This is a genomic window from Azospirillum endophyticum (assembly GCF_016595245.1).
In the GTDB taxonomy this organism is placed as follows: Bacteria; Pseudomonadota; Alphaproteobacteria; order Azospirillales; family Azospirillaceae; genus Azospirillum; species Azospirillum endophyticum.
In genome coordinates, this window is the sequence record NZ_JAENHM010000078.1 from 1 (window position 1) to 40653 (window position 40653).

At 63.9% G+C, this 40653-nt stretch carries 33 protein-coding genes and 5 pseudogenes; 13 read left to right on the plus strand and 25 right to left on the minus strand.

Translation table 11 applies throughout. The features are described from left to right. From JHL17_RS32225 to JHL17_RS32240, 5 genes and pseudogenes are all read left to right on the plus strand, one after another. A partial coding sequence (locus tag JHL17_RS32225; RefSeq protein WP_211113656.1) for a hypothetical protein occupies positions 1-397 on the plus strand: 397 nt, incomplete at its 5' end. After that, positions 369-707 carry a LysR substrate-binding domain-containing protein gene (locus tag JHL17_RS32230; RefSeq protein ID WP_247893973.1) on the plus strand — a complete coding sequence of 113 codons (339 nt, stop codon included), beginning with the start codon at positions 369-371 and terminating at the stop codon, positions 705-707. The genes JHL17_RS32225 and JHL17_RS32230, both read left to right, overlap by 29 nt. Before the next feature lie 129 nt (positions 708-836). Then, positions 837-974: pseudogene (locus tag JHL17_RS38060) on the plus strand (IS701 family transposase); the annotation flags it as partial. Between the two features lie 284 nt (positions 975-1258). Beyond that, positions 1259-2635 (plus strand): dihydroorotase, encoded by a 1377-nt coding sequence (locus JHL17_RS32235; RefSeq protein ID WP_200198753.1) that lies wholly within the window; start codon positions 1259-1261, stop codon positions 2633-2635. Positions 2636-2696: 61 nt separating this feature from the next. Then, positions 2697-3695 (plus strand): CobW family GTP-binding protein, encoded by a 999-nt coding sequence (locus tag JHL17_RS32240; RefSeq protein ID WP_200198754.1) that lies wholly within the window; start codon positions 2697-2699, stop codon positions 3693-3695. A gap of 127 nt (positions 3696-3822) precedes the next feature. On the opposite strand, the gene hemC is transcribed toward JHL17_RS32240, so the two are convergent. Genes hemC through JHL17_RS32270 form a run of 6 tightly spaced genes read right to left on the minus strand, consistent with a single transcriptional unit; the run spans position 3823 to position 9301 of the window. Further along, positions 3823-4737 carry a hydroxymethylbilane synthase gene (hemC, locus tag JHL17_RS32245; RefSeq protein ID WP_200198755.1) on the minus strand — a complete coding sequence of 305 codons (915 nt, stop codon included), beginning with the start codon at positions 4735-4737 and terminating at the stop codon, positions 3823-3825. Between the two features lie 11 nt (positions 4738-4748). Continuing rightward, complete coding sequence (locus JHL17_RS32250; RefSeq protein ID WP_200198756.1) at positions 4749-5534, minus strand: ABC transporter permease; 786 nt, start codon at positions 5532-5534, stop codon at positions 4749-4751. 4 nt (positions 5535-5538) lie between these two features. Beyond that, positions 5539-6429, minus strand: coding sequence for an ABC transporter permease (locus tag JHL17_RS32255; protein ID WP_200198757.1), 891 nt, complete (start codon positions 6427-6429; stop codon positions 5539-5541). Beyond that, on the minus strand, positions 6426-7523 hold the full coding sequence (locus tag JHL17_RS32260; RefSeq protein WP_200198758.1) for an ABC transporter ATP-binding protein: 1098 nt from the start codon (positions 7521-7523) through the stop codon (positions 6426-6428). The genes JHL17_RS32255 and JHL17_RS32260 overlap by 4 nt, the downstream gene beginning before the upstream one ends. Positions 7524-7533: 10 nt before the next feature. Next, complete coding sequence (locus tag JHL17_RS32265; RefSeq protein WP_200198759.1) at positions 7534-8322, minus strand: SDR family NAD(P)-dependent oxidoreductase; 789 nt, start codon at positions 8320-8322, stop codon at positions 7534-7536. A 37-nt stretch (positions 8323-8359) separates the two neighbouring features. Beyond that, entirely contained in the window at positions 8360-9301 is a 942-nt protein-coding gene (locus JHL17_RS32270; RefSeq protein ID WP_200198760.1) for an isocitrate lyase/phosphoenolpyruvate mutase family protein, read from the minus strand. Between the two features lie 207 nt (positions 9302-9508). Between JHL17_RS32270 and JHL17_RS32275 the strand changes: the two genes are divergently transcribed. Both JHL17_RS32275 and JHL17_RS32280 read left to right on the plus strand, forming a co-directional pair. Next, on the plus strand, positions 9509-10201 hold the full coding sequence (locus tag JHL17_RS32275; protein WP_200198761.1) for a GntR family transcriptional regulator: 693 nt from the start codon (positions 9509-9511) through the stop codon (positions 10199-10201). A 103-nt stretch (positions 10202-10304) separates the two neighbouring features. Next, on the plus strand, positions 10305-10883 hold the full coding sequence (locus JHL17_RS32280) for an NADPH-dependent FMN reductase (RefSeq protein WP_200198762.1): 579 nt from the start codon (positions 10305-10307) through the stop codon (positions 10881-10883). A gap of 93 nt (positions 10884-10976) precedes the next feature. Here the strand turns inward: JHL17_RS32280 and JHL17_RS32285 are convergent, their stop codons facing one another. The 4 genes from JHL17_RS32285 to JHL17_RS32300 form a co-directional block, all read right to left on the minus strand. After that, positions 10977-11372: a RidA family protein gene (locus JHL17_RS32285; RefSeq protein ID WP_200198763.1), complete on the minus strand. Its 396-nt coding sequence runs from the start codon at positions 11370-11372 to the stop codon at positions 10977-10979. A gap of 148 nt (positions 11373-11520) precedes the next feature. Continuing rightward, a complete protein-coding gene (locus tag JHL17_RS32290) occupies positions 11521-12252 on the minus strand; it encodes an isochorismatase family protein (protein ID WP_200198764.1) in 732 nt (243 codons plus the stop codon). A gap of 43 nt (positions 12253-12295) precedes the next feature. Next, on the minus strand, positions 12296-15010 hold the full coding sequence (gene acnA, locus JHL17_RS32295; protein ID WP_200198765.1) for an aconitate hydratase AcnA: 2715 nt from the start codon (positions 15008-15010) through the stop codon (positions 12296-12298). Beyond that, positions 15007-16437, minus strand: a complete 1431-nt coding sequence (locus tag JHL17_RS32300; RefSeq protein ID WP_200198766.1) for an amidase — start codon at positions 16435-16437, stop codon at positions 15007-15009. The genes acnA and JHL17_RS32300 overlap by 4 nt, the downstream gene beginning before the upstream one ends. 459 nt (positions 16438-16896) lie before the next feature. On the opposite strand from JHL17_RS32300, the gene JHL17_RS32305 reads away from it, so the two are divergent. From JHL17_RS32305 to JHL17_RS32325, 5 genes are all read left to right on the plus strand, one after another. Beyond that, a complete protein-coding gene (locus JHL17_RS32305; RefSeq protein ID WP_200198767.1) occupies positions 16897-17955 on the plus strand; it encodes an extracellular solute-binding protein in 1059 nt (352 codons plus the stop codon). Next, a complete protein-coding gene (locus JHL17_RS32310) occupies positions 17934-18989 on the plus strand; it encodes an LLM class flavin-dependent oxidoreductase (RefSeq protein WP_200198768.1) in 1056 nt (351 codons plus the stop codon). The genes JHL17_RS32305 and JHL17_RS32310 overlap by 22 nt, the downstream gene beginning before the upstream one ends. Before the next feature lie 122 nt (positions 18990-19111). Further along, positions 19112-20383 carry an LLM class flavin-dependent oxidoreductase gene (locus JHL17_RS32315; RefSeq protein WP_200198769.1) on the plus strand — a complete coding sequence of 424 codons (1272 nt, stop codon included), beginning with the start codon at positions 19112-19114 and terminating at the stop codon, positions 20381-20383. A 38-nt stretch (positions 20384-20421) separates the two neighbouring features. After that, positions 20422-21546, plus strand: coding sequence for a 3,4-dihydroxy-2-butanone-4-phosphate synthase (gene ribB / locus JHL17_RS32320; protein ID WP_345773924.1), 1125 nt, complete (start codon positions 20422-20424; stop codon positions 21544-21546). A 33-nt stretch (positions 21547-21579) separates the two neighbouring features. After that, complete coding sequence (locus tag JHL17_RS32325) at positions 21580-22599, plus strand: hypothetical protein (RefSeq protein ID WP_200198771.1); 1020 nt, start codon at positions 21580-21582, stop codon at positions 22597-22599. Between the two features lie 134 nt (positions 22600-22733). Here JHL17_RS32325 and JHL17_RS32330 read toward each other — a convergent pair whose 3' ends face one another. The 15 genes and pseudogenes from JHL17_RS32330 to JHL17_RS37435 form a co-directional block, all read right to left on the minus strand. Further along, positions 22734-25241 (minus strand): methyl-accepting chemotaxis protein, encoded by a 2508-nt coding sequence (locus JHL17_RS32330; RefSeq protein ID WP_247893974.1) that lies wholly within the window; start codon positions 25239-25241, stop codon positions 22734-22736. 156 nt (positions 25242-25397) lie between these two features. Then, positions 25398-26681 (minus strand): serine hydrolase domain-containing protein, encoded by a 1284-nt coding sequence (locus JHL17_RS32335; protein WP_200198773.1) that lies wholly within the window; start codon positions 26679-26681, stop codon positions 25398-25400. Between the two features lie 462 nt (positions 26682-27143). Next, positions 27144-27815: a PAS domain-containing protein gene (locus JHL17_RS32340; RefSeq protein WP_200198774.1), complete on the minus strand. Its 672-nt coding sequence runs from the start codon at positions 27813-27815 to the stop codon at positions 27144-27146. A gap of 170 nt (positions 27816-27985) precedes the next feature. Continuing rightward, positions 27986-29413, minus strand: a complete 1428-nt coding sequence (locus JHL17_RS32345; protein WP_200198775.1) for a gamma-aminobutyraldehyde dehydrogenase — start codon at positions 29411-29413, stop codon at positions 27986-27988. A 77-nt stretch (positions 29414-29490) separates the two neighbouring features. Then, on the minus strand, positions 29491-30582 hold the full coding sequence (locus JHL17_RS32350; RefSeq protein WP_200198776.1) for a threonine aldolase family protein: 1092 nt from the start codon (positions 30580-30582) through the stop codon (positions 29491-29493). A 223-nt stretch (positions 30583-30805) separates the two neighbouring features. Beyond that, positions 30806-31618, minus strand: coding sequence for an ABC transporter permease (locus tag JHL17_RS32355; RefSeq protein WP_200198777.1), 813 nt, complete (start codon positions 31616-31618; stop codon positions 30806-30808). Beyond that, on the minus strand, positions 31611-32324 hold the full coding sequence (locus tag JHL17_RS32360; protein ID WP_200198778.1) for an ABC transporter permease subunit: 714 nt from the start codon (positions 32322-32324) through the stop codon (positions 31611-31613). The genes JHL17_RS32355 and JHL17_RS32360 overlap by 8 nt, the downstream gene beginning before the upstream one ends. A 92-nt stretch (positions 32325-32416) precedes the next feature. Continuing rightward, a complete protein-coding gene (locus JHL17_RS32365) occupies positions 32417-33196 on the minus strand; it encodes a transporter substrate-binding domain-containing protein (protein WP_200198779.1) in 780 nt (259 codons plus the stop codon). A 23-nt stretch (positions 33197-33219) separates the two neighbouring features. Then, on the minus strand, positions 33220-33987 hold the full coding sequence (locus tag JHL17_RS32370; protein ID WP_200198780.1) for an ATP-binding cassette domain-containing protein: 768 nt from the start codon (positions 33985-33987) through the stop codon (positions 33220-33222). A 21-nt stretch (positions 33988-34008) separates the two neighbouring features. Further along, positions 34009-35187 (minus strand): M20 metallopeptidase family protein, encoded by a 1179-nt coding sequence (locus tag JHL17_RS32375; RefSeq protein WP_200198781.1) that lies wholly within the window; start codon positions 35185-35187, stop codon positions 34009-34011. After that, the gene (locus JHL17_RS32380) at positions 35187-36137 is read right to left on the minus strand and encodes a threonine/serine dehydratase (RefSeq protein ID WP_200198782.1); all 951 of its coding nucleotides are present in this window, start codon (positions 36135-36137) and stop codon (positions 35187-35189) included. Before JHL17_RS32380 ends, JHL17_RS32375 begins: the two co-directional genes overlap by 1 nt. 188 nt (positions 36138-36325) lie before the next feature. Next, positions 36326-36676 (minus strand): annotated as a pseudogene (locus JHL17_RS32385) (IS5/IS1182 family transposase); the annotation flags it as partial. Positions 36677-36708: 32 nt separating this feature from the next. After that, a pseudogene (locus tag JHL17_RS32390) lies at positions 36709-37164 on the minus strand (IS3 family transposase); the annotation flags it as partial. Positions 37165-37231: 67 nt separating this feature from the next. Continuing rightward, the gene (gene ltrA / locus JHL17_RS32395) at positions 37232-38746 is read right to left on the minus strand and encodes a group II intron reverse transcriptase/maturase (RefSeq protein ID WP_200198784.1); all 1515 of its coding nucleotides are present in this window, start codon (positions 38744-38746) and stop codon (positions 37232-37234) included. A 631-nt stretch (positions 38747-39377) separates the two neighbouring features. Beyond that, positions 39378-40122 (minus strand): annotated as a pseudogene (locus JHL17_RS37435) (IS3 family transposase); the annotation flags it as partial. Positions 40123-40358: 236 nt separating this feature from the next. On the opposite strand from JHL17_RS37435, the pseudogene JHL17_RS32410 reads away from it, so the two are divergent. Beyond that, positions 40359-40653, plus strand: a pseudogene (locus tag JHL17_RS32410) (recombinase family protein); the annotation flags it as partial.

Here is a 40653-nt window from a genome sequence, read left to right on the forward strand (position 1 = left end):
GAACAGCGCCGCAAAAGGCGCCATCCACCGTTCAAGACTGTCTGGAACGGGAGACATGACAAGGCTCCGCTGGTTGGAACCCTGGGGTCAACCCGACTGGAACCAGAGGATCACGATGACCGTGGACGCCATGCTGGAGCGTATCGAGAGCTTCAATCGTGCCCGAGGCGGCGGCGTGACGTTGCGCAAGGTCGCCCGTGGTTACACCCTCCTCAGCCAGCGCACCGGTGCCCCTGTCGCGAGGTTCAGGATCACAGGCGACGACGACAAGGTCCAGGTTCTCTGGTGGAACGGCGAACGATGGGGAGCATCAGGGCCATTCGGCATCGCAACAATGCCGCTCGACCGTGCTCTCCAACACGTCGCAAATGAGCCTCATTTCTGGATACACGCCTGACGCAAAAACGCAAATTGGCCAAAGTCGAGCTGAGGTCCGGGTGGAAAGCCCGATCACTGTCAACGACACCAATGTGATCATCGCTGCGGCGCTGCAAGGGCTCGGCTTTGCTTATATGCTGGAAGATGTCGTCGCCGATCATGTCGCAGCTGGCCGCTTGGTGCGCGTGTTGGAAGACTGGTGCCAACCCACTTCGGGCTTTCACCTTTATTATTCCGGACGTCGCCATATGTCCGCGCCGCTGCGGGCAATGATCGATTTTCTCCGACCGACGACCACGCTATTCGCTAATCCAGGCGCCACGGATTAAGTCCTGTTGATATTCATCAAGTTGCTAGCACTACTTGGGTGATGGCGTGAGGCGAGGGCTGTTGTGCACCTCAGGGGATGACCTGCACTGGAGGCGGTCATGCTGGAGGTCCGGACATGGGAAGCCTAGTTGGACAGTTGGCTGGAACCATTCTTGGATGCTCTGGGACACAAAGCCCGTCGGCGCCGGGCCATGGTGGATATCTGCGGTCGATGCGGCCGCACGGAACGCAAGAGCGTACAGCCGATCGCGGCGGAGTTGACGCCCAGTGTGAATGGCGCCCAATTGGGACCCCCTTAATTTCCATTATTAACAACGCCATTACGTGCCGATCACCTGCAGACCCCTGCGCCGATTTATAAGCAGGGCGGCGGCGGTACCGGACGGAAACCAGGCAACCGACAGCGTCCTTACGATTAGATAAGCTGAACCGAACTGTCGACAGTTTATAGTACAGACATGCTTGCCAAGGCTAAAAAGCCGGTGTAACTGTTGACATAACGGTGCTGTTTAGCCCACTTCAGGCAAGACCCGAGCGCAAGGAGCCCGGAATGATCCTCGATCTGCTACTCACGAATGCGCTTCTGGTCGAGCCCGGCGTTGGGGTGACCCCCGGCGCGCTCGGGGTGAAGGATGGCCGCATCGCCGCCCTGTTGGCCCCGGGGACAACACTACCGGCCACCGAGACCATCGATTGCCAGGGGCGCTGGGTTATTCCCGGCCTGATCGATCCTCACGTCCATTTCGGTTTCGGCTCTCCCGAAACCGATTTCCTGACCGAGTCCCGGTCGGCGGCTCTAGGCGGCGTCACGACCATCCTGTCGTTCCATCGCCAGAAGGATTTCCGAGAGGGATTCGGCGCCGTGATGGCGCGGGCGACCGAGCAGAGTTGCATCGATTTCGGCTTTCATTTCGGCCTTACCAGCCAGTTGCACGTCGATACCCTTGCCGATGTGTCGAGCCGCTTCGGCGTGGCATCCTACAAACTCTACCTGATGTACAAAGGCCAGGCGGGGCTCGCCCAGGGCTTCACCGAGATCGACGACGCCCTGATGTACGCGGCCTTGCGCGAAACCGCTGCGATTCCGGGTGGTGTGCTCGGCATTCACTGCGAGAACGTTGAGGTCATTCCGCTGCTGCGCGATCCGCTGCGCCGGGCCGGCCGCAATGACCTCGCCGCCTGGGATGAGCAAAGCCCTGATTTCCTGGAAGCGGAGAACGTCCATCGCGCCTGCTATTTCGCTGCGCGAACTGGTTGCCCGATCAACATCGTGCACCTGAGCAGCCGCGAAGCGTTGGACGAAGTCCGCCGACATCGCGCTAGCCGGTCGGCGGCACCGATTTATGTCGAGACTTGCCCACAGTATCTGTTCCTGACGCGCGAAAGCCCTGCCGGGACCTTTGCCAAGGTCAATCCACCGGTGCGTTCGCAATCCGACGTCGACGCCCTGTGGGAAGGCGTCCTGGACGGCACGGTAACCACGATCGGTTCCGATCATGTACCGCGGAAGCGCACCACGAAGATGAAGGATATCTGGGACGCCTCGAACGGCTTCCCCGGAACGGCCACCATCCTGCCGATCATGATCCATGAAGGCTATCACCGCCGCGGCGTGCCGATCGAACGGATCGCCCAAGTGACCAGCACCGCCAGCGCGCGGCTTTACAATCTTCCGACGAAAGGCCGCCTGTCGGTCGGCTGCGACGCCGATCTCGCGATCGTCGATCCGGACCTGGAGCGGACCGTCGATGCAGCCGATTTGGAATCCTTCGCCGACTATTCCCCCTATGAAGGCATGACCCTCAAGGGCTGGCCGGTGATGACTTTTTCGCGGGGGCGCAAGATCGTGATCGATGGGCAAATTACCGATGAGGCCCGCAACCAACCGGGCGGACGATATATCAGGCGCGACCATCAGGGAGCATGATGACGATGGTCGGACAGCCGCGCCAAGACATCCGACAGCACTCAAAGGCCAAGGTCTGACGATGATCCCACTCTTCCTGCTGACGGGTTTTCTTGGAAGCGGCAAGACGACCCTACTGTCCCGTCTGATCCGGTCGGACGGGTTCCGTGACACCGCGGTGATCATCAACGAGTTCGGCGCCGTCGGTCTGGACCACGTGCTCGTTGCGAAGGGCGAGGAGAGCCGGGCCCTGCTGCTTGACTCGGGCTGCCTGTGCTGTGCGATGGACGGGTCCCTCGCCACCACGCTGGAGCGGCTGTACTATGACCGCGAGCGTGGCGAGATCCCGCGGTTCGATCGCGTGGTGATCGAAACTTCGGGCCTTGCCGAGCCGGGGCTGATCGTCAACGCGCTCCACATCGATCGCTTCATGGCGCGTCGCTTTTCCCTTGCCGGCATCATCGTGACGGTCGACGCCGTCTTTGGGCCCCGGCAACTCCAGGAATTCGTGGAGGCGAGCGTCCAGCTCGCGATGGCCGACCGGGTCATTCTGACCAAGATCGATCTCGCCGACGCGGACCTGCGGGAACAGGCCAGATCGGCCATCCGCGCCCTCAATCCCCATGCGTCCCTGTTCGAGGCGGCGGGTGGCAACCTGGACGCCGCCCGGTTGCTCGATACGTCCGGGCTCCGCGGCGATGGCCTTGCGGATACCCCCCATGGCCACGAGGATGGACATGACCATCATCATGAGCATGACCACATCCACGCCCACGGCATCGCGGCCAGGGTTCTGCACTGTCCGCAGACCGTTTCGTGGACATCCTACGCGGACTGGGTGCGGTTCCTTCAGAGCGGCCTGGGGTCCCGCCTTCTCCGCCTTAAAGGGATTCTCAGGTTGGAAGACGGTCAGCCCCATGCCGTACACGGCGTCCAGCATTTGTTCAGTCCGCCCGAGACGCTGTCCGCTGCAACCCCGTCCGAGATCATCGGCAATGTCGTCCTGATTGCCAGGGATGTTGGCGACGACGAGATACAGGCCGCGGCACAGCTTATCGGCGCGGCCGTCATCCGAGCGTGAGGCGAGTGGCCGGCGGGCAGCATCCTGCCGCGACCGCTTCACCCCGGCGCCGGTTCGACGCCGGAGGACACGGTGGTTGCAAAAGACTGAAAACGGCCGAGCCGGTTGGGGTCGCTGAACAGAGGGGTCAGGCCGACAGCAGGGCGCGAGCGCCCTGGCCGAGCAGACTTTGCGCCAGACGTGCGCCGAGAAGCGATGCGTCCTCGACCGGCCCGTGAACGCTACCGCGAACGTCGGTCATCGCGGAACGGCTGCCGACGAACCCCTCCAGGCGCAGCTGACCATGCGAGATGACCGAACAGGCGCCGACCGCCGCCCCGCAGCCGGCCGCCAGACCCTGTAGGAAAGCGCGCTCGGCCAGGACGCGGCTGCGGCCCTCGGCATCGTCGAGGCAGGCGACGATATCCGCGACGGCGACGTCCCCTGCCCTCACCTCGATACCCAGCGCGCCTTGCCCGGCGGCCGGCATCATCACATCGGGAGCCAGCGGCATCACATGAGCAGGTTTCAGTCCTAGCCGCTCCAATCCGGCTTCGGCGAGCACGATCGCATCGAACGCGCCGTCCTCCAGCCGTGCGAGGCGCGTGTCGATGTTGCCGCGTAGCGGACGGAAGACGAAGTCGGACCGCTGCCGGGCGAGCTCGTAGGCCCGCCGCTCGCTCGTCGTTCCGACGACCGCGCCGGGCGGCAGGTCCGCAAGTCCGCTCACCGGCTTCCGGGTCAACAGCGCGTCCCGATCACTCGGGCGGGCCAGGTAAGCCACCAATTCGAAGCCGTCGGGGATGACGGTATGGAAGTCCTTGATGCAATGCACGGCGAGATCGGCCTCGCCGCGCGCCATCGCCTCCTCCAACTCCTTGATGAACAGCGCCTTTCCTTCGACTTCCCGGAGCGGTCGGTCGACGATCGCGTCTCCGCGCGTCCGGATCGGGTTGATCCTGACCTCCAACCCGGCATGCTTGGCGATCAGGGCGGCGCGCACGAATTCGGCCTGCCAGACGGCGAGACGGCTCGGCCGCGTCGCGATGGTGATGGTTTTCATGATGGGCGCCCTCAATTGACCCCGAACGCCCGTTCAACCCCGAGGAGCTTCTGCAGGAGCACGATCAGGCCGAATGCGAACAGGATGAGCAGAGTAGAGATGGAGGCGATCATCGGGTCGACCGCGAAGTCGATATACCGATAGATCCGAACCGGCAGAGGCATCAGGTCCACCCCCGAGAGGAACAGGGAGACGGTCGTCTGGTCGAACGAGGTGATGAAGACGAAGATCAGCGCCGCCATGATGGACGGCATGATCGCCGGAAGCGTCACCCGCAGGAGGGTCCGCAGCTGTCCGGCCCCGAGGCTGGTCGCGGCCTCCTCCAACGCCGGGTCGAGCCCGGTCAGGCCCGCTCCCACCGTGCGGATCACGTAGGGCACGGTGATCAGCACATGGGCGACGAGAAGACCGGCAAGCGACGAGTCGACATGCGCGAGGTGGTAGAACTGCAGCAGCGCCACGCCTGTGACGATGGTCGGCAACACCAACGGCGACATCAGAAAGCTCCGGAAGAGGCTCGACCCGATGAATCCGAACCGGTGCAGGCCGACGACGGCGGGAACGCCGAGCAGCATCGCGCCCAGACTGCAGAGGACCGCCAGCAGCACGCTGAACCCGAAGGATTCCATGAAATCATGCTGGTGGATGAGCATCGAATACCAATGCAGCGTAAACCCGACCGGCGGAAACGTGACATAGGGCGTCTCGGTGAAGGAGCCGCCCATGATCACGATCAGAGGCCCGATGATGAACAGCACGACCAGCCAGGCCGCGATATCGATGATCTTGTCCAGCATCGCGTCAACCCTCCCTGAACAGACGGCCGTGCAAGGACATGACGCCGATGTTGATCACCAGCAGGATCATCACGAGCGTGGCACCGACCGGCCAGTTCATCGCATAGGTGAATTTCTCGTAGATGACCGTACTCACGGTCGCGACCCGGCCGCCGCCCAGCAGGATCGGTGTGACGAAGGCGCTGATCGCCAAGCTGAACACAAGCAGCGAGCCGGCGGCGATGCCAGGAACCGACAAGGGCAGCACCACCTTCCAAAGAATCCGCGCCCGCGTCGCTCCCAGGCTCTCCGCCGCCTGGAGCAGCGCGGGATCGATCCGCTCCAGAATTCCGACGAGACTGATCACCATCAGCGGCAGGCTGATATGGACGAGCCCGATCAGCACCGATGCCAGGCTGCCGTTCATGCCGAGCGGCGCGGAGATCAGCCCGATGTCGAGCAGCCACGTGTTGACGATGCCCGTGTCGCCTAGCAGGACCAGCCAGGCGTAGGTCCGCACCACCAGATTGATGAGCAGCGGTGACAGCGTGATCGCGATCAGCACGCTTTTCATCGTGGGACGGGACCGGGCGATCTTCAGGGCGAGCGGATATCCCATCAGCACGCAGATCGCGGTGACGAGCACGCCGATCCACAGCGAACGCGCGATGAGGGCGACGTAATAGGGGTCGGTCATCACGGCGACGTAGTTGGCGATGGTGAAGTCGGGGATGTACAGTCGCGTCGAGCTGAACCGGTGGAAGCTCATCCTCAGCAGCACCGCATACGGTGCTACCAGGAAGATGAGGTAGAACAGGGCGACCGGCCCGAAATGCCACCAGAGAGGTGAAGGCCTGAAGCGCTGCGCCCTCACCGACGGCAGCGTAGACCGGAGCGTGCTTGTCTCGGGCATCATTCGACGGTCACCAGCCGGCAATGCGCCATGTCCGCGCTGGCATGGACCCGCATGCCCACCGGATAGGCGGCCCCTTCCTCGGGCGGGACATGTGCCACGATGGTCCCCAGCGGGCTGTCGATCTCCAGCGCCAGGGTTGCCCCGAGGAACCGGCGCGCCTTGACGGTCAGGCCGTCGTTCACCGCGGGACGCAATGCGACCTTGTCGAACGGAACCTGCACCGCCGCCTGGGGAGAGCCCTCCCCGCGGACATGGATCACCGATCCCGGCGCAAGTTCGAGCTGCAGCACGCCGCTTCTGAGCGGTTCCAACGGCCCGCGCAGCAGATTGCCGCCGCCGACGAAATCGCAGACCCATCCGGTCTTCGGCTCCTGAAACAGGCGCTCCGGCGTGTCGACCTGGACGATGCTTCCGTCCTTCATGACGACGATGCGATCGGCCATCGACATCGCCTCCTCCTGGTCGTGCGTGACGAAGACGGCGGTGATGCCGAGTTGTTTCTGCAGGCTCTTCAACTCGGTCTGCATCTGGACGCGCAACTGCTTGTCGAGCGCCCCGAGCGGTTCGTCCAACAGGAGGAGGTCCGGCTCGATGACGATGGCGCGGGCGAGGGCAACACGCTGCTGTTGGCCGCCGGACAATTGCTTGGGTCGCCGTTCAGCCATGGCGGAAAGCCCGACGAGCGCCAGGGCGCGCTGGGCGCGCTCCGTCGCCTCGCCGCGCGGAAGCTTGCGGCATTCGAGACCGAAGCGCACGTTCTCCAGCGCGGTCATGTGCGGAAAGAGCGCGTAGGATTGGAACACGATGCCGATGTTGCGCTCGCGGGCCGGCAGGCCGGCGACGTTGCGGCCGTTCAGCACGACGGTCCCGTGGGCGGGATGCACGAAACCGGCGATGGTCCGCAGCAGTGAGGTCTTGCCGCAACCGGACGGACCGAGCAGAGCCACGAATTCACCGCGTTCGACGGCGAGGTCGATACCCTTCAGAGCATGGAACTCGCCATATCGCACGTGAAGGTCCGACGTGCTGAGGGCGGCACCGGGACGCGCGCGCGCCGGGACGCCATCGGGAGAATGGGCGGGTGAGGTTGCCATGTTGGTCACTCTAGGCCATGTAGGAGCCGCCATTGACATGCAGCAGCTCTCCCGTGATGAATGATGACCTGTCGGAGCAGAGGAAGACAACGGCGTCACTGACCTCCCGCGCTTCGCCCATGCGCCGCAGGGGGATGGTGCCGGCGATCTCGGCCAGCCTCTCCTCGGAATGTCCTCCCCGCGGCTGGGCCGTGTCGACCAGGCCGGGGGCCACCGCATTGACGCGGATGCCGTAAGGGGCCAGTTCAAGCGCCATCGTCCGCGTCAAACCGACGAGACCGGCTTTGGTCGCACTGTAATGGGCGCCGCGCGGCGACCCGCGCAACGCCTGCGAGGTGATGTTGACGATGGCGCCGCCGCCGCAGTCGATCATGACCCGCGCCGCAGCCTGGGCACAGAAGGCGGCCCCCTTCAGATTGACCGCGAAGACCTTGTCCCACTCGCCCTCCGTGATTTCCAGGAAGGGCGAGCGGGGGAAAATTCCGGCATTGTTGACCAGCACGTCGAGCCGGCCGAACCGGTTGCGCACCTCCTGGACCATCGGCGCCGCCTGGGCGACGTCGCTGACGTCGCCACGCACCAGCAGGGCCTGCCGCCCGTGCTGACGCACCGTCTCGGCCGTGGCCTCGGCCTCCGCCTCGTCGTCCAGCCAGTTCACCGCGACGTCGGCACCTGCCGCCGCCAGGGCTGCCGCGCACATGCGCCCGATCCCCTGCTGAGCGCCCGTCACCAGCGCGACCCGACCGTCGAGCGCCCCGTCCCAGCCCGGTGCGGCGCCGCTGCGCGATGAAACCACCATTGCTGCCTCCTGACCCGTCGCGCCGTTAGCCGGGCGACTATTGACCGTATTTGCTGGATAGAGTCTCGACCGACAGAAGGCGCCGCTCCAGCTCCTGGAGTTCGGGGAAGCCCATCAGCGCCCAGATCTCCTCGATGCCGACGAGCAGGTCGGGCCGGTCGACCGGCTCGCCGGTCTCGATGACGCCGCGCATGGCGGCCAGCGCATTCTTCATGCCATGGATCGCCGCTGCCGGAAGCATGCGTGGCAAGCTGACCCGCCGCACGCCGAGCGCCTTGAGCCGCGACAGCGGGATCAGCGGTGTTGTCGGCCGCGAGCGGATGCCGAAGCCCATGTTGACTGAGACCGGCACCGGACCCGCTGCCTCGACGATACGGGCGACCTCCTCCTCGGACCGGATGGCGTCGGGAAAGATCATGTCGGCGCCCGCCCGGACATAGGCGCGCACGCGATCGAGCGTGCTCTCCAGCCCTTCGATAGCGAGACCGTCGGTGCGGGCGACAATGGCGAACTCGTCGTTGCGGCGCGCCAGGCAGGCCGCCTCGATCTTCTTCACCATCTCATGCAGTGGGACGACCACCTTGCCCGGCATGTGGCCGCAGCGCTTCGGGCTTAGCTGGTCCTCGATGTTCACCGCCGCGACGCCGGCCGCCTCGAACTCGCGTACGGTGTGGAACACGTTGACGGGGTTGCCATAGCCGTCGTCCGCATCGGCGGTCAGCGGGATCTGGATGCTCCTGGCGATGTTGCGGCAATGGGCGAGGTTCTCGGCCAAGCCCATGATGCCGACATCTTCGATCCCGAGAACGGCATTGGCGATGGCAGCCCCGCTGGTGGCGGCGGTGCGGAATCCGGCCGCCTCGACGAGGCGCGCACTATATCCGTCGTAAACGCCCGGCGACACGATCAGGTCTCCCGAGCGAAGCAGGTCTCGGAACGCCCGCGGTGCGGGCGTCGCGGTTTTTTGGTCGAGGATCACGATCTCATCTCGCAGAAGCTGGCCGGCGGATCGCCTGGCCGTGAGGTCTGAGGGAAGCTTAGTCGGACCCGATCCGTACTGTCAACACTTATGGGGCGACCTTTGCAGCCGCCCCCTCCAGGTAGTGGTGGATTTGCATCCGATGCGGTAAAAGAGTGTCAAGCGGCAAGCCCGCAGGCAGTGAAACAAGCGGAAGGGTGGATGACAATGAGCGTGGCAGCGGAGCGCGATGCTCAACCCCTCGGCGAAAAGCTCTTTCAGCAGATTGTCGACATTATCAATTCGGGCGAAATCGCCCCTGGTTCCGAACTGAACGAGGCCGCGCTGGCACAGCGCTTCGGCGTCAGTCGTGGCCCGGTCCGCGAAGCTGTCCGGCGCCTTCAGGGTATCGGGCTGATCTCCCGCGAACCCTACATGCGCGCGCGGGTGATATCGCTGGAGACCCGCGAGGTCATCGAACTTTTCCAGATGCGCGAAGCATTGGAGGGAATGGCCTGCCGTCTAGCGGCAGAGAACATGAGTTCCGAAGAGGCCGCGCGCCTTCTGGCCGACCTGGAATCCGATCGCAATTCATGGACGACCGGTCAGCCAAGCCGGGCATTTGACTTCCACAGCCGGATCGTCGAGGCCTGCGGTAACCGGCGCATCATCGAATCCCTGAACGGCGACCTTCACCAGCTCTTCCGGCTCTACCGACGCAAGTCCGGCATGGACAGAGCGAGAAAGATCGCAGCCTACCAGGAGCACTGGCAGATCCTGAGAGCAATTATCAATCGGGATCCCGAACTGGCCGAGTCCATGATGCGCTCTCACATCGCACGGGCCTCCGCCAATCTGGCGCGGACCGACGACGCCGGGGTGCCGCAGATCAACTGGTCGGGAACGCCCGGCCAGGGCTGACTCGGAAGGCCGCTCTTGAACTGTTGACACTTTGCATGCTAATCATGCCACTCCAAACCGGGCACCGTACCCGTGGTGCGTCCGTCACAGAGGGAAGATCAGCATGTCGGAACTTTTCATCGTTGGGCTGGGTGGTACGATCCGGCAGGGCTCCTCGTCCGAGAGCGCGGTCCGCGCCACACTGGAAGAAGCCGCGAAGCTCGGAGCCCGGGTGCGGATGTTCGCCGGCCCGGATCTGGAAATGCCGATGTACGCCCCCGACTCTCCCGAGCGCAACGAGCGGTCGCAGACCCTTGTCGAAGCCCTGCGCGCCTGCGACGGGGTTATCATCGGCTCGCCGGGCTATCACGGCGGCATGTCGGGCCTGATCAAGAACGCGCTCGACTACACGGAAGACATGCGTGCCGACGGCCGTGTCTATCTGGAGGAACGCAGCGTCGGCTGCATCGTCACCGCCGCCGGCTGGCAGGCGGTGGGAACGACGCTGACATCCATGCGCTCGGTCGTCCATGCCCTGCGCGGCTGGCCGACCCCGTTGGGTGTCGGCATCAACACGATCGCCGTCAAGGCTTTCAATTCCGAAGGACGCTGCATCGACCCCGCGGTCGCGGGCCAACTCCGCACCCTCGCCCAACAGGTCATCGCCTTCGCACGGGCCGCCAAGCTCGTAGCGGCCGCCTGATCCTGGGTGCGGTCGATGGACTTCATCGACCGCACCCTCAACGGGGCTGGAGGTTGGAGGTTTGTGCGGCTCCGACCTCGTCGCTGCGGCAGTCTACGCCCGGGCCACCGCGACGCATTTGATTTCCACCAACAGCCCCGGATGGGCAAGTTCGGACACGCCGATGGCGGTCCAAGCGTAGGTGCCGCGCGGGAAGACTCTGTTCTTAACCTCCCGGAAGACCGGCATGTGGAGCGCGAGCCCCACATGGTAGGTGGTCATGTCGACCACGTCGTCGAAGGTGCAGCCCGCAGCCTCCAGGACGACGCGGAGATTCTCCCAGGCGGCTGCGAATTGCTCGGCCGGATCCGGAATGACCTCGAGCTCCCGGGTGCGGCCGACCTGACCGACCACGTAGACGGTGCGCCCGACCTTCACGGCCGGCGCGTAGCCGGCCCGCTCGACGATGCCCCGCATGGATTCGGGGACGATAATTTCACGGTCGCTCATGCTTGCTCCTAGGCAACTTTCTCCAGATCGGGCTACAGGCCCGGCCTGGAGAAACCTGCGGACACTATGGTTTTGCAGGTTTTCCGAGCCCGCCCATGTGTGGGCGGAGTTCGGAAAACCTGCTTAGGCGTTGCGGTGCGCCGGCGTTTCACGACGCGGCCGGCGTCGGAAGGTCGGTGCGGACGGGAAGACCGGCCAGATAGGCTTCAACCTCGGAGCGCGGAATGACATCCGCGTATTTGCAGTTGAGGTCGAACAGGTTGATCGCGTGGCTGGCCTGGAAACGGTCGAAGGCGGTCTCCTCCGGAATGACGACCTTGAAATTGAAGGAATAGGCGTCGACTGCCGTCGCCCGCAGGCACCCGGACGTGGTGCAACCGGTCAGGATCAAGGTGTCGATATCGAAGAAGTTGAGGTGGCTCATGAAGATCGTCCCGAAGAAGCAGGACGGCTTGCGCTTTCCGATGCGGATGTCCTGCTCACGCGGGGCGAGCGGCTCGACGGTCTGCGTCGCATGGGTTCCCTCCAGCACGGTACGCTCGCTGCCCCGGTGGTTCTTGCCCACCTGCACGCCGCTGTCGATCAGGTCCGGACGGCGCGCACTCTCCGTGTAGAACACCGGGATGTTCTTTTCCCGGGCCAGGTGGAGGAGCGGTACGATATGTTCGACCGCGGCCCAGGCCTCTGCGCCGCAATGGGTGCGGTATTGCTTGAGCCCTTCCAGAATGTCCTCGGGCTTGTCGCCGCAGAAATTATATTGCACGTCGATGATGAAGAGCGCCGGACGGGTGCCGAAGCCGCCGCGCTTCCCATAGCCGGCCTGTGCATAGACCTGGTTGTCGCGTTCGGTCAGAAAGTCGTCCCAGATACGCTTGCTCACGTCGTTGCTCCTTGAGAATGGCAGGTTTGCCCGAAATCGAAATTCACTGATGGCCCGGATTCGGCTGCCCGGCGTCCTGGCCGAGGCAGCTTGCCAACATCGCGGCGAAGATCCCGCCCTGGCGCAGGCAGTCGCGCTCGGTCCCGGTGGTCATCGCCGCGGTTGCTTGGAAGATTGTGGTCCCGCGGCGATGGCGGGCGGTGATGGTGGCCGGTGCGGTTCCCTCGATCGCCTGCGCCAGCCCGTCGAGGTCGAACGTCTCGGTCCCGTCGAGGCCGAGTTGGAGCCAGCCTTCGCCCGGCTGGAACTGCAGAGGAAGGACGCCCATGCCGATGAGGTTCGCACGATGGATCCGTTCGAAATTCTCGGCCAGGACCACGCGCACACCGAGAAGGGCAGAGCCCTTCGCCGCCCAGTCACGGCTCGATCCCATGCCGTAATCCCGGCCACCGAGGATCATAAGAGGAATGCCGTCGGCCCGATAGGATGCGGCGGCTTCGTGGACCGGCACGATCTCGCCGTCCGGCAACAGCCGCGTCCAGCCGCCTTCCCGTTCCGGCACCAGCAGGTTCTTGATGCGCAGGTTCGCGAAGGTGCCGCGCGCCATGACCTCGTGATTGCAGCGGCGCCCCACATAGGTGTTGAAGTCGGCCGGCGCGATGCCGAGCTGGGAAAGGTAGCGCCCGGCGGCACCATCGGGAGGAATCTCCCCGCTCGGCGAGATATGATCGGTCGTGAGTGAATCGACATAGGCGCCGAGCACCCGGACGCCATGCAGTCGGTTCGGAAAGCCGGTCCGCGACCGCTCCCGGGCGAGTTGGAGGAAGGGGGGCTCCAGCAGATAGGTCGAAGCCGGATCCCAAGGGAAACAGGCTCCCTCCGGCGTCTCGAGCGCATCCCACAACCGGACGCGCTCCGGTGTGCCATAGACGTCTGCAAAGAGGGACGGATCGTTCGCAACGCCGAGCAGCGCGGCGACCTCGGCATCGGACGGCCAGAGGTCGCGCAGGAAGACCGGCCGGCCATCCCTGCGCCGTCCGATCGGCGCGCTGTCGAGATCCACGTCGATGCGCCCGGCAAGCGCATACGCCACCACCAGCGGTGGCGAGGCGATATAGTTCGCCCTGACATGCCGATGAATCCGGCCCTCGAAGTTGCGGTTGCCCGACAGCACGGCCGCCAGGACGACGCCGGCCCGGTCGGCCAATTCGGCCAGCGTGGCGGCGATCGGCCCCGATTTCCCGCCGCAGGTCGTGCAGCCGTAGCCGACGACACCGAAGCCGAGCTGTTCGAGCGGACCGAGAAGCCCAAGCGTCTCCAGATATCGGGTGACGACGCGGGAACCGGGAGCAAGCGAGGTCTTGACCCAGGACGGCACCGAAAGCCCGGCCGCGACGGCGTTCCGCGCCAACAGTCCGGCCGCGATCATCACCGCCGGGTTCGAGGTGTTGGTGCAGGCGGTGATCGCCGCGATCGCCAGGGTCCCATGATGGATCTCGACCACCGCATCCCCAAGAGGAATGGCGGCACGGACCGTCGGATCGACGCCGAAGCCCCGCTCCCCCGGCGGCCGGTCGAGCCTTGCCCTGAAATCCTGGGCGACGTCCCGGAGATCCAGCCGGTCCTGAGGCCGGCGGGGGCCGGCGACGCTGCGCGTCACCATGGTGAGATCGATCGCGATCATGCGGCCGAAGACCGGTTCCGGAGCATCGGCATCGCGGAAAAGATCGTTCGCCACGGCGTAGGCCCGGACGAACTCCGCGTGGCTGCGCGAGCGCGTCGTCGCCAGATAGTCGATCGTCGCGGCATCGATCGGGAAGAAGCCGGCCGTGGCACCGTATTCAGGCACCATGTTGGCCAGCGTCGCCCGTGCCGGTACCGGCAGAGCGGTGACAGCGGGACCGCTGAATTCGATGATCGTGCCCACCACCCCTTCCTGCCGCAGGCGCTGGGTGACGTGGAGCACCAGATCGGTCGTCGTCGCGCCGGCGGGCAAGCTCCCCTCCAGCCGGACGCCGACGAACTCCGGTATCGGAAAATCATAGAGCCCGCCGAGCATCGCGGCCTCGGCCTCGATGCCGCCGACCCCCCAGCCCAGAACCCCGATCGCGTTGATCATCGGCGTATGGGAATCGCCGCCCAGCACGAAATCCGGAAAGGCGAAGCCGTCCGGCCCATCGTCGCGCGTCACCACGCTGGCGATATGTTCCAGATTGACCTGATGGATGATGCCGGTTCCCGGCGGAAAGATCCGCACGTTGCCGAAGGCCGATTGAGCCCATTTCAGAAACCGGTACCGCTCCCCGTTGCGTGTGAACTCACGCTTCATGTTGACACGCATCGCATCGGGGCGCGCCGAGACGTCCACCTGCAGCGAATGGTCGACGATGACATCGACCTGCGTCAGCGGTTCGACGGTCGCCGGGTCGAGCCCGGCCCGTGCAACCGCATCCCGCAATGCCGCGAGGTCGAGAAGGACCGGCAGGCCGCTGGAATCGGGCAGGATCACGCGCTTGACCTGCAGCGCGGCATTCTCGCCCTGGTGCTCTTCCCACCAAACAGCCCTTGCGACCTCCGCAGGGCCAATACCGGACCGTCCCACCCTTGCACCGCGGGCCAGGTTCTCAACCAGAACGCGGCAGGCGTAGGGAAGGGTCGAGATGTCCCGCCCGGCGGCCGAGCAGGCGGCGGCGATCGACTCGATCCGGACCACCGATCCGTCGGCAAGCCGCAGTTTGGCGCCAGCCGCCGCAGTCATGATTGCACCCCCGCCGCAGCGGGGAGCGTAGGCAGACGCCAGCCGGTCAGCGCCTCGACCGTCGCCCCCGCCCGCAGAACGGTCGCCTCCTCGAAATAGCGTCCGACGAACTGAACCGAAAGGGGCAGGCCCGAAGCGCCCAGGCCGACCGGGACACTCAGTGCCGGATGGCCGCTCAGGCTGAACGGATAGGCCTGGATGACCGACGGGGCACTGAACGGATCCGGCATCGCATCGAGCCGCGGTGCCGCGGCGAGGTTGCAGACGGTCAGCAGCAGGTCGAACCGGGTCAGCGCCCCGTCGACCGCGGCGGCCAGTTCGCGCCGCAGCCGTTGGGCCTGGATGTAGTCGGCGGCGGTAATGGTCGCACCGAGCGTGATGCGCTGCATGGCGAGCGCGCTGTAATCCTGGGGGCGGGATTTCAGGTCCTGTTCATGCACGGCATAGGCCTCGGCCGTGAGGAGGACCCGGCCGCAGGTGCTGAACAGCGGGTAGTCGGGCAACGTGACGTCCTCCACGGTGGCGCGGGCCTCCCGCATCATCGCCTCGACCCGTCCGATCGCGGCGATGACCTCCTGTGTGACGCCTTGGGCGGTCGCGAAGAATGCCCGCGGCACGCCGATGCGCAGTCCTGCAACGCCGTCGCGCAGCGACCGGCGAAAGTCCGGCACCGGGACGTCCGCACTCGACGGATCGAGCGGGTCATGACCCGCCAGAGCCTGCAGCACGATCGCCGCATCCTCGACCGAGGCGGCCAGCGCGCCGCAATGATCCATTGAATAGGCCAAGGGAAACGCGCCGCGCCGGCTGACCCGGCCGAATGTCGGCTTCAGGCCGGCAAGGCCGCACAGGGCGGCCGGGCCGCGGATCGACCCTCCCGTATCGGTGCCCAGCGCGAAGCGGACCATCCCGGCGGCCACGGCCACCGCGGAGCCTGACGACGATCCCCCGGTCATGTGCGCCGCGTTCCAAGGGTTCAGCGGGGCCGGAAATGGCAGATCCTCGGTCGGCCCGCCGAAGGCGAATTCGTCGGTGGCCAGCTTGCCCAGCAGGATCGCACCGGCCAGCCCGAGCCGCTCCACGACGGCCGAGTCCGCTTCGGCGCGATGGTCCAGCCGAAGCCTGCTGTGGCAGGTGGTGGGCAGCCCCGCCACATCGTAAACATCCTTCACCGCGTAGGGGATGCCATGAAGAGGCCCGCGGTCCCGACCGGCTTCCAACTCGGCATCGGCTTGCCGGGCGGCGCGCAGCGCGGCATCACCAGACAGATGGATGAACGCATGCAGGGATCCGTCGATGTGCTCGATGCGCTCCAGCGCCGCCTGCGTCAGCGCGACGGCCGTGACCTCCCCGGTACGAAGGCGACGCCCGGCCTCGGCGATGTCCAAGGCATGGAGGCCGGGTACCGGCACGCCGGCCTCGCTCATGGCTCACCCCGACGTCGCACCCGATAGACCGCAGCGGGTTCGGCAGCGGCGTCCCTCGGTTGGCGCAAGAGCGCCATGCGCCGCTTCAGATCCTCATAGCCGGCGACCAGCGCCGGCCGTCGATCGGGGGGAACCGTGATGCCGGCGCGGGCCATGGCGTGGTCGAACTCGGCGCCAGCCCCGTCTTGGTCAAAGGCCGGCGAAGACCAATCTGACATCAATCACCTCAAGGGAAGAACTAGGCATAGTGTTTACAGTTTGGCCGCAGGCACCCTCGACCCTTGCCGATATCCTGCGCTTCCACGCTGCAAACGTCAAGCATGAGGGAGGTGAGCGGCGGAATAGTGTTGACACATTGGCGAGGCTTGCGCATGGTGATCCTCGCCTCCCCTGGCAGGATCCGGCAGTCGGCCGTATCCACCGGCAGGATGGAAGTGCGATCGAACATGGAGGATCAGCGTGAGCTCGTTGCCCAGGGGTGAAGTGTTGGCCTCGACGACACGACGTAACGTTCTGGTCGGCGCCGCATCGGCCGCCGCTTACGCTGTCCTGGGCAAGCCCGCCCTCGCCCAGGAGCGCCCGACTGTCACCGTCACCACCTACGGCGGCATCTTCGAGAAGACGATCCGCGAGCGCGTGATCCCTGACTTCGAGGCCAAGCACCCGTTCAAGGTCAACCTCGTCGTTAGCGACGACGGCGACGTCCTGGCCAAGCTCGTGGTCGCCCGCGGCCGGCCCCCCTTCGATGCCGTCATGATCGACCACGAGACGGCGATCATGATGAACGAGGCGGACCTGCTGGCCCCCGACCAGTCGGCCAAGCTTCCGCGTGTCGCGGAAGCCTACAAGAGCATGGTGCCACCGGCCTGCGCCGTCTACGGCATGACGATCTACAAGTTCGATCTCGTCTACCGGACGACCGCCTTCCAGACTCCGCCGACGTCCTGGAACGATCTCTGGCGACCGAACCTCACGATCGGGGTGCCCTATGTCGGCCAGCCCTATGGCATGACCTTCCTTTACCTCGCGGCCTTGTTGAACGGCGGCAGCGCGTCCAATCTGGATCCGGGCTTCGCGGCGATCAAGCGGCTGTCCCGATTCAAGATCTACAGCAATGTCGGCCAGGGCCTCACCCTCTTCCAGCAGGGTGAGATCGACGCCGCGTTCTACTATGCCCATCGCGGCCAGCAGATGATCGCGATGGGCCTGCCGGTCGCCCGCGCACAGCCGCGGGAAGGCGTCTATGCTCAACGCACCGGCGTCCAGATCGCCAAGGGCGCCCGCAACATGGCCGGCGCCCTTGCCTGGGTCGATTTCTGCCTGTCGCCAAGCGTGCAGGGGCCTCTGGCCGAGCAGTTCTACAGCCCGGCCAACAAGACGGTGCCGATCCCGGCCGACAAGGCGCAGTATTTCGTCACGGGCGACGAGGCCGTGGCCCAGCTCATCGATCCGCCCTGGACGGAGCTTCTCCCCCAACGCGATGCCCTGATCGAACAGTGGCGCAAGGAGATCGGCTGATCATGCAACTCGGATTTTGGACGCCGCTACCGCACATCGTTCAGGCTGAACCGGCGATCGAAAAAGCCGTGAGCGATGCGGCACGCTCCGGCATCGTGCAGCCAGACCGTTTTCTGGAATTCGCCATCGAGGCCGTCACGCGCGCCGAACGCTGCGGCTTCGAGGTGACGCTCGTCGCGGAGCGCTGGCTTGGACCGGATCACGCCTCCTGGATCCTAGCGACCGCGCTCGCGTGCGCAACCAGGACGATGGAGATCATGGTGGCGGTGCATCCCGGCATCATCACTCCCCAGGTCGTCGCCAAGATGGGCGCCACGCTCGACCGCATCAGCGGTGGCCGCTTCAGCACGAACATCGTCAACGGCTGGTGGCCGGAGGAGATGAACGTCTTCGGCAACGGCGCCTGGCTTCCCAGCGGCGAGGAGCGGTACCGCCGCATGGACGAGTTCGTGCGGGCCATCCGCAGCCTGTGGACGGAAAGCGAGCCGCGCCTCGACGGCCGGTTCTTCCAACTGGACGGCACGGCGCTTCCGCTGCGCCCGGTACAGTCGCCCTGCCCGCCGATCTACGCGGCCAGCCGCTCCGACGAGGGCAAGGACACGATCGCGCGTTCCTGCGACTGCTGGTTCGCCGAATACGACACCGATTTCCGCCTCTACGAGGCCAACCTCGACAAGATCCGCGCGGACATCGCGGACATGCGCGAGCGGGCCGCCCGGCACGGGCGCACGTTGCGTTTCGGATTGAGCGCCCATGTGATCACCGCAGCCGACAGCGCCGATGCGGTCCGCCAAGCCGAGGAACTGGAAGAGTATGGCCGGCGTGACCGCGTCGCGCTGACCGCTGCGAAGTCGCTCGGAGCCGGGCTGATGGGAACGCCCGAGACGGTCGCGTCCCGGATTGACACCTATGCCGAGATCGGAATCGATCTCGTCATGCTGCGCTTCCATCCCACGCTCGACGGGTTGGAGTCCTTTGCGACGAACGTGATGCCTCTGGTCACGTCGCTCAACCGGGCGAAGGCCGGCGCCTGACCGGTTCTCCCTGACCGGATCTCTTGGAACGGGCCGCCGCACCCTGCGCCGGCCGATGATCGAAGGAAGGACCGGCCCGCCGCCACAGTGCCACGCGGCCGTCCAAATCTCGGAGCCAACATATGCAGTTCGGGTTGTTCTACGAGCACCAGCATCCCCGGCCCTGGACCGAGGGGTCGGAGCTCCGCCTGTACCAGGACGCCCTCGACCAGATCGAACTGGCGGATCGGATCGGATTCGACGTCCTCTGGGAGGCGGAACACCACTTCCTTGAGGAATATGCCCACTCCTCCGCGCCCGAGGTTTTCCTGGCGGCGTGCTCGCAGCGGACCAAGCGGATGCGGCTCGGTCACGGCATCACCCTGATGCCGCCGAACTACAGCCATCCGGCCCGCGTCGCGGAACGCATCGCGACACTCGATCTCGTGTCGAACGGCCGCGTGGAGTGGGGAACGGGCGAGTCCGCCTCGATGATCGAGTTGGAGGGTTTCGGCGTCGACCCAGCGCTGAAATCCGCCATGTGGCGCGAGGCGACCGAGCAAAGCGCCAACATGTTGGCGATGGACCCCTACCCCGGCTTCAAGGGTGAGTATTTCGAAATGCCCTGCCGGAGCATCGTGCCCAAGCCGGTCCAGCGCCCCCACCCGCCCATGTGGGTCGCCTGCTCCAAGCGCGAGACCATCCATCGCGCCGCGCGCAACGGGTTGGGCGCCCTCGCCTTCGCCTTCGTCGAACCGGAAATGGCGGCGAAGTGGATCGCGGAATACTACGACATCATCAAGTCGGAGGAATGCGTTCCCCTCGGGCACACGGTCAACGCGAACGTCGCCCTCGTCAGCGGCATGATGTGCCATCCGGACGCCGACGAGGCGGCCCGTCGCGGCCTGGAAGGCTTCAAGTTCTTCGGCTACGCGCTCGGCTTCGTCGGCCTGTATGGAGAGTTGATCCCCGGCCGCACCAATATCTGGGAGAGCTTCCAATCGGTCAAGGACACCATCCCGGACAACGCCGGCCGCGGCGGCATCGGAACGCCTGACCAGATCCGCGACCATTGCCTGCGGTACGAGAAGGCTGGGCTCGACCAGCTCGTCTTCCTCCAGCAGGCCGGCCACAACAGGCACGAACATATCTGCCAGTCGATGGAGCTGTTCGGCTCGGCCGTGATGCCGGAGTTCAAGGCGCGGGAAGAAGCCCGGCAGAAGGCAAAGGCGGAAGAGCTGGAGCCGTACATCCGTGCCGCGCTTGCCCGCAAGAAGCGGATGGCGCCGCTTGCCGACCACGAGATCCCCGGCATTCTTGCAGGGGGCCGGCGCTCCGCGGCCGGTGGCGAACAGCGCAAGTCCAATTTCTCCGACCGCGCGCTTGCCATTCCCACCAGCAACCCGCACGGCTGAGGCAGCCGGCTGCGTTCAGAAGAAGAGCGAGGCGTTCAGTGCCAGACGGTTCGAAGGATGCGATATCCGCGGCGATCAGCAGCCCGGCGGAACTCGTCGAGGAAGCGCGTGCCGGGCGGATGGTGATCCTCGTCGACGACGAGGATCGCGAGAACGAAGGGGACCTCGTCATCCCGGCGCAGTTCGCAACGCCCGATGTCGTCAACTTCATGGGACGCCACGCCCGTGGATTGATCTGTCTGGCGCTGGCCAAGGCCCGCGTCGACGCCCTTGGCCTGCCGCTGATGGCGCAATCCAACGGAACCCGTCACCAAACGGCATTCACGGTGTCGATCGAGGCCCGCGAAGGGGTGACCACCGGCATCTCCGCACCCGACCGGGCGCGGACGATCGCCGTCGCGATCGACCCGGAGTCCGGACGCAATGATATCGTGACGCCGGGCCACGTCTTCCCGCTTGTCGCGCGTGACGGCGGTGTGCTTGTCCGTGCCGGTCATACCGAGGCGGCGGTGGACCTCGCACGGCTTGCCGGCCTGAACCCGTCCGGTGTGATCTGCGAGATCCTCAAGGAGAACGGCGAGATGGCGCGATTGCCGGACCTCGTCGCCTTCGCCGGCCTTCATGATCTGAAGATCGGTACGATCGCCGACCTCATCGCCTATCGCCGACGGTCCGAGAAGCTGGTTCGCCGCGTGGCGGAGACGTCGCTGACAAAGATCGAGGGCGGCGACTGGTTCGCCACCGTCTACGAGGACACGGTCAACCGGACCGAGCATCTGGTCCTCAGCAAGGGCGTTCTCGCGGGCGACGCCCCACCGCTGGTGCGGGTCCATGTGACGGACGTGCTGGGCGACATGCTGGGCGGGCCGGCGCCCGGCTTTCTGCACGCCGCCATGCGCGAGGTCGCCCGCGAAGGCCGCGGTGCGATCGTGCTTGTCCAGGAGGGGCTGGAGGGAGGTCTCTCGCGCCGGGTGCTGGCGCTGGACCGTAACCCCCGCATGGTCACGTCGCTGCGCGATTACGGCATCGGGGCGCAAATCCTGGCGGATCTGGGCATCACCCGAATGGTCCTTCTCAGCAATACGCACAAGTCCGTGATCGGCCTGCAGGCCTATGGCCTGCAGATCGTCGAGCAGAGAACCCTCGACGTGGACATCGAGTAAGTCGAGTGGGCAGAGGCCCTTCAAGGCATCACGTTGCGGCTGGACATGACCGGGATTGAACCGTCGGCACTTGCGCCGAAGTCCGTTCTCAGGGCGATTTCGGGCCTGCAGCATGGCGAAGCCGTTGCGATCGAAGCGGCGGACGGCAGCCTGCACATCGCGATCCATGCCGGAGCCGACGGTGCAGGCGCCGTCTCGCGCCTGTTCAGTCGGTCAACCGGCCATCCGGTGTTGGTATTGACGTCGGCACTTGCCCGGACGCTTGGTCTGCCCGTCGCGCCGTCGACCGGTAGAGCCGTGGTCCTGGCCGGATGGGCCGACGTCACCGCCGACCCAGGCGCGATGCTGGTCCGAACGGCGCCCGCAGCGCCGACGTCATGGCGCGGCGACCTGACGCTACAGACGGCGCCGCCCGGTTCGGGTGAGGCGCTCGCGGTCGATCTTGCGATGCTCGCCCGCCTTCCCCCCATGCTGGTGGTGGCGGAGATCAGCCCGCCACCGGTTCCCCATGTAGACGAATGCGTCCCCGCCGGTCTCCTGCTGGTCCGTGCCGGCGAGCTCGCCGCCTGTACCGACAGGGCCTGGCCGTTACATCGGGTGGCGGAGGCCCAGGTGCCGCTGCTGAACGCGGAGGTTACCCGGATCGTTGCTTTCCGTCCGGCCGACGGCGGATCGGAACATCTGGCGGCCATCGTCGGCGACCTCGATCCGGCGGAACCGGTCCGCACCATGGTTCGCTGGAAGCATCCCGCGAGGGATCTGCTGCAATCGTTGCAAGGCGCCGATGACAATGGACTTCGTCGCGCGGTCCGGACACTGTCCGCATCCGGCGGGGGCGTCCTGATCACCCTTTCCCCCGGCGGCCACCACGGTTCCCAGGCCGAGCACCTGTTCGCCACGGCTCAGATCGGCGATCTGAGCGACGCCGACATCGCGCAGTCGATCGGCGCGCAGTCGATCGGACGGGCACGCTGCTGGTCCAGCCGGCATGTCCTGGCGATCCTGCACCAGCTCGGCTTTGCGCGGGTTCGCTGGATGTCCGTGTCCGATTAGACAGCCGGATTTCTACACGTCACGAATTGCAAGGCGGCCATCCCAACGAATGTCCGCCCGCTTTGCAACGAAGCCCCCGGCGGTCCGTCTCACCGCCGGGGACATTCGGTCCCGGTTCCGGCGATCGCCGCCGTTCAGCCGGCGCGCATCCGGCCGACCAGCGTATCGACCTGCAAGCCGAGCGAGCGCACCTCGTCCGCCACTGTGGTCGAGGCGTCCAGCACGCGGTGGGCGGACTGGCCGGATTCCGCGGCGGCCTGCGCCACCAGATCGATGGACTTGCGGACATGCTGGCTTCCGCCCGCGGCCTCGCCGACGTTGCGGGCGATCTCACGGGTCGCGGCACTCTGCTCCTCCACCGCGGCGGCGACCGTGGCGGTGATCTCGTTGATCTCGCGGATCGTGCCGGCGATGGCCCGGATGGCGTCGACCGCCTCCTGCGTCACCGCCTGCATCGCCTGGATCTGGCCGGAGATCTCCTCCGTCGCCTTGCCGGTCTGATTGGCGAGGCTCTTGACCTCGCTGGCCACCACGGCAAAACCCTTCCCGGCTTCACCGGCGCGGGCCGCCTCGATGGTGGCGTTCAGGGCCAGCAGGTTGGTCTGGCCGGCGATCGAGTTGATCAGCTCGACCACCTGTCCGATCTTGTTGGCGGTCTGCGCCAACCCTTCCACGGTACGATCGGTGCGGGCCGCGTCGTCTGCCGCCTGCCGGGCGATCCGGCTGGAAGCGGTGACCTGGGTGCCGATCTCCTGGATCGAAGCGGACAGCTCCTCCGTCGCCGCGGCCACCGCCTTGACGCTGCCCTCGGCCTGTTGCGAGGTGCTGGCTGCCGTCGCCGCTTCGCCCGAGGTGGTTTCGGCGTTGCGGCTCATCCGCTGGGCCATGTCCTGCATCTCGCCGGCCGCCCGGCTGACGCGGTCCAGCACGGCGCGGACGCTGGTCTCGAAGTTCTCCGCCATCTCGACCATGGCGCGACGGCGCTCCTGGCCTGCCCGGCTGCGTTCGGCTTCGGCACGGGCGTTGGCCTCGGCCGCCTTGTTGGCGGTATCGCGGAACACGGCCAACGCCTCGGCCATTTCGGCGATCTCGTCGCCGCCGCCGCTCGGGATGGCGGCGCCGAGATTGCCGCCGGCGATGTCCCGCATGGCATTCGACAACAGGCTGATGCGGGCGACGATCATCCGGCCGACCACGATCCAGGCCAGCGCCGCAGCGCCGATCAAGCTGCCCACCGCGAAGAGGATCAGCATCGTCCGGCCGGTGGCAATGGCCGCCGTGGCGCTGGCCGAGGCGCTGTCGGCTTCCGTCTTCATCTGGGAGATCTGCTTGTCGACCACGGCCGCGAACTGCAACGCGGTCTGGCGGTTCCGGGCGAGGACGCCGGCATTCCCGGCAATCGCCTCCAGCTCCGCCTTGCGCAGGTCGAACAGGCTGTTGGCCCCGGTGCCGAAGCCGATCATCGCATCGATGGACTTGGCGAGCGCCCCGCCTTCTCCGTCACGGCCGATGACCGTCATCCGTTCGTTCACCGCCGCGACCGCATCCTGATATCGTGCCGCCAAGGCGTTCAGGCGGTCGAGATCGGGCGCCTGCGCCGCCTCGCTGAGAGCGCCGGACAGGATATTGCCGTAGGCGGCGACCTCAAGGCAGGCCTGGAAAGTCTCAAGCCCGACGCCCAGCAGGTCCCGCAGGGACTCCCGGATTTGCCGGCGGACGTTGGTGTTGGACAGCTCGATCTCGTCCTTGGCCCGCGTCGTCGGGGCATCGAGCCGTGTCAGGAGCTCCTTCTGGAGCCTCTGCATGGCCGCGACCCCGTCGACCACCTGGGCATTGGCGCGGAAATTGTTGGTGTCGGCTGCTTCGACCAGCTTGCGGCGCAACTCGAGAAGCCCCTTTTCGCTGTCGCCGAAGACGAGAAAGCTTGCCATCGCATCGGAAAAATCCTTGTCGACGGCGGGTCCGAGCTGTGCCATCGCGTTGGTCAGCCGGACCGCTGCTTGCTGGAACAACTCTTGCTGTGGTCCGATGCGTTCGGGGGTCAGGGCCACGCTTCCGCGCGTCAGGGCATCGGCAGCCAGCGCGATATCGCCGCGCATTTCGAACAGATTGACAAGTGCCCGGGCGGTTCCGTCGAGCGTATCGAGGTCACGTTGCGTCGATCTGTCGAGCGCAATGCCATTGTCCTGCAACTTCTTGCCGGACGCCTCGATCAATGGACGCAGAACGGTGAGAAAGCGCTCATACTGCCTCGCGAGGTCCGCTGTTGCGGTTTCCCGCCTGCTCCGGATGTCGAGGCGCCGGTGGACCGCCGCGTTCTCCGCCTCCAGGGTGGCGATCAGCTTGGTCGCTTCATCGCGGACATCGGCGACCAGCGGATCGGCCGGACGCCGTCCGGCAAGCTCGCTCACCAAGCCTTGCAGGCTCTGCCCGCGCGCCATGATTTCACCGAAGACCTGGTTGCGGACGTCCTGGCTTTCCACCGCTTCGAGCGTCGGGGCCGCTGCGGCGATCGCGCCGCTTTCCCCAGACAGGCGCTTGGCCAGCTCCATCTCCGGCAGGCTCGTCTCGACGATGCGCGTGAACGGAGCCTGGACCGCGGAGAAGGACATCAGTCCCACGACGCTGGCGGCAACCGTCATCCCCGCCATGCTGAAAAAGGCCAGCAGGAGTTTGAAACGAATACCGAAACGGGCAATACGGAAATTCGAGCAAGGCTCAACCATGAAACTCGCCATCGTTGCACACTCCAAATCGGGCTGCGGCTGGTTCCGGCGACTGTCCGGGGGCAGCGCCTCCTACTGCGTCAGCGCCCCGTAGACGAGATCCTTGAACAGCATGCGTGTGCGCTGCCGATTGGCCGGGCTGGCCGTCATGATGACCCCGACGATCCCTTCCTGACGATCGATCGTAAAGGAGGTGCCGCCCGCACCCGGCCAGTTCGCGTCGCCCGGCGAGCCCGGCGTGTAGCCGCCCCCTTCCGCGAGCCGCACGGCCATGCCGAGACCGAAACCGTAGCCGGGACCAACTGTGGAGTCCGGCGAACCGGCAAGTCCCTGGATTTGGTTGGCGAGCATGAAGGCGACCGACTTGCGCGAAAGAATGCGCGTTCCGTCAAGTTCCCCGCCGTTCAACAACATCTGGGCGAAGCGAAAATAGTCCTCCGCCGTCGTCAGCACACCGACGCCGCCATGGACGTAGCGCTTACCACCCGGCTCCTCCGTGGGACGCGAAAGCTGGCGCAGCACCATCTTGAGCGGGTCGGTGTCGAAGGACTCGGCATAGCGGCCGGTCTGGTCGGGTCGGAGTTGGAACGTCGTATCCTTCATGCCGAGCGGTTTGAAGAGGGCATCGGTGAGATAGAGGTCCAGGCGCTTGCCGGTGACCTTTTCGATTACGAGGCCAAGCACGTCGAAGCCGACGGAATATTCCCAACGCGTGCCCGGCTGGTAGGCGAGCGGAATTGCAGTCAGCCGTTTGACGAATTCCTCGTTGGAAAGATCGCTGTCGAGGCTCTCGATGTCGGACTTGTCGTAGGCAGTCCTCAATTCCGGGTAGGGCGCCGAGACGGTATAGGTCAAGCCCGACGTGTGGCGGAACAGGTCCAGGATCAGGATCGGGCGCGCCGCCGGAACCGTGGTTCGGTTTGTGCGCCCCTGCTGATCCTGTACCTCGGTCAGGACCTTCATCTCCTTGAATTCGGGAAAATATTGGGCCAGCGGATCGCGCAGGCTGAGCCGGCCCTGCTCGACCAGGGACAGGGCTGCAACCGCCACGAGTGGCTTCGTCATGGAAAAGGCACCGAATACGGCGTCGCGCGGCATCGGTTTGGTCTTTGCCGGGTCGAGATAGCCGTGCGCCTCGAAGTGAACGATCTTCCCGTGGCGCGCAATCAGCGTCAGCGCACCCGGCATCGTACCCCTTTCGACTTCGGCCTTCATGACCGGAGCGATGTGGGCGAGCCGTGTGTCGGCAAAGCCCTGACTGGTTCCGGCATCCTGGGCGTCGGCCCTTGACCCGGTGAGGGCGAGGGCCAACGGCAAGAGTAGAATGGTCGCAAAAAGCCTCGATACGCCTGGCATTCCGCCCTTCCCTCTTTTGTGGATCGGGCAGGACGATATGGGGTGGTGGGATAATGTGTCAACACTTATGAGGCTACTCGGCCGAGAGTAGCATAGGAATGAGGATTTCCGGCGTTTCTGCGGGCTATCTGTTGACACTCTGTCGGCACTGAGGTGTTCATGGCAATTCCGGGCTCGGACACTGACGACGGACTACAAGGAAGGTATCGACGCCGTCGAGGCCATGGTTACCGTCGCCACTATCAGGATCATGCCGCATCACCTTCTTCAGCCAAACCGCAGGAGGTTTGCCGTCACCTGACTTATGAAACGGGTTGGGAAAGCGCCGAAGTCATCACAAGGCTCCGCCTTCCCGTCCGAAATCGGGCCTTCAGCAGTCAGATCGAACTGGCATGCGTCGAAAAACGTGTCGGTTTGCTCTTCGCCATAATGGGCGAGCAATACACGCGCATCTCCCGCACTTCAGTTCCGTTTTTTCTCATTGAGATATTTATAGACAGTTGTACGTCCGAGACCAAGCACACGAGAAATATAGGGCGCTGAATTCCTTGCCGAAAAGGCGCCTTCTGTCGAAAGTTCAATGACAAGCTCTCGCTTTTCGGCTCTCGTCATGTCTGACATTCTGATGCCACGAGCATGAGTCCAACGCTGGATATATTCATTGATACTTTCGTGCCAGTCCTCTTTAAAGAGACTCGCCGGTTTCATGTTGTCTTCCGGAAGGCGTATCAATGTCGAAAGCGTTCGAATAACCGCATGAAAGTCCGACAGGTCTACGTTGATGCACAGTACGGCGAGAGGCTCGCCGTTATGATTCGGCAGCACGATGCTGATCGACTTTATCGTTCTACCGTCCCAATTCACTTTCTCGTAGGGTCCGATGATCCTCTCGTCCCCGTGGAAATCGATTTCCGAAAGCAGTGATGGTTCACCAATCTCCCTCTTCGAAAAATTTCCTGCAATATATATAACCGTCTCCGTGCCAAGGTCATGAAGAACCACCTCAGCGAACGGCTGGAATAAAAGAGCAATCGCGTCACAAACGCGGGTATAATTTTCAAGTTCCTGATTCAAGGCGGCAATCTCATTTGATGGCAACATGGGAAACCTATATACTTGGGCAAGTTTGTCCACAATAGATATCTTGGCCGACCCCCGTTCCGTCCTTATCCGTTTGAAAGGACGGTGGGAGTTGCGGTGCTGCTGAGCGGATTACACGCTACTGAGGCCCCCGCTTTCGCGAAGGACAACCGCTCCTGACTTATGCCTGCCCTTGAAAAGGCGCGGCGCATCGAAAAATTCCCTCAACAATGCTTCACCATGATATGGCGTGCAATCGAGTATTCATCCAGTGCGTAGGAAGAAAGGTCCTTGCCATATCCGGACATCTTCATTCCACCATGCGGCATTTCACTGCACAGCATGAAGTGCGTGTTGATCCAGGTGCAGCCATATTGCAGGCGGGCGGCAGCCTCCATGCCTCGACCGACATCCCTGGTCCAGACCGAAGATGCCAACCCATAGTCGCTGTCGTTCGCCCAGCTTATGGCATCCTCGGCGTCGGTGAAGCGCGTGACCGATACGACCGGTCCGAAGACTTCACGTCGCACGATTTCATCGGCTTGCACGGCGCCGGCAATCACTGTGGGAGCAAAGAAGAATCCTTTGTCACCCGCACATGTGCCCCCCGTCGTCACTTCGATATGCGGTTGATCCGCAGCCCGGGCAACAAACCCATCGACCCGGTCGCGCTGGCGCCCGGAGATGAGCGGGCCGATCTCATTTTCCGTATCGTCGGGGCGATTGAACCTGATCGACGACACGGCGGAAGTGAGGTCGGCGACGAAGCGTTCATAAATCCTGGCATCGGCGTAAATCCGGCACGCCGCGGTACAATCCTGCCCGGCATTGTAGTATCCAAAGGTACGGATGCCGCTGACGACCGCATCGATATCGGCATCGTCGAAGACGATGACCGGTGCTTTTCCGCCCAGTTCCAGATGCGTTCGCTTGATGCTCGTCGATGCGGCGTTCAGCACCCGCGTTCCGGTGCCGATGTCGCCCGTGATCGAGATCATCGCGATCTTCGGATGGTTGATCAGGGTGTTGCCGACCGTGGCCCCGCGGCCGAGGACGATGTTGACGACCCCCTCGGGCAGGATGTCGGCCAGGAGCTTCGCCATTTTGAGCGCGGTCAGCGGCGTCTGCTCCGACGGCTTGAACACCACGGTGTTGCCGCTGGCAATCGCGGGGGCCAGTTTCCAGGCCATGATCATCAGCGGGTAATTCCACGGCGCGATGGAGCCGATGATGCCGATCGGGTCGCGCCGGATCATCGATGTGTGGTTCGGCAGATATTCACCGGCAGCCGGCCCATGGAGATTGCGCACCGCCCCCGCGAAGAAGCGGTAGCAGTCGGCCACCGCCGGAATTTCGTCGTTGAGGACGGCGTTGATCGGCTTGCCGCAATTCAACGCCTCGAGCCTCGCAAAATTTTGTGCGTCTGCCTCGATGGCATCCGCAATCCTCAGAAGGTAGGAGGAGCGCTGGGCCGGCGTCGTCCTCGACCAGCGCTTGAAAGCATTGTCCGCAGCATCAACGGCATGGTTGATCTGATCGGGCGACGCCTCCGGCAGGGTCAGGATGGTCTCGCCGGTCTTGGGATCCAGAATATGTTCTTCAGTTTCCGTGCCCGTCACGAAGCGGGACCCAATCAACATCTGGGTGTCCATGAATTCTCTCTCCTTTGGCAGGCCCGGACGATCCGCACATGGTCGTCGGCGCAGTCCGGGTCCGGTCGATACGGTCGCTATTTCAGTGCGGAGAGCAGCGCTTCGACTTGCTCTTCGGTCGTTGCAAAACTCGTAACCAGGCGTATCAGGGTTTCGGTATTGGACACCTGATCCTTCATGGCGGCCGGAACGGGCCAGTCATAGAAACGCGCGCCTTTCGCGATGGCCGCTTCGGCCTGAACGCGTGGGACAATCGCGAAGACCTCGTTCGTCACGGTCTCCCACGCCAATCGTGCCGACGACGTGGCCGCAAGCCCTCGGCGCAAGCGGTCCGCCATTCTGTTCGCGTGTCCTGCAAGCTTCAGCCAAAGATCATCCGCCAGGTAGGCGTCGAACTGGGCGGCAATGAATCGTGACTTCGAGAAGAGCTGTGCTGCGCGTTTGCGAATGAAAGGCATGTCCGTCGCGAAGACCGGATTGAAAAAGACGATCGCTTCCGCACACCAGCAGCCGTTCTTCGTGGCGCCGAAAGAAAGGACGTCGACGCCACGGCGCCACGTCATCTCGGCCGGCGTGGTGTCCAGCGCCGCGAGCGCATTCGCGAAACGTGCGCCGTCCATATGAAGCGCGACACCACCGTCGCGCGCAATCTGGCCGATCGCCTCGATTTCATCGAGCGAATAGACGGTCCCCATCTCCGTTGCCTGCGTCACCGTGATCGCGGCGGCGCGGCCATGGTGGACGGCATCTTGTGGAAAGGCCGCCATCGCAGTGCGCAGTTCCGCGATGTCCATCCGGCCGGACGGTCCATGGACCGGAACCATCTTCATCCCGCTGAAGAATTCCGGCGCTCCGCATTCGTCCTCAACCACATGCGCTTCGGTATGGCAGAATACGGCGCCGCCTGGACGCTGGATGCTCGCCAACGACAAGGAGTTGGCCGCGGTCCCCGTCCCGACGAAGAAGACGGCCACCTCCTTCTCGAAGATTTCCGAGAACCGCCTTGCAACATCGTTATCGAAATCGCTTGTGCCATAGGCTGGTGAGAAACCTGCGGCAACTCTATCGAGATGCTCGCAAATTCTGGGATGGGCGCCAGCCCAATTGTCGGAAGTGAAGAACATCGATTTCCCGCTTGCAGATTGTTGAGATAGCTGCGGAACTGCCATCCAGGTCGTTGCTTCCGGCCGATTTTATGGTGAATTTCCCCTCACTGCGGCCGTTGCCATGGAGACGTGCGTCTGCGCCCTGGCATGGGAAGTGTGCGTTCCGGCGCGGAGCGCCCGATGAGCCGGTGTCGAGACCATGATCATGCGCGATCACCGACCGGGAAACCCGGTTTCCGGCGACCCATGAGTTCCAAACTCTACGCCCTGGCTTTTCCCTCGCCCTCTAGTTCCCGGTCACCCGCGCTTCACAAAGTCGCAAAAGGCGGGCAAGAATGGCTGTCAGAACCACATAGATCAGAGCCAACAAGATCAGCGGCTCATAGGTCAGATAGGTGTCTTGCCGCACCTTGGCGACGACCGCAAAGACATCGGTCATCGTCACGGTTGCGACCAATGGCGTCGACTTCAGTTGCAGAATGACTTCGCCGGTCAGGACCGGCAACACCCGCTGAACCGCACGCGGCAACCAGATGCGCAAGAACATCTTTCTCCGGCTCATTCCGAAGGCGCGCGCCGCTTCCAGCTCACCTTTCGGCACGCCGGCAAAAGCCCCGCGCATCACTTCTCCCACGTAACCCGCGAAGGAGAACACCAGAGCCGCCAGTGCATATGGCCATGCCTCCCTCAGGTAGGGCCAGACGAAGGATGACCGGATCTCCGGATACTGGGCGAACACTGCACCGAGGCCAAAATAGAGCATCCACAGTTGCAGCAAGAGCGGGGTTCCGCGGATGATCGTGCAGAAGGCCTGTGCAGGCCACGCCAGTGTCCGGGGACCGGTGACCTGAAAGACGCCGAGCAGCAGTGCCAGTACAAATCCGATGATGCTGCTGGAAACCAGAAGAGCAAGAGTAACGGCGATACCATGCAGCAGAAGTCGCCAATAGTCGGCGATCCAGTTCCATTCCCCATAATAGCCGATCAAGGCAAGGAACAGGACCAGCAGAGCGGGCTTGACGAGGGCTTGCGGCGTCGCCAGAGACATGAGCCGGTGGGAGGGCTCGTGCACAACAGCACTCGTATGGTCGTCAAGCATGCGCCACCGCCAGTCGTCTGGTGACCCGCCGCTCGACCATCTTGATGACTAGGCTAGACACTATGGTAAGCGCGAGATACATGGCACCGGCTGTCGTAAAGAAGAGCATGTAGTCCTTGGTCGTGCCCGCGGCCTGACGTGTCGCAAGCGCGAGTTCCCTGAACCCGACCACCGCCAGCAGCGCCGTATCCTTCGTCGCGATCAGCCAGAGGTTTGCCAGGCCGGGTATTGCGAAGGGCAACATCGCCGGCAGCGTAATGCGCCAAAGGATCCGGAGAGGAGACATGCCGTAAGCCTTGGCGGCCTCGATCTGGCCATAGGGAACGGCAAGGATCGCCCCCCGCAGGACCTCGGTGGAATAGGCTCCCTGAACGATGCCGATCACCGATATGCCTGCGGCAAGTCCGCCGACGTCAACCGCTGGAATATCCAACGCCGCAAGCAAGCGATTCATCGCGTCAGTGCCGGCATAGTAGAGGAACAGGATCAGCACCAATTCCGGAACGGCCCTGACCACCGTCGTATAGGTTTCCAGCGCCTCCCGGAAGAAGGCGTTTCCGTTGAGCTTACCCAAGGCGCCGGCAGTTCCCAGGAGGAGGCCGATTGCATAGCCTCCCGATGCCAGCGTCAGTGAATTGGCAAAACCGTCAAGAAGCGTCGCTCCCCACCCCGGCGGCGTGAGCGAAAGAAGGCTGATATCGAACACTCTGTCTGGCTCCTTCCCGGTGAGATCCCGAGGCCACTGGCCCCGGTCGATCCGGCTGGGCCAGATCCGGCAGGGCCTGCCGACGGAAACGGTCAATCGCCGTAGATGTCGAAGTCGAAGTACTTTTTGGTGATCGCCTGATACGTACCATCGGCGCGAATGGCCTTGATCGCGGTGTTGATCTTCCCCTTCAGTTCCGTTTCGCCTTTTCTCAATCCAACGCCGACGCCGTGGCCAAGGACGGATTCATCCTTCGCGGCATAGCCCTTTATTTCGCAGCACGCTCCGGCTGGTGTCTTCAGAAAATCGACCATGGCAAACGAGTCCGCCTGAATGGCGTCGATCCGTCCGGCGACAAGATCCTGCTGCGCTTCGTCGAGGGTTTGATACTCCTTGATCCCAGCAACGCTATCGGCAAAATGCTTCTGCGCATAGCGCTGATGGATCGAGGCGACCTGCAGTCCTAGGAGTTTTCCCTTCAGACCCTTGGGCGTAGCATCGAATTTTGTCTCCCTTGGACCAACGATCGCGGCCCTCGCATCATAATACTTGTCGGAGAAGTCGATCGTCTTGAGGCGCTCGTCGGTGATCGTCATCGACGAAATGATCAGGTCGATCTTCTTGCTGGTCAGCGCCGGAATAATGCCGTCCCAGGCAATGGGGGTGATCACGCAGTCGAGTTTCGCCTTGGTACAGACGGCGTTCATGAAGTCGACTTCCCACCCCTGCCACTTTCCCGAAGCGTCGGGCGACGTGAAGGGAGGGTATGGTTCGGCGGCCCAGCTCACCTTAACCGTTTCGGCCGATGCGGCATTCAGCGGCGCGAAACCGATTGCACAAAGAATTACTGCTATTCTTGCCGACAGTCTCATTGGCTTCTCTCCCTGTTCGAAAATTAACGGATGGAGCTGATGAACTTCTGCAACGGCTCGCATCGTGGCGAGCCGAAGATTTCCGCCGGCGTCCCCTGCTCGGCGATCAAGCCTTTGTGCAGGAAGACGACATGGGTCGAGACTTCCCTGGCAAACGCCATCTCGTGCGTCACCAGGATCATGGTGCGTTTTTCTCGAGCAAGGTCGCGGATGACGGAAAGCACCTCGCCGACCAGTTCAGGGTCCAACGCAGAGGTCGGCTCATCAAACAGCGTGACGAGTGGCTGTATCGCGAGGGCGCGGGCGATCGCGGCACGCTGCTGCTGACCGCCGGAAAGGAACGCCGGGTAGACCCCGCGCTTTTCAAAAAGGCCGACACGGCGAAGTAGTTCTTCCGCGGTGGCCGTGGCCTGGTCACGGGAAAGGCCCAGAACCTGCGTCGGAACCTCGATCACGTTCTGCAGGACGGTCATATGCGGCCACAGGTTGAAGCTTTGGAACACCATGCCGAGTTGCGAACGGATCCGCTGCAGCTGCCGGCGGTCCGCCGGAACCAGGGAACCGGTCTTTTCGCGCCGAACCGCGATTTCCTCCCCGTGGATCCGAATCGACCCCTCGCTCGGGGTTTCGAGAAAATTGATGCAACGCAGAAAGGTCGATTTTCCCGAACCGCTGCCTCCGATGATTGAGATCACGTCCCCCTGGTTGGCCGTCAGTGAAATGCCTTTGAGGACTTCAAGCCGGCCGTAGCGCTTGTGCAGATTTGATATCTCGATTGCGTGCGTTTCCATTCCGCCCTCCTGGGCACCGCGTCAGCTTTGCATCGATCGCAGACTTGCTTCGGCGGTGCCGGCGAGCAGTTCCGCTCCGATTGCGAGGATGTCATCGTTGAAGTCGTAGTCGGGCTGATGGAGCCCGGGACTCTCGGTCCCGTTGCCGATCCACGCATAAGCGCCGGGACGGTGGGTCAGGAACATGCCGAAATCGTCCCCGGCCATACTTGGCCGGCAAGCTGGGAGCCGGCTCTGCCCCACGATCGAAGCCGCGACCCTCCGCATGACGCTTGCTTCGCCTTGGACGTTGACGACCGGCGGAAAATCCGGACCGTCGACGACGAGCTCTGCAGTCACGCCCGCCATTACGGCTGCGGCCCGCACGGCGTCCTCCAGCCGCTGACGAATATGATCAAGCGCTTCCAGCGAGAATGCCCGATAGGTTCCCCTGAGCCGCGCCTCCTTCGGGATGATGTTCTGCGCAGCGCCGGCATTGAACGAACCGATGGTCACGACAGCAGGGTCCAGCGGATCGATGCTGCGGGAAACGATCTGCTGGACACCGGTCAGCAGGTAACCGCCGGCAAGGATCGGATCGCCGCTCAGATGCGGCATCGCTCCGTGCGCGCCCGGTGCCGTGAAGATCGCCTCGAATTCGTTGGTGCCGGCCATGACGGGACCGTCCTGAACCGCGATGGTCCCGATGGGCAATCCCGGCCAATTGTGAACGGAGAAAATCCTTTCGAACGGAAACCGTTCAAGCAGGCCGTCTTCCAGCATCGACCGTGCGCCGCCGTAGCGCTCCTCCGCCGGCTGGAAGATCAGGTAGATGCTTCCGGCGAAATTCCTGGTTTCGGCAAGGTAGGCGGCAGCTCCCAAGAGCATGGCCATATGTCCGTCATGCCCGCAGGCATGCATCCGTCCCGGCATTTGGGAGGAGTATGCCAGTCCCGTGTTTTCCTGAATTGCCAAAGCGTCCATGTCGGCGCGCAAGGCGACGGACCGCCCCTCCGATGAGCCCGCTATCTGCGCAACGATCCCAAATCCACCGATATGCTCATGGGGAACCAGCCCAAGCCTCCGCAACTCGTCGGCGACAAGTCGGGATGTCGCTTCCTCCTCCCGCGACAGTTCCGGCATTGCATGGAGGTGCCGGCGCAAAGCCGTCAGCCATGGCAGGCGTTCAAGGAAATGGCCGGATGTTTCCGTCCTCGGCATCAAAGGATTCCCTTCAGAATTGAAGTCCCGGCATTCCCGCCACAGATGATAACGACTGCGGGTCCGGGAATCCGTTGCCGATCGGCTTTGCAGGCGGCTGCGATCGCGACGCCGGCGGCACCTTCAGCGACCATACGGTGATGGTCGAGGAAGAGCTTCATCGCATGCGCAATGTCGGCTTCCGACACGTCGATCCAATGATCGACCAATCGGCGGCACGGTTCGAACGTCATCGTGTCCGGTTCAAGCCCACCAGCGGTTCCATCCGACAGCGTAGGCTTGTGTTCGACGTCGATAACGCGGCCTGCCACCACCGAAGCCGCCATGGCACGGGAATTTTCCGGCGAGCAGCCAATAATTTCGACATGCGGCGCGACGGCCTTGATGTAGGTGGCGATTCCAGCGATGAGGCCGCCGCCACCGACCGAGACGAGAATGCTCCGGACATTTGGAAGCTGACGGATGATCTCGATTCCGATCGTGCCTTGTCCAGCCACCACGTCGGCATCGTTATAGGGCGACACATAGAGGCCGCCGCTGCGTTCAGCAAAGGCTCTCGCCTCAGCTTCGGTCTCGGTGGTATCCCGCCCATGGAACCTGACCTCGGCACCAAACCGCCGAATGGTTGCGACTTTGAGTTCGGATGCACCTTCGGGAACGAAGACCAGACCGCTCCCGCCGATCTGCTTGAGAGCGTAGGCGACGGCAGCTCCATGATTACCGGATGAGGCCGCGATGACCCTTGTCGTCGCCGCCAATTCCCCGATCTTCAGAATTTTGTTCAGTGCACCCCTCAGCTTGAACGAGCCGGTATGCTGGAGGTTCTCAAGCTTCAGATGAATATCCGTACCCGCAATGTCCGAAAGGCATGGCGAAGGCTCAAGGTAGGTTTCTCGGATAAATCCTCGGATGCGCTTCTCCGCGTCTTTAACGGCTTCCATCGGTATCATGATTCCCCGCTTCCGTCCTCGCTAGACGCGTCCGGCATCATAGACAAAAAGTCTGTTTCGAACAATCTGTCTATGATGTAACGCTGCCTGGAGGTGCCTGTCAAGTCGGTGTGTTGCGGCGAGGGACTTTAATGGACTTTGGCGCACAATTCGGCGTGAGAGCGGAGTCCACCCGCGGCCGGTGATGATCAGGCGCCCTTGCGAGAGGCGGGCATGCCCAAGCTGGTCATGATGTTCATGACTTTGCAGCCACAGGCGGCCTCGACCTGCTGGGCAGGCAGATTCCGGGCGCGCAGGGTGCGCCCGATCAGCTGCTTGTAGCGCATCATCGCGACCTCGCCCACGGAGCGGCGGCCGTAGCGGACGTCCCGCTGCCAGCCCTGCCGACCACGCTCGGCAATCCTGCGGATGTGGCGTTCGCGTTGGCTGGGGGCGCCGGTAGCGGTCTCGCTCGGCACCGTGGTGGAGCGCGGCGGGATGATCACCTCGGCGTCGGATGTGTGGGCGGCGACAGCGCGGTAGACCGGCTCACCGTCATAGGTGAGCTTCCCCCGGATGAATGGACACCGGGTTATGCGGCCTGAAGCTCGGCCTGCTCGGGAGTTCTGTAGCCGATCGCTGAGTGGAGGCGTTGGCGATTGTAGTAGCCTTCGATGTAAGCGAACAAGTCGCGCTTGGCGTCCTCGCGTGTCGCGTACCGCCGATGGTGGACGAGTTCCGACTTCATGGTTCCGAAGAAGCTCTCCATCGGGGCATTGTCCCAGCAGTTCCCCTTGCGGCTCATCGACTGGGTGATGCTATGGCTTTCCAAGGCTTTGCGGTACTCCGCCGAAGCGTATTGGCAACCGCGGTCGGAATGATGCAAAAGGCCGGGCGCGGGCCGCTGGCGCTGGAGGGCCATGGTGAGCGCCGCCAGCGGCAATTCGGTGCGCAGGTGGTCGCGCATCGCCCACCCAATCGCTTTGCGGCTGAACAGGTCGAGGACCACCGCCAGGTAGGCGAACTCCCCACCCAGCCGAAGTGGAGTAGGAAGCGCTGAAGCGCTTCCCCTCCCCGAACCGTACGTGCACCTTTCAGCGCATACGGCTCTCCGTTCAACCCTGGCCCAAGGCCATGGCGACATCATGATATCGAGAGGTGACGGTAGTTCGAAGCTCGTCCCTGAAGATGTAGGGGTTTCGCTCCGGGTTGCGCCACCGGAACTGAGCCTTGGAGCTGGTGACCAGCCGGCGCAGCCCTTTACCGACAGGGTCGCCCTTTGCATTCCGACCATAGACCAGCCAGGTTTTCGACTGGCCGGTAGCCGGAGCGCGATACCATCTCCGCATCAAAGGTTTGATGCGAGAGCGGTATTTGTGCGCCAGCCAGTGCGCCAATTTCCAGAACACGACGGTGTCGATGCGCCGGAACGTGCGCGCCGTGAAGTCGGTGAACTTGTAGAACGCGGCCCAACCCGTCAGTTGCCGGTTCAGGCTGTCGATCATGTCCACCGAGGCGACCTCATGATTGCCGGAGAGTGCCTCGACCAAGCGATGAGCGAAGGTCTTGGCTTTCTCCTTGGGTATGGTGGTGACCACGGACATACGCCCGCTCGATCCCCGCTTGCGAATGATCCGGTGTCCCAGGAAGACGAACCCGTCATCGACGTGGGTGATATGGGTTTTGCCCATATTCAGCGTCAATTTCAGGCGGTCTTCCAGAAAGGCCCGGCATTCTTCGCGGATGGCTTCGGCATGTGCCTTAGTGCCTTTGACGACGATGACAAAATCATCGGCATAACGGCAGTAGGCGACAGCAGGCTTCCATTGCCGGTTCTCTCGAACCGCGATGGGGCGCCCTTGCTGGATGCCGAAGTTCCAGGCCCAGCGGTCCTTGCGGGCTTTCGCGCTCAGGTATTTCGCCTCCAGCCACGCATCAAACTCATGGAGCATGATGTTGGACAGGAGCGGCGACAGGACGCCGCCTTGCGGAACCCCTTCGCTCGACGCCACGAACAGGCCACGATCAACGTGACCTGCTTTCAGGAGCCGCCAGAGCAGATCGATGAACCGATCATCCCGTATCCGCCGCCGGACGCACCGAAGCAGCAGCCGATGGTGAACCGTGTCGAAGTAACTCGCCAGATCGCCTTCGACGATCCAGCGGCCCCTCGTATCGACATCACCATCCTGCAGCTGGAGCTTTACGGTCCGGACAGCGTGATGCACGCTGCGTTCGGGTCTGAAACCGTAGGAGAGGCGGTGGAAGTCGCTTTCCCAGATCGGCTCCATGGCCATCAGCATCGCACGCTGGACGATGCGGTCTCTCAGGGTCGGGATACCCAGTGGTCGTTTCTTGCCGTTGGCTTTGGGGATATAGATGCGCTTGACCGGCTGCGGGCGGTAACTCCCCGTCAGCAAGTCCGTCCGCAGGCTGGCCAGATGTTCCGCCAGCTCAGCCTGCATCCGCCGCTTGTCCATTCCGTCAATGCCCGGTGTCTTGGCGCCGCTCGACGCCAGGACGATCCGGGCAGCTTCGGCAAGCCATTCCCGGTCGGCCATGAGCCGGAGAAGGCGATCGAACCGACGGTTCGGGTCGCTCTCGGCCCATGTCGCGAGCTTGTGCTGCATTTCCCTGATTATCAAAGGTCTTCACCTCGTTGGGTCAGATAGTCTGCACTCCAAGCTGATTGAACTGTCCTCCTTCGCCATGTGACAGGCTTTCCCTGTCGCGGACTACTACGAGGACTCCGCCGGCATGATGGGCATCGGGGCCAACTCCCTTGGCATTCCATCATGCCTTCCCTCGTTCGTGTGCTGGACGTCCACGCGCTGGGGAGGTTGCCGGTCGCAGTCCTTGTCCTTGCGTCCTGCAAGTCGATGCCGATGCCATGGTCTGGCTGCGTTCTCCCCATGGCCCCCTCAAGGCGCCTTACGTCTGCGCCTGAGTTCGGACGCCGCCGACATACGTGTCCGGCGGCGACATCGGCATTCCGCCTGTTAAGCCGTGTAGGCGAAGGCGACATTTCAGCCCTCGGATGCGGTTTAACCGGTTCGTGTTCCTCAACCTTCCAGCACTTCAGCCTCGGGGACCATCTTGGCGTAACGGCTTCGCCTCAATCCCCTTTTCCCGCGGGCTACGTCACCCTGCCAGTTGACGGCAGGTCACCGCCGCTTGGGCTCATGCCCTCTCACAGCAGAGGGCAAGGCGTTCGTTCAGTTCCTCCTTTCTCTTCAGCATTCCAGACACACGCACCCCGGACCATCCGGGTCGAGGCGCACCGTACGTGATGTCGGTGAGCCAGAACTGGTTCGGAGCGGCGGGAGCGAAGTTGCGGTTCAGCAGGTTTGGGGCGATCGGCAGGACGTGGTTGCTGTCGGTGATGCAGACCTGGAAGGCTCGGGGACGCCGGGCGCGAAGGCCGTGACGGTGCATGAGGCGTTCGACACGCGCCCGGCTGACGGTTCGGCCCTGCGCCCGCAGGGCGGCATGGATGCGCGGGGCTCCGTAGCGCTCGCGGTGATCGGCGTGAAGCCGCCGGATGTCATCGAGCAACTGCCGGTTCGCCGCTTTTCGCAGGCTCTCCGGCCGCGTGCGCCAAGCATAGTAGCCGGATGGCGACACGCCCAGGGCGTCGCAGAGCACCCGAACCGGGTAGTCGTCGCGGCAATTCTCAATGATCCGGAACCTCATTTCAGAGGCTCCGAGAAAATGCTCACAGTTTTTTTTTTAATATGTCCCGCTCCATGCGGACGCGATCCAATTCGCGTTTCAGGCGCGCAATCTCCGCCGATTGATCGCCGGCGGCCAGGGGGGCCGGCGCCTGCTTGCTGGGGAGCTGCGCCGGCCCCCCTGGCCCGGAGACGCGCCGCCGCCATGTGCGCAGCGTCGACGGCTGGATGCCCAACTCCTTGGCCACGTGCTCCAGGGGCTGGCCACTGCTTTCCAGCAGGGCCACGGCCTCCCGCTTGAACTCGTCCGTGAAAAAGCGCCGTGTCGTCGTCATGTCCACCTCTCCGCTCCCAGCGGGAGCTTAACAGAAGTGTCCACCAATCCGGAGGAGGCTCACTGCGTGACCGGCTGATGCAGGACGACATGGTGGCGGCCTTCATCGCTGCCTTCCGGGAGGCGGTTCGGACGGATGGCTAGGAACAGACTGCTGAACAGCGGCGGATGGAAGCCGAACTGAGGAAGGTGCGCTAGGATCTCAATGGACTCGACACGACTGCGCGGCAGGGCCAGTTGACCGATCGACTGCACCGGTTGATGATCGAGTTGGAGGAGACGGTCGGGTCGTTGGAAGCGGCGCTGGCCTCCCCTCCCCCACCACCGGCACCCCTGCCCGACAATTTGGCGGCCCTCTATCGGGAACGGATCGCCGAGCTGGCGGCGACACTGGAGGACCCGAACCACCGGATCGAAGCACGCGACCGGCTGCGACCGCTGATCGAGCGGGTGGCGGTACGTTTCAGCACGGCCGGTACCCGCAGCGTCGAGATCGAGTTGGAGGGCGATCTGGTGGCGTTGCTCAGCCTCG

Bases quoted from the DNA above. Each gene is read 5' to 3' on its own strand.
- JHL17_RS32235 (WP_200198753.1), top strand. From the start codon at position 1,259: ATGATCCTCGATCTGCTACTCACGAATGCGCTTCTGGTCGAGCCCGGC.
- ltrA (WP_200198784.1), bottom strand. From the start codon at position 38,746: ATGCAGCACAAGCTCGCGACATGGGCCGAGAGCGACCCGAACCGTCGG.
- JHL17_RS32315 (WP_200198769.1), top strand. From the start codon at position 19,112: ATGCAGTTCGGGTTGTTCTACGAGCACCAGCATCCCCGGCCCTGGACC.
- acnA (WP_200198765.1), bottom strand. From the start codon at position 15,010: ATGACTGCGGCGGCTGGCGCCAAACTGCGGCTTGCCGACGGATCGGTG.
- JHL17_RS32280 (WP_200198762.1), top strand. From the start codon at position 10,305: ATGTCGGAACTTTTCATCGTTGGGCTGGGTGGTACGATCCGGCAGGGC.
- JHL17_RS32260 (WP_200198758.1), bottom strand. From the start codon at position 7,523: ATGGCAACCTCACCCGCCCATTCTCCCGATGGCGTCCCGGCGCGCGCG.
- JHL17_RS32250 (WP_200198756.1), bottom strand. From the start codon at position 5,534: ATGCTGGACAAGATCATCGATATCGCGGCCTGGCTGGTCGTGCTGTTC.
- JHL17_RS32255 (WP_200198757.1), bottom strand. From the start codon at position 6,429: ATGATGCCCGAGACAAGCACGCTCCGGTCTACGCTGCCGTCGGTGAGG.
- JHL17_RS32300 (WP_200198766.1), bottom strand. From the start codon at position 16,437: ATGAGCGAGGCCGGCGTGCCGGTACCCGGCCTCCATGCCTTGGACATC.
- JHL17_RS32375 (WP_200198781.1), bottom strand. From the start codon at position 35,187: ATGCCGAGGACGGAAACATCCGGCCATTTCCTTGAACGCCTGCCATGG.
- JHL17_RS32380 (WP_200198782.1), bottom strand. From the start codon at position 36,137: ATGATACCGATGGAAGCCGTTAAAGACGCGGAGAAGCGCATCCGAGGA.
- JHL17_RS32275 (WP_200198761.1), top strand. From the start codon at position 9,509: ATGAGCGTGGCAGCGGAGCGCGATGCTCAACCCCTCGGCGAAAAGCTC.
- JHL17_RS32240 (WP_200198754.1), top strand. From the start codon at position 2,697: ATGATCCCACTCTTCCTGCTGACGGGTTTTCTTGGAAGCGGCAAGACG.
- JHL17_RS32370 (WP_200198780.1), bottom strand. From the start codon at position 33,987: ATGGAAACGCACGCAATCGAGATATCAAATCTGCACAAGCGCTACGGC.
- JHL17_RS32345 (WP_200198775.1), bottom strand. From the start codon at position 29,413: ATGGACACCCAGATGTTGATTGGGTCCCGCTTCGTGACGGGCACGGAA.
- JHL17_RS32285 (WP_200198763.1), bottom strand. From the start codon at position 11,372: ATGAGCGACCGTGAAATTATCGTCCCCGAATCCATGCGGGGCATCGTC.
- JHL17_RS32265 (WP_200198759.1), bottom strand. From the start codon at position 8,322: ATGGTGGTTTCATCGCGCAGCGGCGCCGCACCGGGCTGGGACGGGGCG.
- JHL17_RS32335 (WP_200198773.1), bottom strand. From the start codon at position 26,681: ATGCCAGGCGTATCGAGGCTTTTTGCGACCATTCTACTCTTGCCGTTG.
- JHL17_RS32355 (WP_200198777.1), bottom strand. From the start codon at position 31,618: ATGCTTGACGACCATACGAGTGCTGTTGTGCACGAGCCCTCCCACCGG.
- JHL17_RS32330 (WP_247893974.1), bottom strand. From the start codon at position 25,241: ATGACGGTTGCCGCCAGCGTCGTGGGACTGATGTCCTTCTCCGCGGTC.
- JHL17_RS32230 (WP_247893973.1), top strand. From the start codon at position 369: ATGAGCCTCATTTCTGGATACACGCCTGACGCAAAAACGCAAATTGGC.
- JHL17_RS32350 (WP_200198776.1), bottom strand. From the start codon at position 30,582: ATGGCAGTTCCGCAGCTATCTCAACAATCTGCAAGCGGGAAATCGATG.
- hemC (WP_200198755.1), bottom strand. From the start codon at position 4,737: ATGAAAACCATCACCATCGCGACGCGGCCGAGCCGTCTCGCCGTCTGG.
- JHL17_RS32365 (WP_200198779.1), bottom strand. From the start codon at position 33,196: ATGAGACTGTCGGCAAGAATAGCAGTAATTCTTTGTGCAATCGGTTTC.